The sequence below is a fragment of the Rhodococcus sp. MALMAid1271 genome, from assembly GCF_049195265.1.
Lineage (GTDB): Bacteria > Actinomycetota > Actinomycetes > Mycobacteriales > Mycobacteriaceae > Rhodococcoides.
On the sequence record NZ_JBMIRQ010000059.1, the window covers coordinates 1 to 55,301 of the forward strand.

A 55,301-nucleotide genomic window follows, 5' to 3' on the forward strand; every position below is an offset into this window, starting at 1 on the left:
ATCGCCGGTGCCCGGCTGGCCGGGGCGTCGACGATCATCGCGGTCGATCGCGACAAGGGCAAGCTCGACTGGGCGGTCGATCTCGGTGCCACCCATACCGTCGATGCCTCGGCGGTCGATGTCGTCGAGGCCGTCCAGGAGTTGACCGGTGGGTTCGGGGCGGATGTGGTCATCGATGCCGTCGGTCGTCCGGAGACGTGGAAGCAGGCGTTCTATGCCCGTGATCTGGCCGGCACGGTGGTGTTGGTGGGGGTCCCGACACCGGAGATGACCCTGGAGATGCCGTTGATCGATTTCTTCTCCCGTGGTGGCTCGTTGAAATCGTCCTGGTACGGCGACTGCCTTCCCGAGCGGGACTTCCCGATGCTGGTCGATCTGTACGAGCAGGGCCGGTTGCCGCTCGAGAAGTTCGTCACCGAACGGATCGGTCTGGGGGACGTCGAGGCAGCGTTCGAGAAGATGCATCAGGGCACCGTGCTGCGTTCGGTGGTGATCGTATGAGCGGCACCGTCCGAGTACAGAACGGCGGCACCTGGGACGTCGAGAACACCATTTGAGTGAACGACACATTCCATTGCTGATATATCAAAGTTCACTCCGAGCTACTCGCGGGTAACGATTGCGTCGCGGCGCACCTGATGCACTTCGCCATCGGTGCGCCGCCGGGCCGAGCTGGAACAGCTCATCGAGCACCGGCCGTGCCGCGCCCGAACCACCCGCCTACCTGGTACAACACGTGGTTTGTCCGATTCGGGTTACGTAGTGTTTCGCGACGATGAAAAGTGCCGTCACCTATTGACACACTCCTGTGGCGTGCCCACACTGTTGTTGCGGAAAGTAAGACGCGTTTCGCATAGCGATACAGAAAGGATCCGTATGCTCAAGGTGTGCCCCTTGGCCGACCTTCCCGGCGGCGAAGCTCTACGAGTCGAAACCAGCCCTCCGGTCGCGCTGTTCCACACCGAGGACGGTGAGCTGTTCGCGATCGACGACACCTGTACGCATCAGGACGCGTCGCTTTCGGACGGATGGCTGGAAGGGTGCGCCGTCGAGTGCCCTCTGCACGCATCCACATTCGACCTGCGCACCGGAGCCGTCGACGCGCCTCCCGCCAAATTGCCGGTCCGTACACACACCGTCGTTGTGGACGAGGGCATGATCTACATCGAGCTGAGCACTGCGACCCCCAATCTTCCGCCCGACGTTCGCAGCCGCCTGGCCGCCGAGGGGCATTCGTGAAGAGCGTGACCATCGTCGGGGCATCCCTGGCGGGACTGTGCTCGGCTCGCGCCCTGCGGGCAGCCGGGTTCGACGGTGCGGTCACCATCGTCGGCGCCGAGCGTCACCGGCCCTACGACCGTCCGCCACTGTCGAAGGAGTACCTCGCAGGCGACGTGGACATGGCCACCCTCGCACTCGAGCCCGAGGACGAGGATCTGGACGTCACCTGGGTTCTCGGCCGCACAGCCACGGACCTGGCCCCGTCCAGGAGAACCGTCACCCTCGACGACGGTGCCGAACTGACCTCCGACGGCGTCATCCTCGCCACCGGCTCGCGGGCACGATCGCTCCCCGGCACCGACCACCTGTCCGGTGTGCACGTCCTTCGCACGATCGACGACGCCGACAGACTCCGCGCCGAGCTCGTCCCCGGCGCACGTCTGGTCGTCATAGGGGCCGGCTTCATCGGAGCCGAAGTGGCTTCCACTGCAAGGAAACTGGGCCTCGAGGTCACGGTTGTCGAAGCGGCCCCGTCACCACTCGCCGGCCCGCTGGGCGCGCGATTGGGTAGCGCGGTGGGCAATCTGCACCGCGACAACGGCACCACATTGATCTGCGGCATCGCCGTCGACGGTCTCACTGGTACCGACCGGGTGAGCGGTGTTCGGCTCGCAGACGGACGGCTCCTCGACGCCGATGTCGTCGTCGTCGGCATCGGCGGAATTCCGAACATCGACTGGCTCGGCTCCAGTGGCCTCGCGCTCGGCAACGGAATTCTGTGCGACGGCGGCGGCGCGACGGCAGTACCAGGGGTCGTAGCCGTCGGCGACTGCGCCGCCTGGCTCGATTCCAACGGCACTCATCGGCGAGTGGAGCATTGGGCAGGGGCGTCCGAACGTCCCACCGTCGCCGTGGCCACACTGCTTTCGGGCAGTTACGGCGGCCAACACGTCAAGCCTCCGTACTTCTGGTCCGATCAGTACGGGTCGCGCATTCAGTTCGCCGGCATCGCAGGACCGGACAGTGAATGCACCATAGAAGAGGGTTCACCCGAACTCGGGAGCTTCCTCGCCGTGTACCGATCGGCAGGACTTCCTGTCGGCGTACTCGGTGTCAATCAAGTTCGTTTGTTCACCCGCTGGCGCCGACAGCTCTCGGCTCCTGCACTAGCGGTCTGACACCCAGCCCAGACCACAGACCCACCCGTCGTATCCCCTTATCCCAGTTGACGTCTCGTCACCGATCCAGAAGATCGGCCACGTACGGAGGAACCCTTGACCACCATCGACGACCCCACGCCGCCCGCCGCCCCACTCCCCCTGCCGGAAAGTCTGATCTCGACCCTGCCCGGTCGGTACTACACCGACCCGGACATCTTCGAGCTCGAGCAGGAGAAGATCTTCGAGGAGCTGTGGATCTGCGCTGTCCGCGCAGCGGATCTGGACAAGCCCGGCTCGTTCCGGACCGTGCAGATCGGCCGCGAGAGCGTCATCATCACGCGCACACGTACCGGTGCCATCAAGGCCTACCTGAACGTCTGCGCGCACCGCGGCGCGCGAATCTGTATGGAGGACAAGGGCGAAGTCAAGCGATCGTTCCAGTGCCCGTACCACGCCTGGACGTACGACCTGGACGGAAAGCTCATCGCTGCACCGAACCTGACCAAGATGCCCGATATCGACCGGGTTCGCTACGGCTTGTCGTCGGTGTCGGTGGAGGAATGGCTCGGATACGTTTGGGTCAACCTCAGTGACAATCCGGCGTCCTTCGACACCACCGTGGTGCAGGACATTCGCGACCGACTCGGTGACGTCGAATCGATCGACCGCTACAAGGTCGAGGATCTCGGCCTCGGCAGGCGCATGAGCTACGACGTCAAGGCGAACTGGAAGCTCATCATCGAGAACTTCATGGAGTGCTACCACTGCGCCACCATTCACCCTGAGCTCACCGAGGTTCTTCCGGAATTCGCCGACGGTTATGCCGCCCAGTACTACGTGGGGCACGGAGCCGAATTCGGTGAATCAGTTCAGGGCTTCACACTCGATGGCACCGCTGGGCACGACTCCATCCCCGGAATCGCACCGGAGCAGGACCGGCGCTACTACGCCATCACTGTCCGGCCGCAGGTGTTCGTCAACCTCGTCCCGGATCACGTGATCATCCACCGGATGTATCCGCTTGCCCCCGATCGCACCCTGGTGGAATGCGATTGGCTGTATCTGCCCGGTGTGGTCGCCTCCGGCCGAGACCTGCAGCACTCGGTGGAGTTGTTCCACCGCGTCAACCTGCAGGACTTCGAGGCGTGTGAACGCTGCCAGCCCGCGATGAGTTCACGTAAGTACCGCGACGGCGGTGTCCTGGTGGGCAGCGAACACCACATCGGCATCTTCCACGACTGGCTCAAGAACCGCATCGAGGGCTGACCGAACCGGTCGTATGTGCGGTACCGATAGGATCGGTACCCATGAGTGTCGAGGTCGCGTCGTCCGGCACCCCCGGTTCTCCGGGGGTGCACGGCGACACGGGGGCGACAATGGCCGACGTCGCGTATTCGGCCATTCGCGACAAATTGATCAAGCTGGCGATCAAACCCGGGGACGCCGTCGTCGAGTCGGCGCTGTCTGCCGAGCTCGGTGTGGGCCGCACTCCCGTCCGGGAGGCACTCAAACGGCTCGAATACGAGCGGCTGGTCATCTCGCATTCCCGACGCGGCACCTTCGCGACCTCCATCGAGGTCGCCGACCTGGGGGACATCTCCGAGATTCGCCAGCGGCTCGAACCACTCGCGGCAGCGAAGGCCGCCGCCGCGGCCACCGCGACGCAACGTCAAGTCCTGTGGGGTATGGCCGACCGTACCGAGGAGCTCGAGGCAACGAACCCGAGCCAACACGATCTGATCGAGTGGGATACCGAGGTGCATCGCACTGTGTACCGGCTCGCGTCGAATCCGGTTCTCGAGGATGCGTTGATTCGCTACAGCAATCTTGCGACGCGAATCTTCTGGCTGTTCCTGGATCGGCTGCCCCCACTGGCCGACCACGTCGGTACCCACACCGAGTTGCTGCGCGCGATCGCGGCCGGGGAAGCCGAGAACGCTGCGAGCATCGCGCGGGCGCACGTGACCGAGTTCGACGACGCAGTCCGAGCGGTCATCTAGGTCTCGAGGGGGCACGCCGCCGGGCAAGTGCGTGTTACGTATAGTCGCGGGGATGGCCACTGACGATTCGAACCGCGCCCCGGAAGGTGGCGTCCAGTCGGTCGACCGCGCATTTCGCGTACTCGAGGTCATGGCACGGCTAGGAGAAGCCGGCGTGAGCGCCATCGCCACAGAGATCGGTGTGCACAAGTCCACGGTGTCGCGCCTGCTGACGTCGCTCGAAGAGCACGACATGGTGATGCAGACGCACAACCGCGGCAAGTATCGACTCAGCCTCGGAGTACTTCGGCTGGCCGCCGCAGTCCCCGAGCGGTTGGAGATCACCGAGTACGGTCACGCGATACTCGAGCGCCTGGCGACGAAGCTCGGCGAGACAGTGAACATCGCTGTGCGACGAGCAGATACCGCGGTCCACCTGGATGAGGCCAGAGGACCCAGTTCGGTAGGAACCCACAACTGGATCGGCGAACAGACTCCGCTGCACGCCACGGCGAGCGGCAAGGTGCTGCTGGCCGCTCTCGATCCCGATGGTCGTCGGGCCATGGTCGATTCTCTCGATCTTCATCGGCACACCGAGCACACGGTCACCACCACGGCCGCACTCACGGCCGAGCTCGACGCTGCCGGCTCGCTCGGATACGCGGTGGTCGTCGAAGAATTCGAGACCGGCCTCAACGCCATCGCAGCCCCGATCCTCGATTACACCGGCAAGACGGTCGCCGCCCTGAGCGTCTCCGGTCCGGTGTATCGCTTCGACGAGGCAAGAATGCGGGCCATCGTCCCGGATGTGCTGGCCGCCGCCGCAGAGATCAGCGAGAAGATGGGCTACCGGGAATCGTTCATTCCCTCGACCTGAGCGGCCTCGGCGCACTCGACGACGTTGGTCAACAGCATGGCCCGAGTCATCGGGCCGACTCCGCCCGTTGCACCGCTGAGCCGCCCCGCGATCTGCTCGACGCCCGGATGCACGTCGCCCAGAATTCCTTCGACGGTACGGGTGATTCCCACCGACAGCACCGTCGCTCCGGCGCTGATCCAGTCCGGACGCACCAGGTGTGCAACGCCTGCCGCCGCGATGACGACGTCGGCGGCGCGCGTGTGCGCGGCGGTGTCCACCGTGGCTTCGTGGCACATGGTCACTGTCGCGTGCTCGCTGCGGCGGGTGAGCATCAGCCCCAGCGGGCGGCCGACCGTGATACCGCAACCGATGATGCAGAAGCGGGCACCGGTGATCGGTACATCATGGTGGCGAAGAAGTTCCAGGATTCCGCGCGGGGTGCAGGGCAGCGGCCCATCCATGCCGAGTACGAGCCGGCCCAGGTTCGTCGGGTGCAGGCCGTCGGCGTCTTTACGCGGGTCGATCAGTTCGATCACCCGATGCGTGTCGATGTGCGGCGGAAGTGGCAGCTGAACGATGAAGCCGGTGCACTCCGGGTCGTCATTGAGAGCGTGCACCGCATCTTCGATCTCGCGCTGACTCGCGGTCGCGGGCAACCTGACCTGAATCGAATGCAGCCCCACCTCGGCGCAGTCGCGGTGCTTCGCCGCGACGTAGGAGCGGCTTCCTGGATCCTCACCGACCAGAATTGTGCCGAGGCCGGGCCTGATCCCCTGCTGCGCGAGCCGTTGAACGCGGTGACGCAGGTCGTCCTTGACGATCGCACTCACTGCGTTGCCGTCGATCCTGAGCGCTGTGGTCATGCTGTGGGTTCCTTGGAGTCGGCCGTCATCGTACTGATATATCAACTGTCGATCACAGTACGGCGTGCGGCTGCCGCCGGTCAAGAGCAATGACATGAGAGGGTCGAAACATGGAGCCACTGCAGCCGATGCGACCGGTCAGCGTGCAGCAGGACGAGCGAGAGTCTGCACCGTCCTGGAAACTGTGGTGCGCGTATGTGGGTCTCGCAGCGCTGTTCCTGGCATCGATGTGGATCGACGGGGGCTACCGGTGGATCGTCGCCGCCGGAATCTTCATATTCGCGATCGGGGCGGCACTTTCCATTGCAGCAGCGCGGCGGATCTCACGAGAGAACGCAGGTCGACGCATTCCGTGGATCGGATTCCCGCCAGTACGACCGCGCAAGGTCGACCTGCTCGAGACTGTCGGCGCATCGATGACATTGACCGGCGCGTTGATGGCGGCGAACAACCTGTCGATTCCATGGCCGATTTTTCTGCCGATCATCGGCTTCGCCTTCATCGCGGTGACTCTATCGGCACAGGCATGGCACAACTATCGGGTCCATCAGGACACCTCCGATCGCTGACGGACTCGGCTGCACAGCGAAAGATCTGAGCCGATTCCGGTAGAACCCAGCCGGTTCAGTGCGGACCACCCACACGGAGGCCAGGGGCCATTGCGATATCGGTTACTTGCCGGACCGTCAGGACACGGTCTGCGGATACATCGGCACGACTGCCATCGGTCCTGTACACCCTTACGCGACTATGGTTTTCACCCGAAGTGATATCGAGGACGGTACCGTCGGCCAGGGTTCGACGCTCATCGACGTGCCCAGCGAAACACGGGCCTGGGGTTTCGTCGGATGTCGACAGACTCACGCTCACGTCACCCACTGTCCCTCCCAGTGAAATTCTTCCGGACGCGTTGCCATCGGCAGCGAAGGTGAACGGCGGGAACATCGCGTCGGGCTCCACCGTGGTCCCCGCAGGGAGAGCATCGATCAAAGCGGCGGACGCGGCCGATGCGTCGAATGCCACTGGGGCGGAATCGCCGCCGACGAACGCGAAGTTGACCCTGTAGGTGTCCTCGGGCTGAATGACCTCTGCACAGCCAGGGATCGACACCGCGACGGGCTGAGGGTCGTGTAACAGACTCGCGACCCCGACGCCCGCTGCCACGATGCCGACGATCACCACAACCGTCGACCACACGGACTTCGAGTCACCTGAACGTGCCATGAAAGTCAGTGTCCACTGCCTCCGTGGAAAGGGCTAGCCGGTCGGAGCTCAACTGTCGCTGGTTTCGAGCCACCTCGAAGCCTGCGCGACGGGACCCCTGCTGGAAGCACTCTTGTAAAGGTCACGGGCACTACCCGACCGCCAATCCTCGGCGGCTGCTCCGAACGATCGCCTACCAGTCATGTAACTCATTGCTGGAGAACGACAGTCGATCAACCCCGAACTGGTCGCGCACGAGATGCTGAAAGTAATCGACCGTCGTCCAAGCGAACTGGCGTGGACCCGTGAACGGTTGCGTGTGCCACCCCACCCTGTTTCACTGATGGAGAATCCGAACCAATCGGTCTGACGGGGTTGTGGATGAGTACAGCTACCCGCCTCAGCGTCTGATTGTCGTGATGGAACAACCACAATCCAGCGTGACCGGTGCGCGGGATCCCTTCTGAATGCGAGGAATTGACGGTGAATTTTCCGAGCGGGAGATGGTGGGTTCTCTTCTGGTCTGCACAGGCGTTGCTGTGGGCCGTTGTTTCGGTGACTCGAACTCAGGACGGTGCGTCTCCGGTTTGGTCGTGGGTCGCTACTTGTTTGTTTGCTGCGGCCGCAATCCTGACCGGGATCAGTACATTTCGCAGCAGAAGCGACAACGAGCACGAACCCATGAATCCGTAGCGAAAGTCGAAGCTGCATCGCGGATCTGCCGTGCGGGGCCCATCCGGTCGACGAGCGGTACCGCGGGCACCCGTCACGACATCGATACCTGCGAAGCCCGGTGGACGTACCTCCGCGAGGACTAACCAAGGCCCGGGTGAATCAACACCACCCCAGCAGATCGACCGAGAGTGTCCAATGCACTCTGCGCATCGGCGAGCGGTATACGGGTTGCGATCATCGTCTCGATGTCGTCTACAGGCAGCGTACGCAGCAGTACGGAATACTCGTGAGCGGCAAGACCGTGACTGCCCAGGACATCGAGTTCTTTGCCGATCACCGCGTCCATGGAGATGTGAGCGCCGTCGGGGAGCAAGCCGATCTGCACATGCCGACCCCTGCGGCGCAACATCGAAAGAGCGGCATCGGCCAGTACCGGGTGACCGGAGCACTCCAAAGCGACATCCATGCCCTCGACCGCCTCGCCGGACGTTTTGGTTGCGCCCAGCCGCACCGCAATCTCCAGTGCCGCCGGTGATGCGTCGACGGCTGTGACCTCAGCGCCGGCATGAGAGGCGATGATCACTGCAGACAACCCCAGCCCGCCGCATCCGTAGACCGCGACGCGCTCACCCGCCACCACCCGCGCTCGCCGGTGGACCGCACGCCACGCCGTCGCATACCGGCAGCCGAGCGTGGCCGCTACATCGAAGGACACCTCGTCAGGAAGCTCCACCAAGTTCGTGTCGGCGTGGCGAATCGCGACGAACTCCGCGTAGGACCCGTCGTGGGTGAAGCCGGGCTGTTCCTGGTTCGGGCACACCTGATGATCACCGGACGCGCATGTCGAGCAGCGTCCGCATGCGCAGACGAACGGCGCGGTGACACGGCGACCGACCCACGAGCTACTCACCTCGGAACCAACGGAGACGACGGTGCCGGCGAACTCGTGACCAGGGACCAACGGTAGCCGCACCCCGCTGTCATGCCCCTGCCACGCGTGCCAATCGCTCCGACAGACGCCAGTCGCGGCTACCTCCACCACAGCACCGTCCGGTGCCGGGTCCGGGCGGGGAACGTCTCGAACAGTGCCGGGACGTCCGAACTCCTCGATCACCAATGCGCGCATCAGACAGGTGTACCAGGAGCGAGCATTCTTCCGGGAACTCGGCTGCACAGTGCGGCACGTCGGTCGAGTCGAACTCGCTTTCGCCGGGACAGCAGCTGCTACTTTGTTCCGGGTTCAGATGCACGGCAGTTGCAGCGCTGGCGTGTCGCTTGCCAGGGTAATGGGACCACCTGACTGCCAGAGGCTAGGGGCCACCGTGGCGCGTTATTGAGGATGCTCGTTGTCGTTGGTGGCGTCAACTGTTCCGGGTCGGGTGCGTTGGCGGTAGGACGGTCCTTCGATGACGAGGGTGTGTGCGGTTGGAGGTCAGTCGATCGATCGCGGACTGTGCGAGCAGGGTGTCGGCGGTCATGGTCAGCCACTCCGCCGGTTTCCGGTTCGAGGTGACGATAGTGGTCCTCTTTCGGTGGCGTTCGACGATGAGTTCGTAGAAGTCGCTGGTTTCTGTGGCTGTCACCCTGCGGGACGTGCTCCCACGATGGGATCGGTGGGGCCTCACGGCCGAGTAGTCGAGCTTTTTGCGCGCCACCGCCGCAGCACCGAGCCCGGTCCACAGCACCGCGACCGCAGGAAGAGGATCGGGGAACGGCCGCCACAGCACGTTGACCGAGACCATCAGAATCGCAGACGCTCCCGCCCCGATGAGCAACGCTGCCGGTAAACGCCGACACCACCAGCGACGCCCCCGCCCAGCGGCTAGCGCCAGCAACCCAACCACTCCTACTCCCAGCAGCACAGCGCCGACCGTTCCGGACAGCAGTTGCACGTCGATTACCGACATGACGCCCTTTCGACAATGATTCGGGGTCCCCGTCGTCCGTCCGGCGCTCGGGACCGGAACAGCTCGATGAGGGTTGGTATGGATCGCGACGGTGCCGAACCGGCGGATGGCTCGGGCGGTCTCCCGGTGCGTCGACGAGAGTCGGAGCCATTCTGCGGACCCGATCTGTGTAGGGCTGGTCCGCACGGGTCCTTTCGCTGTGTACCCTACTGGCCGCCGACCTGCTACTGCTGGTAGTCGGGATTTTCGATGGTGCCCTCACGGCTGCAGATCGATCGATGGTCTGGGTGAACGCGTGGGAATCCTGATCTCGAAGCGTGCTCCCCCGAGCGGGGACCGAGAAACAGTGACCGAGCCTGCGTGGGCGGCGGCGGTGCCGGCCACGATCGCCAGTCCGAGTCCGGCACCACCTTCGTCGCGTGTCCGGGAGGCATCGAGACGGACGAACCGGTCGAACACGCGTTCATGCTCTTGTTCGGGAATCCCCGGGCCGTCGTCGTCGACCACGATCACAGCAGATCCACTGGACTGGTGGCAGGACAGTTCGATTCGGGTTTCGGCGTGCCGGATGGCATTGTCGACGACGTTGCGCACCATCCTCGCCAACGCGGGCTGATCTCCGGTTATTCGGACCGCAACGATCGACGTTCCGACGGTCAGGTCCGTGACCGCTTCGATCCGTTTGCCCTCCGCGTACAGCACGTCGTCGAGATCGACGTCGACCGCACCGAGCGGGGTCTGCTTTTCGTCCGAGCGAGCAAGCAGGAGAAGGTCTTCGATCAGCCGGCGCATTCGACGAGCTTCGGGCAGCAACGCTTCGTCGATCAGTGATGCGTCGATCAGTTCCGGCCTCGATGCGGCGAGTTCGAGAGCGGTAGTGATGGTCGACAGCGGGCTCCGAAGCTCGTGCGAGGCGTCGCTGACGAATCGTTGTTGCGCCCGTTGTCCGGCCTGGAGACGCTCGAGCATTCGATTCATCGTCACCGCGAGGCGAGCGATCTCGTCGCGTGACTGCGGGACCGGGATTCGTTCTCCCAGTTCACTGTTCGAGATCGAGGCGACGCGGGTGCGGATGCGTTCGACAGGGCTCAACGCTGCTCCGACGAGCCGGTATGTCGCCAACGCCACAAGAGCGACCACGACCGGACCGACGATGCCCAGCAGGACCGCGACGGTGGATACGACTTTTTCCACCGGCTCGCGGTCGGCACCGACCAGTACTGTCACCGGTCCGTCTGCGGTCACTGCACCGCGTGCTGTGACCCAGAAGTCGCCGGTGTCGCCTCGGTCGATGCGTCCGAGATCCTGCGTGGTCGAGGGCGCAACCGCGGTCGTGGACAGCGCACGTCCGCCGTCGGCCCGCGAGGACGCTTTCACCGCCCCGGCCGAGTCGATGACCTGCAGTATGCCGATCTGGCCATCGGTTGCCAACAACGACTCGTCGATCTGCGCGGGAAGATCGGTCTCGAGTTGCTCGCTGACCTGCACTGCCCGGGCGGTCGCGGCCGTTCGGGCGGAGGATTCGAGTGAGCTGTAGAGAACACCGACCAACGCGCCACCCGCCGCGATCAGGCACACGGCAAGGACCACGGTCGAGGCCACCGCGGATCGCACACGCACCGTCCACGATCGTGGACGCACACTATCGACGAAAGCGCTCATCCCGCCAGTCTCCTACCTGACTGCCTCACAGTGGCTCTCGTCTTCAGCATCTCTTCAGGAACGCTCTGTCAGAGTCCACGACCATGACCACGACCACCACGCGCATATTGGCAAGCAAAGTCCCCGAAGTAACACTCTTCTTCTGGATCATCAAGATCCTCGGTACCACCGTCGGAGAGACAGCCGCCGATGCACTCAATGTCGATCTCGGGTTCGGCCTGACCGGAACCACCATCGTCGTCGGCATAGTCCTGGCCGCAGCCCTGATCTACCAGTTCACGCTGCGCCGGTACGTACCGTGGGTCTACTGGCTGGTGGTCATCCTGATCAGCATCGCCGGCACGTTGATCACCGACAATCTCACCGACAACTTCGGTGTGCCCCTGGCCATCAGCACCGGGTTCTTCGCTGCCGGCCTGATCCTGACGTTCGCGGCGTGGTACATCAGCGAGGGAACACTCTCGATCCACAGCATCAGAACCCGCCGCCGTGAAGGGTTCTACTGGCTGGCGATCCTGTTCACCTTCGCGTTGGGCACCGCCGCGGGCGATCTGGTCGCCGAGCAGATCGCATTGGGATACCTGACATCGGCACTGGTGTTCGCGGCGATCATCGCTGTGGTCACCGTCGCGCACTACGGACTACGACTGAACGCCGTCCTCGCGTTCTGGATCGCCTACATCGTCACTCGCCCCCTCGGCGCGTCGATCGGCGACTATCTCACGCAAGACAAGACCGTGGGCGGCCTCGGACTGGGACCGACCGTCGTCACCGCGGTGTTCACCGCCGCCATCGTCGGATCGGTGGCCTATCTGAGCATCTCACGCGCCGATGTCCTCGACACCACCACCGACAGCTCCGAGACGACCAACGCCGCGCACAGAGAATGACACCGCACGACGAACGTCACCGAAACACCGGCCGGCGCGGAGCACCGCGCCATGGTCTAGTTACCCGCGAGAACCGCGGGGTGTGCGTGACCACTCACCGATAGTCCTGGCGCGTCCCACCGCACCGACGGCCCGGCACCGACTGTGCCGGGCCGTCGCACTGCTGCGTCCGGCGGAAGACCACCGGCCCGCAGGGCACCCGCTGCGTACGACCGTGGGCCTATCGACTGATACCAGGCACAGGCAGCGGTCGCTCCCGACCCACCGTGGCCGATCTCGAGACGAGGATCGATGACCGACACGGCAGACGCCGAACAAGCACGCGTGTTCATCACCATGTTGCACGCCGAGATCGCCGTGATCTCGGCGCGAATCGAAAGAGCCGAGAAGATGGCCCGGACGGCCTGGGAGGTCGGCCGAACATCTTCTCGCCGTTGGTATGCCGACGATGCACGAATTCAACGCACGATTCTCTACGAGCTCCATCGCCAACTCGATTCCCTGCACGCTCGCTTCCCGGGTGCACGAGTGTCGGAGGCACCGAGGTCACCGTCGACGCCGGAGAGCACCTCACCCCTGACATCGTCGGAGCCTCCACTCACTCACCGTGACCGAACACCGTGAACAGGGCCGCAACCGAGAAGTGCAGGACCATCGACCGATTCGACGGCTACCCCCACTCATCGGAGCCCCTGTAGCTCGCCGGTCGACAGCAGCTCCAGCTGTGTCCGACGATGTGCAGCGGCACTGCGCTGCGCCGCGCGATGTTGAACTCTCTCTCAGCTGTCCACAGGGATCCTTCAGGAGCAGTCGAGCATATTCGGTGTTGTACCGCACGCAATCAGATGTGCATCCGACAACCGAAGGAACCCTCGTGAACATCAAGAACAGGATCGTTGCGGTCGCCGCCGTCGTGCTGGCCGGAGCATCCATCGGCGGTGGCATCGCAGCCGCACAGACCCTCGAACAGCCGGCAGCCCCGAACAGCAGCGTCGTCGACACTCCCGAAGCGGGCGACACACCCGACGCACCCGGCGCGGCAGACGTACCCGAGGCCGGCGACACACCGGACGCACCGGGCGCAGCAGACGTACCCGAGGCCGGCGACACACCCGATGCACCGGGCTCGGTCGACAAGCAGGAAGCGGGCGATACACCCGATGCGCCGGGCTCGGTGGACCTGCCCGAGGCCGGTGATATCGCCGACGCCCCCGGACAGTAAGTTCCTCGCTTCACCCCGCAGTGCCCGTAGGCCCCCTTGGCCTACGGGCACTGCCCCTATTTCATCCCAACCCTGTTGCTTCCGAATGCTTTTCAGTGTTCCTTCAGTCTCGTCCGCGCATGATCGAGATATACCGGATCACTTCTGGCAGGAGATACCCACTTATGCTCGCACCGACTCGCCCGACACCGCCGGACCACAGCGACGACCGACAGATTTCGCGCCGCGAGGTGAAGATCTGGAAGCTTCTCGCGGCGGCTGCACTCATCGTGCTCACCCTTGCCTCGATGTCCTACGTGCGAGCACTGCTGACCCCGGGATACGCGACCTGGAACGACAAGACATCATCGTGGATCCGCGACCATGGGGGTGCCCCCGTCCTCAACGCCTACGAGAACTGGCGCTACGCGAGCCCACCATCGGACACCCCGCCCGATCTGTCCGGATTCGCCTCGGCCACAGCCATTCCCGGCGGCACCCTGACATCGTTCGCCACTCTCCCCGTTCTTCCGACGGTCACCGGATCGCCGGCTCCGACCTGGACACCCGGGCGCACGGGAGCCGATGGAACTCCCGTCGCGTACATTTCGCATTACCAGCCGGACCCGGCCCATCGCAGCGCGGTGGCCGGAGTAGCGATCGTCTCCGGTTCCGCGACGGTCGCCCACCTCGTCGACGGCACGAGCCAACCCCGCACCGACGGCAACGCCGCTGCATCGGTACCCGGTTCCGAGGTACCGAATCTGGTGGCTGCGTTCAATTCCGGGTGGAAGATGAAAGATATTGCGGGCGGGTACTTCTCGAACGGTGTGGCACGGCAGGACCTGCAGAACGGCCAGGCCTCGGCAGTCGTCGACGACTCGGGGCACCTGAGTGTCATCGACTGGACCAGCGGCGCGGCGGTGGACCCGCACATCGTGGCGGTGCGACAGAATTTGCCGTTGATCGTCGATCACGGTTCGATCGCGCCGGGGCTGCACTCGAACGCCGACAGTCGGTGGGGTAGTGCGAAGAATCAACTGCAATACACCGAGCGGTCTGCGCTGGGGACCACCGCGAACGGCGACCTCGTGTATGTGGCAGCCTCGAAAGTCGACCTCTCCACTCTCTCGCAGACGCTCGTCGATGCCGGGGCTGTGACCGGGATGGAGCTCGACATTCACGGCGGACTGACCGAGTTCAACTCCTGGACAGTGGATTCCGCCGGAACTTTGACACCGGCGACGATATTGCCGGGCGTCCAGAACAGGCCCGACCGCTACCTGGCTCCGGATCAACGCGACTTCTTCTATCTCACTCTGGCGACACCGACGCCGAATCAGCAGTGGGCCGCAGCGGACACCGCATCGACGCAGCCGAGCGTGGTCGACGCCGAGGGCATCTAAGGACGCGCTCCGGCGCGCCCAACACGGTCCCTGCGGGTCAAAGAAGTGACCTCACGACAGACCGGGAGAACGCGAGCGGCCAGGGTGACGTTGCCGCAGAACGAGGATGCTCAGTCGGCCGCTGCAACGGCCAGACGGTACCCGACCCCGCGAATCGTCTCGATGCTCCTGCGCCCGAACGGCTGATCGACCTTCTTGCGGAGGTAGCCGATGTAGACCTCGACGATGTTCTCGTCCCCGTCGTAGTTGACGTCCCACACCGACCTCACGATTTCGGACTTGGTCACCACAGTGCCGCTGCGCCGCATCAGGAATTCGAGCACGCTGTACTCCCGCGGGGTGAGAGCCAATTCCACACCACCGCGACTGACACGATGACGCGCAGGATCCAAGTCCAGATCGCCGGCGGTGAGCACCGTGGGCCGTTCGGGAGCACCTCTTCTGACCAGTGCTCGCAGACGAGCGAGCAGCACCACGAACGAAAACGGCTTGACCAGATAGTCATCGGCACCGAGATCGAACGCATCGGCCAAATCGTATTCACCGTCCTTGGCCGAGAGCATCAGGATCGGCGTCCACACCTCCTGTGCCCTGAGGTCGCGCACGATGTCGTAGCCGTGTTTTCCCGGCAGCATGATATCGAGGACGAGGACGTCGAACTCCCCCGTGGCCGCGCTGTGGAACCCGTTGTCCCCGTCGTGTTCGACCTCGACGGTGAATCCTTCGGCCACCAGACCGCGTCGCACCATCTCCGCGAGGCGCACTTCGTCCTCGACCACCAATACCCGCATCGACAACTCCGTCCGTCTAGTGCGGCAAGTACAACAGACCCATGCCGAGACACCAGACTCGCTCTCAGCGGTTCTTCAGGAGCTCCCCAGCACACTGATCCCCGTGCTCCTTTCCTCATCGATCTCCGCTGTACATGCAACGGCCACCGAAGTGTTCACCGAAGCCGCCACCGCCGACGTCGAGATCGCGGGGCTCGTGATCGCAGTCGGCCTCGTCGCAGCCGGATTGATGCTCCGCATACGCCGCGACAGGGACGGCGCGACGGTCTTCGGCGCACTCGGCTACGCCTTCGCCGTTCTGGTGCTCGCCGTCGCAGTCCGAAGCACCGGCTGGCTGACCGGCGCCGATACCGCAGTCGCTCAATGGTTCGTCGATCACCGCAGTGCGACACTCGACCAACTCGCCATCGCCGTCACCACAGCCGGTGGCCCCGCAGAGACCGCCGCATTGGGCCTGGTCGTCGCAGTGGTTTTGGTGTGGAGAACGAAACGATACGGACCGGCACTGGTGCTGCTGGCGACCGTGGCCACGGCCTCGATCGCGTGCACGCTGTTGAAGCTGATCGTCGCACGTGGGCGGCCGCCGCAGTCGATCCAGATGATGCTCGAAACTGATCCCTCGTTTCCGTCGGGGCACGTGACCGGCACCGCTTCCCTGCTGTTGATGCTCGCACTCATCGCCGGCACGCGGCGACCGAGGGCCGTACGAATGCTGCTCCTCGGGATCGCCATCGCCCTGGCCGTAGTCGTTGCGTGCACGCGGATGTACCTGGGAGTTCACTGGCTCACCGATGTCGGCGCCGGAGCACTCCTCGCGGCGTGCGCGGTCACCCTCGGCAGCTATGCACTGCATCGTCTCGACTCTCCCGGCGATGGCACTGATTCGACGCCACCTCGACTACTCATGAACAGGATCTCGCTATGACATCGGGACTGACAGGCGGCGTCCTCGACCCGGGTACCCTCGTCGCGACATTCGGATTGATCGGGCTGCTCGGTGCGTTGTTCGTCGAGACAGGTCTGCTGATCGGGTTCTTCCTCCCCGGCGATTCACTACTCTTCACCGCCGGAGTGCTTGTAGCGCAGGCCGATCCGTTCGTTCCGCTGTGGGTGATCTTGGTGTCCGCACCGATCGCAGCTGCGCTCGGTGACCAGTGCGGCTACATGATCGGTCGAGCCGCCGGGCCTGCTGTCTTCGACCGACCCGATGCCAAACGACTCGGCCCTGTCCAACTCGCACGCGCGCAATCGTTCTTCGACGCCTACGGTGCCCGCACGATCGTCCTCGCCCGCTTCGTCCCCGTCGTCCGGACACTCGCACCCGTCATGGCCGGGGCGTCGGGGATGAAATACCGAACCTTCCTCGTCTACAACATCATCGGGGCCCTCGCCTGGGGTGTCGGCGTACCGATTCTCGGCTACCTCCTCGGCGGAATCCCGTTCGTGCGCAACCACATCGAGGTCATCCTCATCACGGTCGTCGCACTCTCGATACTCCCCCTCGCCGTCAACTACCTGCGGTCTCGTTTCCGAGGACACGCACCGGCGAATCAGCACAAGCATCGGCCCGACCCGGACACGAGCGTGTCCTCCCCGCACTGAACAACAGTGGTCGAACAACACAAGCATCGAGACCCTGGGCGCATCGACGACTCGAGTCGATTCCACGGCATCGCAGCACCGACGTTCCGCAAAAGCCCACCGGTGCTCTTGTCATCGGACATGCTTGACTCGATCGCTGGCGATTCGTATCTGTGATCCCGATGCACCGGGAGTTCAGCCGTGTAAGGACGCCGTGTCGGGTAGGCAAGAGGAGAAGTAGATTTCGGGGTCGATGTCCGCGAGCACTCATCGGTGGCGTATCGCTCGACACCCCCACGCCGGTAGTGGCGTGGACGCCGTCGTCATCATCGCCGCCGCCACCATCCTCCTCATCCGATCGGCCCTTCAACTGCTGGGGTATCCGCGGGTCGGTAGCGGTCCACTGCACATCGCCCATCTGCTCTGGGGCGGCGTGGCCCTGACTGTCGCCGCGCTGACCGCGCTGTCGGTACTCGGCGACCGAACGCGACCGATCACCATCCTGCTCGCCGGAATCGGACTCGGACTGGGCCTCGACGAGATCGGCAAATTCGTCACCACCACCAACGACTACTTCTACAAACCAGCAGTGGCCATCATGTACGTCCTGCTCATCACCGTCGTCGCCACCTCCCGCCTCATACGTGATCTGGTGCCGCGGCGACCCCACGAGGACCTTGCCGCGGCGGCGTTCATCGCCGCGGACGGGGTCGTCCGCGGACTCGACGATCACCGCCGCGGCCAAGCCCTCGACTATCTCGCTCACGCGAGCGCGCACGAACAACGACAGGTCATCGAAATCACTGCACTGCTCGACAGCTGCACCGAGCGGGCACCGACGCGGTGGCGACGACGGTGGTCGACGATCGGGAACTGGCGCGTACTTCGCTACCTCGACCACAGCATATGGATTCGACTGTCCGCACTGGCCCTGCTGACGTACTCCGCATTCGGTCTGTCGTCGGCCAACATCCTCGGCACCGAACCCATCGACGACGTAACGCAATTCGCGCGCCTACTCGACGCGGCAGGGTCAGGTCTTGCGCTTGTTCTCGCGCTCCCCGCTCTCGTCTGGCGCACCGACCGCAGGTGGACTCTCGAAGCCGTGCGAATGTCGAGTATCACCACGCTCATATTGGTTCAGATCGTCGAATTCGCGCAGTCCCAATTCTCCGCACTCGCGGATCTACTGGTCGGACTGCTCACGTTGTCCTTGATCTCCAGGGCGATCGCGGTGCACGCCCGTCGCCGGAACGACCTCGTCCGTCACACGACCTGACGGAGTCGATGCTTCACACCAGTGCGCTGCGCGCCTGTTCGGTCCATCGGACATCCCGGCCTACCCGACCGCCGAGACGTCGAGACGTCGAGACGTCGAGACGACCGTAGGCGCGCCCGATCGTCGCCACAGTCAGCGCAAACGACTACGCCGATGCCAGTTGCCTGATAGATATCATCAACGGTCGCCGCGCTCCCGTCCGTCGTGTTCGTCGTGTTCGTCGAGAATGTCGACGAGAGTGCGCAAAAGATCGTCGACGCGGTCATTGATGTCGTCGAACCGATCGTCGAGCTCGGCGAGGCGGATGTGTGCGTCGCGGCGGGCACGAATCCCGTGCTCGTAGTAGGCATTGTCCAGAACGAAGCCCGATCGACCTGGTTCTGCTCCTTGTAGAACAGCACTGTCGGGGTCGTTCGCCGTCCACAGGATGCAGAGTTTCTCTACCAAGATGCAACCGAGGACTGTGGCTGAACGCTCGACAGTCCCTCTCACACCATTGCTCTGAGTTCCACGACATCGGGTCCGACACCGTGAACTCAGCACACTCGCGCCGAACTCCGACCAACGCTGTCGAGCCGGCCGCAAATCGGATGGTCATCGAAAAAGCCCCGAACCGCATCGCTGCAGTTCGGGGCTTCTTCTTCTGTGCGCCCGAAGGGATTCGAACCCCTAACCTCTTGATCCGTAGTCAAGTGCTCTATCCGTTGAGCTACGGGCGCATGTTCAGTTGTGCCGATTCCGAAGAATCTGCGTACCGACCCTTGCGGGTCAGCGTGGCGGAGGCGAGAGGATTTGAACCTCCGGACCCGGTGAAGGGTCAAGTCATTAGCAGTGACTCCCATTCGGCCGCTCTGGCACGCCTCCTAGGCTGCCGGCCCTCTCGGACCGCCGAGGAAAGAGATTACACACGGCAAAGGCCAGAAGGCAAAACGGCTGGTCGACGCTTCAGGTTCGCACGGCGTTCGCGTAAATGACGCTTGTTGCTCGTCAACGCATGAAGCTGTCGAACCAATCGAAGATCCGGGTCTGGGCATCGACCAATGCGGCCTCTGCGGGTTCGCTGTGGTCGCTGCTTCCTGGTTGCTCCCTGGGATGATCCGCTCGATGCTCCACACCGGAGTAGCTGACGACGTTCGTGGCCACTGAGGAGCGCGTGGCGGCGTCGCGAAGGGCCTCGATGTGATTCGGTGGGGTGTGCGGGTCATCCTCACCGTAGAGACCGAGCCAGGGTGCCTGCAGTTTGGGCGCGGCATCGACGAGTGCGATCGCGTCGGAGTTGAGCGGTTCGACGATGCCCGCTGCGGCCACGCTGACCGCTGCCCCGACCGGACGGCTGGTGGCCACGATGAACGCTGCCGTGCCCGCATCGTCGAATCCGATGACTCCGACGCAATCGGGATAGACACCGCGCTGAACGAGCCAGTCGGAGGTGGCGTCGAAGTCCGCGAACAGGTCGTCACCGAACACTTCTTTGTCGTCGCCGTGACCTCGATGGAACAAATTCGGGGCGACGGCAAGCCACCCTTCCAACGCGAGTGCGCGCAGCAGATCGAGCACTGACTCAGGGATCTCACGCGCCTCGTGGAGAACGACGATGCCGCCGCGCGGTGGGCCCTCGGGTTCGACGGCTGTCAGCGGCACCTTCTCCGCCGGACGCGGCTCGTGAGCGGACGTGTCCACCACGTCGTCTGCGCCCACGAAGGGCGCAGAGGCGGAACGAAGGACTGCGGAGTCGCTGAAGATTCCCGACATACTTATCGAAGATAGGACGATCTTCGTAGTCGTGCACAGCAATATCACGGACGCGTAGAAGTCAACCCCGGTACCCCAGCGCATAATGGCAATCGTGACCGCGCATATCCGACCCGACCTCGACGCCATTGCTGCCTACGTTCCCGGCCGCAACTTCCCAGGCGCGATCAAGCTGGCGAGCAACGAAACAACTCAGGGGCCGCTGCCCAGCGTGCGTGACGCCATCGCCGCGGCCGTCGGCGGCGTCAACCGTTACCCGGACATCCGCGCGACAGCGCTGGTCGAGTCGTTGGCCAAGAAGTTCGGCGTCGCGACCGAGAACGTCGCCGTAGGTAACGGTTCGGTTGCTTTGTGTCAGGAGGTCGTTCAGATCACCTGCGGCCCCGGCGACGAGGTCGTGTTCGCGTGGCGTTCGTTCGAGGCGTACCCGATCATCACCCGCGTAGCGGGCGCGACGCCCGTGCAGGTTCCGTTGACCGCGGATCACGTGCACGATCTCGACGCGATGCTGGCGGCCATCACCGACCGCACCCGTCTGATCTTCGTGTGCAACCCCAACAATCCGACGGGGACCGTCGTGCAGCGAGAAAAGCTCGAGGCGTTTCTCGACGCGGTGCCGTCGAACATTCTCGTCGTACTCGATGAGGCCTACTTCGAGTACACCCGCCCGGAGTCCTCCGGCAACCACACCGACGGTGTGGAACTGGCGCGAGGACGACGCAATGTGATCGTGCTGCGCACCTTCTCGAAGGCGTACGGTCTCGCCGGCTTGCGGGTGGGTTACGGGATCGGCGATCCCGATGTGGTCGCGGCACTGTCCAAGGTGCGTATCGCATTCGCCGTCAGCACGGTCGCCCAGCAGGCGGCGTTGGCGTCGTTGGAGGCTTCTGCCGAGCTTCTGGCCCGCACCGAGGCGCTCATCGTGGAACGAGACCGAGTGCGCGACGCTCTCGTGGCAGGCGGCTTCGACGTCGGCCCGTCGCAGTCCAACTTCGTGTGGCTTCCGTTGGCCGAGAGCTCAGGCGAGTTCGCCGCGCGCGCAGCCGAACGAGGCGTGTTGTTGCGCGCCTACGGAAACGACGGCGTGCGGGTCACCATCGGCGACCCGCACGAGAACGACGCATTTCTCGAGTGTGCTCTACAGGCCTAACGCGCGTTCGAGCGTCGGCCAGGATTCACGCAGATCGTCCTGCCAGTACCGCCAGCCATGAATGCCGTAGGGGCGGTAGACGACGGTAGCGGGGATATCCAGCGCGCGGAGCCGGGTATCGAACACGCTCATGCAGTACAGCGCCGCGGCCTCCAGCGGCCCGCCCTGAAGGGCACTTTCGACTCCAGTGCCACCGGGGCCGAGTTCGTACGGGCCGGGCAGTCCGGTACCGACGGAGATGTAGACGTCCTTGCCGCGGAGAGCTTCTGCGTTGGCTGAGGGATCGTGCTGAACCCAGCCGGGATCGGAGTTCTCACCCCACATGTTTGTGGCATTGCCGCCGTTCATCGCGACGGTAGCGCGCACGGCGTCCTTGAAATTGTTCTGCGAGTTGTCGTAGCAACCGCTCAGCCCGGCGACACCGGTGTACAGATCGGGGTGCCGGGTGATCAGGTCCATTGCGGCCTGGGCACCCATCGAGACGCCGCCGATGGCGTTGGTGCCGTTACCGGAGAAGCGCGCATCGATCAGCGGCGGCAGCTCCGAGGTCAGGAACGTCTCCCACTTGTTCACCCCGAGCACCGGATCCGGCACGTTCCAGTCGGTGTAGTAGCTGCTCGATCCACCGACCGGGAGTACGACGTTGACCTGCTTGTCCGCGAAGAAATCGACGATGTCGGTCTTCTGCGTCCAGGTACTTTCCTTGTAACCGGACTCCTTGCCTGCGCTCACACCGTCGAGCATGTACAGCGCCGGGCGAGACACGCCCTGCGCGGCCGGAAGGAGGACCTGTACCTGGATTTCGCGACCCATCGCAGGCGACTCCACCCATACCGCAGCGCGACGGTCGGTCAACATGTCGACACGATCGATACGCGCGGTGGCGATCGGGAGGGACTGAGACTGCATACCGGGCACCGCGCCGCCACCATCGGCACTGCCGGTCCCAGGCAGCGGCTGCGCACCGGCCAGACCCGAACCGAGCAGAGAAACTGCCAGAGCAGTTCCCGCTACTGCCAACACACGACGGTGCATCTGCTTGCCCATCCTCCCCCAGCGCGACCCTTTCGGGCGCAACACAAACAACATCTGTTTCAAACGTACCCACTGACACGCGCGCACGGCGATGCTGTGGGTCGGCTCACAATAGCCGCGCGAGCGCAGGTACAAAAGCTTGCGTGATCCTTTGTTACATGTACCGAAAAAGTACCGATCTACCTGGTCCGATGCAGTGAGTGACACAAAGACGAGAAGTCCACTCGATGTGACATTCAGTCACCGGAAACCAGACCTGAAATCGGCCGGTTCGGGGGTCGATGTCACATCGAGTGGACTCGCCGATCGACTCGATCAGCCGCGGCCGGTTTCGCCCTGCAGCTTGTCGATCATCTCCGACGCCTGCGCCTTGCTGAGGCCCTCGGGAACGTCCTCACCTGCTTCTTGCGCGAGAGTTCCGAGGTAGCTCTTCTGCGGTCCGGTCATCGGCTCGTCACCGGTGACCCAATCGTCGGGATCCTTCTCGGGGTTCTGGTTGACTTGCTCGTTTTCGCTCATATGTTCGTAAGTACGCCCGATGGCCGCTTTCCAAACACGTGCGAGTAGCAAACTTTCGGGTCCGACCTTTCTCGAGACGTCGGTCACGCGAATGATCTTCATTGACAATTCAACGAATCCCCCAGGAAAATCCAACTCTCCCCTCGAAATTGGAGTCCGATGAAGACACGGAACTTGCTGGCCAAAGTCGGCATCAGTGGCGCGATCGCGGCCGCTGCCCTCACTGTTGCCCCGGGCGTCGCCTCTGCCGACCCCATCACCGATTTCCTGTGCAGCGCTGGATCGGCTCAGTTCTGCGTACTGCCTCCGCCGCCGCCGGCTCCGCTGGCCGTGCCCGCTCCTGCACCGCAGCCTCAAGGTGCCCCCGCTCCCGCCCCACGCCAAGGTGGTGCATTCGAATACAAGAATTGCGATGCGGCGCGCGCGGCCGGAGCAGCTCCGGTCTATCGCGGTGATTACGGCTACGGTCCGCACCTCGACCGCGACAACGACGGCATCGGCTGCGAATGACGAACTCGCACTTGTGCAGGTAGATCACCTCGTAATACCTGCACAAGTGCGATCTCGACGGGCAGTTACGCTCACCGAGTGAGACGACGCCAGCAACCGCCCCTGGCGAAGCGTCACGGCCTGGACCCGGCGCGCATCCGCATGCCCGCGGACGGACACTGGCGCACCGTGCGTGAGTTCTTGACTGCAACCGAGCCCCGTATTCCGCCGCATCGGATCGACGCCATGTTCGACGCCGGCGAGATCGTCGACCTGGCCGGTCCCATCCCCTCCGACGCGCCGTACACGGCAGGCGGGGCAGTCTGGTTCCACCGCGACCTGCCGACGGAAACCGTTGTGCCCTTCGATATCTCGATCGTGTACCGCGACGACGCGCTGCTGGTGATAGACAAGCCGCACTTTCTGCCGACCATCCCCCGCGGCGGACACATCCTGCAGACCGCGCTGGTGCGACTGCGTCTGGAACTCGGTCTGCCGCAACTGGTGCCTGCTCACCGACTCGACCGCGTCACCGCGGGTCTGGTTCTGTTCGTCGTAGACCCGGCTCTTCGCGGCGCGTATCAGACCTTGTTCCAGGATCGCACGGTGCACAAGGAGTACGAGGCGATCGCCTCGTACGACCCCACGCTGACGCTACCCACCGTCGTCCGCAGCCGAATCGTCTCCGAGAGAGGGCAATTCACCGCCCGCGAGGTGCCTGGGGAACCCAACGCGCACACCACCGTCGAACTCCTGGACCACCGCGACGGAATCGGTCGCTATCGACTGACACCCTTGACCGGTCGCACCCATCAACTGCGGCTGCACATGAACTCGCTCGGCGTGCCGATCCTCGGTGACGACCTGTACCCGACGGCCACCAACCGGGCCGTCGACGATTTCACGGACCCACTCCAACTGCTCTCCAGTGCAATAGAATTCATCGACCCCATCTCGAAACAGACGCGACGCTTCGAGACCGGACGAAGCTTGGAGCGGTGGGTTCGGTGCGGCGGGTCCTGAAAACGGCCCACTCGCTTACTCGGGATTACGGTGTCGCTCGGACTTCACCAGTTCCTTGGTGCGCACCAAGCGCAACACGGTGACCAGCACGACGCCTCCGATGATGTTGAAGGCCACCGTGTAGCCGAACCATTCGATCCAGGCGACGTAGGTCACGTCGGCACCCGCGTGGATGGCCCCGAATATCAGCAGGGAATCGAGAATCGAGTGGAAGAGCTGCAGTCCGGCCAGAAGGAAACCGGCCGCCATCGCGGCAATGATCCGCGCGACGTCCGAGCTCGTTCCCTGCTGCATGCGGGTCAGTAGCGTCATCGTGCTGCCGCCGAGAACAGCCAGACAGATCGACTGCAGATCGAGTGGTGCGTCGACGAAATGATGCGCCGCCTCGGACAACACCTCGCGCCACTGCGGAAACGCATGCGCGATCAACCACATCACCAACCACCCGCCCACCAGGTTCGCCAGCAATGTCCCGATCCACAGCCGCGCCAGCTGCAGCGGTGTGCCATCGCGGGACACCACCGCGGCAATCGGCATCAGAAAATCCTCGGTGAACAACTCGCCATGAGCGAGATAGATGGCCACCAGGCCGATACCGAACGCCAAGCCTGCCAGTAGATGGCTGTCGGTCTCGTGCAGCACCGCCAGGTACGCCATCACACCCAGAGCGACTTCGAGCCCACCGAACAATCCGGTGATCAGCACCGTGCGGAATGTGCGATGCAATCGTTCGGCACCCTCGGAGACGACGGCGTCGAAACTTTCCTCCAGTTCCTCTTCGAGAGGTCCGTCGTTGTCGCCGTCGTTGCGCCGTGCTTCTTCGCTCATTCGCAGGTAGTACCCGCTGACGCAGTATTGATACCCGCCCCGCCGCCGCCGTATCGTCCACCGTGCTCGAGGTGCCCGATCTGAAAGGGTCTGTCGGTGGCGACTACTGCAGCGTCCAGCACGTGGGACCGGCGAAGAAGAACATCGATTCTCGTCTTGACGGCCGGCGTCCTCGGCGTCGCAGTCGCTGCCCTACCGGCGAAGATCGCACAATTGTGGCCCGGCAGCGGCACCACCACATATGCGTCGTTGGCGGGGCGCCTGCGTCCGGCATTCGTCGACTATTGGGCTGCCGGCCACCCGAAGCCAGGATCCGCTCTGGCGCAGGTCGTGGCGTACTGGCAGGGGTTCCATGTGGTCAAGGCTGTGGCCGCCGCCGTCCTCCTTGCTGTTCTCGCTGCGCTGCTGCTCGATCTGTGGGGTCGCTGGGTCGCCGCCGGGCGGAGTGGCCGACGGCGCGCACTCGGAGCGTTGGGCGCTCTCGGCGCTCTCGCGTCACTGGTAGCGCTCCTGATGGTGGTGGCCAACATCCAAGGCGCAGTGGCACCCCTGTCCTCGGTAGTGAGCTTTCTCCCCACCGACGGATCCGATCCTGCGGTGGCGGCCACGATCGGTGAGATCTCCGCGGAGCTGCGCAGCGGCTCGACCACTTCTGTGCTCGACGCCTTGGTCAGCGATTTCAGGGTCTATCACGCGGCCATGGTGGTGAGCGCAGGTCTGACGACGGTACTGCTCCTCGCCTGCGGCATCACCTTGTGGCGGCAGCGTTCTCGTTCCCAGCACAACGAGCGCAGGCTGTATGTCACCACCGCGACGATCATGCTCACGCTTGCACTGGCTTTCGGCGTCGTCGCCGCGGCGAACCTGTCGACAGTCATCGATCCGGCCTCGGCGCTGCTGGCCTTCTTCGAAGGCGGCGGCGCGTGAGAGCGCCCCGAGCTCCAGGTGGTTCAGACTTGTTTCTTCGCTGCTCGATCAGCCTTGATGCCGCTCATAGCGAGGATGACGGCCGCGCCGAGTGCCAATGCACCGGAGAGGACCAGAACCGCTGTACCAGGTGATGGATCGATCAGCAGGAGCGCCGCAATCAGAACAGCGGAGGCGAGGCAATGCGTCGCACCCGCCATCATGAACGGATACGCCGCCCGATGCCCCGCAACCCACGCTTCCTTGCTCGATTTCGTTGCACGAGTCTTGATCCCGATCACCCAATTCGGTTCCTGATCGCCCTTGGTCACGAATGCTGTCACGTAGACGGTTATCGACAGCACGAACAGGGTTGATGCCACGGCCACAGCCAGACCACGAACAGATTCCGTGTCCACTTCGACCTCCTTCCGTAATTGCGTAGTCAATCTCCCACGAACGTCGGTACGTGCTGTCGCCCAGTGCTCGACAGCACGGGGACGACAGTCGCTGACGCGGTGATAGGGGTGAATCCGCCGCCGAGCATTCGGCGGCCGTCGAACCGGTCGCCAATCGCCTACTGCGGGTTCGGAACAGCGTAGGCGACGATTGCGGTTTCGGCGCGTGCGCTCGCGGCAGGCAGGTCAACGAGTATCTCGTCTCGAGTCGCTGACGATGCCAGGACAGGCCCTCGGCGGGAGGGCGGCCTCATCGGTGTCCTGACTGCTGTGGCCACAGTTGGTACCTTGAACCCCAACAGTGCTAAAGGAAAAAGAGTGCTCCCAACACCGGCAAACTTCGTTGGAGTGGGTGCCGGAACCTGCGGCCACTAGAGCTTCTGCAATCCACAACGCACCTGACAAGCGCCCAGCACTATGGAAGGGGCAGGATCGAATTGGAACCCATGAGGCCTGTGCAAGACGGTGGTAGTGGATCGCGCCATGACGACCGTCTGAACCAATGGTCCTGGCGAATCTGCTTCTTGTTGATCGTGATACTGGGATTTGTGTTGCATTCCACAACCGATCTGGCGTGGTGGCTTTTGGCGATTTCGGCGGTCATGTTTGCTGGACTGTGGCAACTGGTGTTCTCGTTATGGCGTAAACAAGCCAGCCGCCCATAGCAGTCGGCAAGCATCCATGGCAGGGCTCCTCACCAAACGTGGCGATCGAGAACAGCCGCGCACGTATCAGTCTGGGGACGCACCCCGAAATTCGACGTCAGCGAACCTTTCGGCGAACACCGTAGGTCCACCTGCAACGATGTTCTGTGGACCGCTCATGACACTGACTCCGAATCCGTTGCCAGTGCAAGGGATTCGACCAGCTCAGCGATCTGCGGGTCGCGCGGCGAGAAGACTTCGAATAGCCCGACCGCAGACAATTGCGGTGCCAAATCAATGATTGTCGACCAAAGGTCAGTGTGTCGCTGCGTTCCCGGAGTCGAATCGCGTAGCGCTTGAACGTTCGCTATAAACGCAGCTACTGTCCCCATTCTTATCTTGCGTCCGCTGAACGCCGCGAACTCCGAACCGTCGGGCAGCACGTCCTCGGGATATACCGGCCTTAGTGCCATTGCATTCAACCTCCACCGACTGAGATGCGTGCGCCGTGCACGCTTCCCGCTCAGTGTGACACAAAAGCGTGTGCAGTGCACGCAATGGTCTACGGTTGATGGATGAACGAGTCCGATTTGGGAACCCGCACCGAGCTGGCGCTCGTGAAGTTGATCCAACGTGACACCCGCGCCCACCTCTACGAACGCGCGCTGGCACCCTTTTCGGACGTTGTCGATGCTGTTCGCTACCCCACGTTGAGCGGGATATTTTGGTACGGACCCCTCAGTGCCGCCGCATTGAGCGAGCGCGTCGGGGTGGATCGCACTGTCGCCAGTAGGTATGCCGCACAACTGGAAAGCTCAGGGCTCGTGCAGCGTGCACAAGATGAGCGGGACGCCCGGGTGTCACTACTGACGTTGACTGACGAAGGTCGCACCGTAGTTGCCGGCATCCGCGCTGAACTCGCGAACGTGATCAAAGCGACGTTCGATGATTGGCCTCCCGGGCTCGCCGAATCATTCGTCGAAGGACTAGAACGCTTCGTCGCCGCTGCACCGACGCGCGCATCAGCCGCCAAGCTCGAGGCCGGATGACAACAATCCACCGACGTTCGCGTCCACTGGTTGTGATCGCGGTGAGGTCACGTCGAAGCAGATCGTTTCGCTGGTCACAGCCATTTTCCCGAATTCGTCGTCGACATCGTCGGTCCAGGCTTGGCCGAACAGGTCACGGTCGTAGCCGGTTTTCGGGGCTCGTCCCTTGATCGGCAGGGTCGCAAGCATGCCGAAGGCGGCCTGGGCATCGGGCGAGCTGTCAACTGCCGGTGCGGGTACAGGCACCGGCGCAACCGGTGCGACCGGCAAGCATCAGTCGTAGTTGCAGACGGAGAGGCGCTGATCGCCGTGTCGGTGGCCGAGGAAACACGCTCGGCGGCCGACGTGGTGTCGCCGGCAGTCGTGGGGTCTGCGCAGCCGACGACGAGCAAACTGGACAGGGCGATCCCGGTGATCCATGGCCATTGGTGGCGACTCTTCGATGCGGGTGGCGCGTAGCCGGAAACGGCCACAGTGATTCTCCAAGATTGTGGATCAACGAGTCGGTCGACATCGTAGTTGGGCAGCTTTTCAGCAACGGGCGCGATGGAATATGCTGCGACGGCTACAGTTTCGAACCGGAGCGAAAAAATCGCACCTGCCAGATGGGTGGGTGCGGGTTCTGGTGTGGCGCGGATCGAGCAAGCGCAGTCGATGAGCTCGATGCAGTGTCATTCTTCCGTCGAGAGCCTGCGCCGAACGCGACCGACCGCGTAGATGACCGCGGCCGCGAGGATGACAAGCGCGGCGATCAACTCGCCTCTCAGGTCCATGCCGCGCCCGACAACCGGCAAACCAAATGCAATGAGCACGACGAGGAACACCACCCCGAGACCGGGCCCACCGAAGAATGCGCGGGTCCGCATGTCGAGGGAACGAAGGAAGTCGGTCATTACCCTTGCTTATCACAGTGTCGACGGTCTGTCAGTGCTGCCACGCGTCGTTGCCGATGTAGAAAAGGCGCCCCGTGGACGAGAGAACCCGCACCTGCTGTGGGCAGGTGCGGGTTCTTATCTTGTCCAGTGCGGTTCGGCCAGGTCGGACGTATGGATGGATGCAGCGTGCCGCTCAGTTGGGCAACAAGTATGTAGCGACGGCTAGCGCGGACACGGCCACGAAGCACCCCACAACCTGAACTGCACCATGGAGATAGCGACGCGTCACGAGTAGTGACCCCGTGACGATCGCTGCACCGACCGCCACCGAAAACACGACATTGATGATCCGTGTTACTTCCACGTCAAAGATCAGCCAGGACACCAGACCCAGCACCACAACTGCAGCAGACGACACGAACACCGACATCAAGGTACTGCGCTGTACCGATTCGGCACTCACCGACACATTGTTCATAACTGTCTCTCCAATACGAGCTTCAGCACTGTGTCCCTGCGTACCAGAATGTGCCAGCGGTCGCTGCACCCATGACCCAGCCGACAGGACCCGCTCCTAACGTGGCGGCGGCTGTCCATGGAGCGCCCGCTATCGCACCACCAAGACCTGTTGCAATGGCGCAAGCATTCGGCACGGAACCGCGAGCTTGCGGAGTTGCATCGGCATCACGCCAGCTCAGAGTACTGCCGTCCGGACTGATCGAATACTCGATGTTCACGAAGGTGCCATCGACCGTTCGCGCCACCGGCGCTCGATCCACAATCGCCCCTGAGCTATTGGTCACGACAACCTCTTGACCGACGCGGGAAAAGGTCCCGCCACTGACTGCCACGGAATGGCTGTCATTCTGAAGAAGGTGGACGCCACTCCAGTCGACGGAGGAGTACGAGGATGCCGCTGGCGATTCCGCGGGTGCGGCAAGGGCAATCGCCGGTGTGGCGAGCAAGCTCGCGGCCACAAGTGATGACAAGGCTGCACCGACGATTCCAGCTTTGCGAGATGTCTTCACGGGGTCTCGTTCTTGAACTCGGTTACCGGGCGTTTCGTGCGACTGCGCAACGAGATCGAGTGAAATCTGACCCAGCTTCGGCTCGAATTTCGTTTCGTCACTCGGATGAGTGCTCGAGCGAGAAGTTGGTCACGGCCCCTGCAGCCACGAACCAGACCTCCCACACTCGTTACTTCGCGTAAGTTAATGAAATCGGGATCGTGGGCCAAAACCCAGCCGAGTGACCACTTCGTCAACACGCCCTGAGCACAGTGAGATGGTGGTCCCGCGCGGATGACCTACCGCCCGACGCGTTCGGGCTTATTTAAAGCTTTCAAGGATCGCCGCGCACGAGCGGTCTTTCCGTTCTTCTGATCGATGGTTCGCCCACTGATGCGAACACGGGTCCTTTCGGCCACTGTTATCCGTCCAGCAGCTAAATCAATTGCGCTCCAATGTAGTCCGGCTAGCTCACCGCGCCGCAACCCGATCAACGCCAACTGCACCATGGGCGCGTGGACCACAGCCATGTACTCGGCCGATCGCTCTCCGCCGAACAGTGGCAGATCCACCTTGGTGTGAGTCGCCAGAAGTCGTGCATATTCGTTCTCATCGAGCCGGTCGGACAGGTCCAGCGCACCCTCGTACGTTTCAACGTCATCCTTTTGCGTAAAGGCTTCACGTATTGAATGAGATTCTCGCTCAGTATCTTCCGCAGTTCGAGGTCCTTCCAGACCGCTTTGGTACGCGCAAGCATCGGATTGATCGAAGTTCTTTTCCACTTTCGCCCGCCCAGCCCGGTGCCGGCGACCAGGTCTTGCACGAGCTGCTCCACCTCTCGATCGCTGATCGTCCGCACGTCACGATCGGCGAACCGGTCGACCAATGGTGCGAGCGCCGCCGTGTAGGCCGCGAGCGTGATCAGATTGATCCTCGGCGACGCAAGCCAACGCTCGACTGCCTCGGACACCGTTACTACCCCGGCCTCGTCGGCGGCAGCCGCCACGGCCTCGGCCGACGCAGTCTCTTGAAGTTTGTCGAGGTACTCCCCCGCGAGCGCGGCGGTTGTGAATCGACGTCGGGTCCGTCGTCTCGAGCCGTCAGGCCTCGCCATACGTACCCGCACCTCGTATCGGATGTCGCCGCAAGGGAGCGCTACTTTATCCACGCCTTTCCGCAACGCCATGGCGCGATCTCACTGAGGGCGTGTCATGTGTGTGTCATGCTGGCGTTTGGCCGAGTGCGTCGATGTCAGGGGCGGTTTATCAAAACCGCCCCTGACATGTGGCGGAGGTAAGTGCATGGCATTCAAACCCGTCCAAGGAAACGCGTCGGATGTTGAGCAAGTGGTCTGAGCTGCAGAGTTAGCGGCTGAGCCTTGCCGGTCGCTCCGCTCCACTGCATCCAGTTCGGCTGAGACGGTGTCACGACCTGTATCGAAGGCTGCGAGCAACGGCCTCTCCGCCAACGAGAGAGTGATGCGACATCCGGGGATACGCACACCTGCGCTGTCGTAGAGGTAGTCAGTTTTACCTGGTGTCATGAGGATGTGGTCGTCTTCCACCGGGATGCGGTAGGCGACATAGCCATGATCGGTGATCAGGGCAAACGCATAGCCGCCCTCAAAGGCGTAGATGCCTGATCCGCCAGATTGCGGGGCTTGCCGCATCGTGGAGCGTGCAATGCGTTGGTCTTCGCGAGACGGAGGACTCGTTACTTCGACAGTCGGATCAACGGCGGGTGCAGGCGTCGGCGGTAACTGGTCGAGCTCACCCGACTCCTGCATGTCACGAGCGATGGCGATGTTTGCTCGGGCGATGGTGCGGAAACTGCGCTTCGCTTGTGCCAGCTGGCTGTCTTTGCGGTGTTGTTCTAAGTGTTCTTCGTCGGGTATTTGATATTTTGGTTTGGCCATACGGTCACCTCATTTCATAGTCGATTATGTTTGCGCAGCACCCGCGAGCATTATATGCTAAAGGTGTAAGTAAATTCGACAATAGGATCTTGGCGGCCAATCTAGACATTCCAACAAGAACAATGCTCGAAACCAAAGACAAAGGACCGACATGGCACAAATTGCGAAAGAAAAGTAGTCAAACCCAAAACCGGAGATCCATCATGCTTTAGCGACGTGGGCAGCATCGTGCGCAGAACGTTCGCTGGACTCTTTGAAGATGCTAACCCCGATGACCGACGGCCCCGGTTAGCTCTCGAATCCCTTCATGCGTGGATTCGTGGAGAACTGTCAATGGTTGAGTGCCGCACGGCTGCGTTTGCTGCGCACGCCGCTGCTCGCGACGCAGTCGAACCTGCAGCGATTGCAGCCGCACGCGCTACAGGACAAGCTTGTGCGGTGGCACATATGTGGAATCACTGCTCCCACGCTGCAGATTACGCAGCTAAGGCCGTCATGCTTGGAAGTAGCGATGATCCATCGGCAAAACAACGTGAACGCGAGTGGCAATGGGAGCAATTGCGTGAAGACCTAAGAGAGTTGGGGTTTCCGAAAGGAGAATAGCGCGAAGAACGACTATACTCGCTTGCGCTAAAATCAGACGGCGCGTCAGTGAGATTACAGCAATCTCGACGACAGACTACGACCCGAGTATTAAAAGTTGTTGACTACAAAATCAGCCACAACCTCGGGCCGATACTTCGCTTTATACGCGAGATCATTCTTGGACCACAAATCCCAGTACTTTTCATTCTCATTGCCAGCATCTCGTGCGCGGCCGCGCTTGTTAGCTATATCGATCGGTGTGTCTACCCAAATCTTGTAGTCATAGTAATGCGCAATAGAAGGATGATAGCAGGCTATACCTTCAATGATCAGGTAGTTTGGGATACCAATCGATACGGGTTCGCTGAGTGTGTTCGCATCCCAGAGTAGTTTTTGGTAGGTCACTGCAAGCGACCTAGACGCAGGGGCAAGCACTTCCGACTCAAGTCGTTTCCTGTCGAACACCAGAAGGTCCCAATCGCCAGTCGATAGGTATTCTTTTATGATGAAGTCATCGACACGAACAACTGCCGCGTCGCGCAGAAGTTCTGCTAATTTGAGGGATGTCGTCGACTTGCCAGAACCACCAAAGCCTTCAATACCGATGAGGATCGGCTGTCTTTCAAGGTTTTGCTGCGATATACGCATAGCTACGTCTTCGACGTGCACAGTTCTATGATATCAAAATTGGCGAGAGCGAAGATGTCAGAATCTCGAAAAAGATCAAGCGAGATTTGAACCCCTCTGACCTCTGGATAACAAAAGTGCGCCGAGTTGGACTTAAAAAGTTCAAACTCGACGCACCTCTGTTATTTGAAAATGATTTTCACTTGGCGGAGGCAAGTGCATGGCATTCAAACCTGTCCAAGGAAACGCGTCGGATGTTGAGCAAGTGGTCTGAGCTGCAAGGTTAAGCGGCTGAGCCCTGCCGCTCGCTTAGCTCCATTGCGTCCAGTTCGGTCGAGACGGTGTCACGACCAGCATCAAAGGCGCGAGCAACGGTCTCTCCGCCAACGAGAGGGTGATGCGCCACGCAGATATGCGGACGCCTGCGTTGTCGTGTAGGTCCTGATACTCGGCCTTATCACTATTGAAGAGAAGGAATGGATCGATGAACAGCGGCAGATCGGACACTACACTGATATTGAACGCACCGTAGTCCGCGACAATCTGATCATCAACTTGAAATAGTCAGAAAAGTATAGTTCCATGTATTGAATATACCTTACGTCCGGTTTTCGATCCATCGTCGATCTTGTAATACCGTAGGCGTAATGCACTTAAGTGACAGGAGTGGATAGAGCTAGATATGAGCCGCCACGGCCCTTGTAAACACAAATAGCATTGAGCCGGACTAACAAGCACGATCTAACGCATGTCCGTATTCAAAGTTTATTTCATTTGACGGCAGGTTCATAAAGCGCGTTCAACCTCTCAAGGGCAGGCGTCGATTACTGGCTAGGCGGTCAGAACGCCCCTGTACGTAACCAACACATGCCGGTCGATTCCGCATATCGCGTTCGGGTCATCTGAAGGAGCGTCATGAGCTACGAACAAACGCCGCGCGGAGTTGAGGAATGGCCGCGTGTTGGCCGTACAAGACCTCCCGATGTCAACGTCGAATTCTGTTCTCACCAAAAACATTCGGATCTGCGACGATGTCAAGCGGCGGGATCGCAGACGTATAAATGCATCTGGACCTGGAACCCACGCACGGATGTTCCAGGTCCAGATGATTCACTTGCGCAAACTAGCCCTTACACACCGGACTCGTTCTTCGATTGGTGCGCTGGCGACGGCGACGACGTTGGCCAGAGCTGAACTAAGTAGTCCTCGACTGGTTCGCCCAATACTGGCCCGTCGTATTCAAGAGCGCGCCCGCGAGCGCAAATCCTTACACGGTACCGATGCGCTCCTCCCGGGGTTAGCTTCCGATCGCTGTCCTGAGGAAGGGCTTGATCCAGGCTCCAGTGCCATAGCGCCGCGCCCTCCGGGGAATCGTAGTACATGTCTCCCTCGGCGACGTCTTCCCAGTCCATCGCATTGTCTGGTGGTTGGGTGTCGTGTACTTCCAGCTCGACGTTGACCGGTCCTACACGACAGCCTGCATAGACAACGACGGTCTCTCCAGTAAATACACCCAGATTAAACTCAGGGTATTCGCTGAAATTCAGCTCTCGAAGCGAGCTCGGACCAATTGTGAACTGGTGATAGTCCGACTTCACGACTGTGCGGTCACAGTACTCTATCATTGCCGCCCCATCTCAGTTGTTCAGCGGTTCCGGACCGGGAACCGGCGCGACTCCGGGGTATGTCCGGACTATAAACGGCTGGTCGATATCGATGCGGAACCTCTTGAAGAACGTCGGGATGACGCCTCCCGCACTTCGGTTCTGGCTCAGGTTAATGAGGCAGACACTGTATCCTGCGTCGACCATGCCCAGGCACGTCGACCACCGAGTGCCCATCTGGCGTATCGCGCTACGAGCAGGGTAGGTGGGTCATCTGGCTCAATCCCAGCGAGACCACCTCACGACAACGCTTCACGCTGGCGCACGAACTCAAGCACATCATCGACAACGGTGCCGCGCACACCACTGTGTACAAACGGCTGACGCCACCCGAGATCGAAGCCGTCTGCGACCACTTCGCCACGAACCTGCTCATGAGTCGACACGCCGTCTACCACCTATGGGGTGACGGTCTGCGAACACCCGAATCGCTCGCCATGGCCTTCCACATCTCCGTCAACGCCAGGCGCCGCCGGATGACCGCACTTGGGCTTCCGACTGATCTCGACGAACCGTCCGTTCTGGACTACGCCGACACCTTCCCAGTAACGCCCGCACCCGATACCCTGCCGGGTCACTTCCTCCCAGATCCGCCCAGTACTGCACTTCCAGGAGTAGCCGCATGAGCCGCCGCAGCACACCCAACTCACCATTCGGAACTGCCGACGACGCCGATGCACCACCAGAAACTGTCCGGCGGAATCGCAGCGCCAGTCGATACGCCGGTGCTCGGAAGTCGATCCTCGATGAACTCCGCGCCGGGAACGCCCCGACCCAGGAAGCGCAGATCGTCGCGCCTGCAGTCCGCACCGAGCGCCAAGCACGTGGCCGAGCCGTCATCTACGTCCGCGTCAGTACCGAGGAGCAGGCACGCGTCGGCGGCGGCGCGGAAGGCTACTCGATTCCGTTTCAACGCGATGCCTGCCGCCGAAAGGCTGAGGAGCTGAACCTCACCGTCGTCGCCGAGTATGCCGAACTCGGTCGATCCGCGACGACCGTCAATCGACCCGAATTTCAACGTATGTTCACCGAACTGAACGATCTCGGTGTCACGCACGTCATCGTCCACAAGCTCGACAGGCTCAGCCGAAGCCCGAAAGCCGACTACTACGTCGATTCCGGCTTGGAGGCGACCAGGGCAGCGCTGGTATCGGTCAGCGAGTACATCGATGACACACCGCAAGGCAAACTCAACCTTCAGATCCAGCGCGGCATGGCGAGCTACTACTCGAACAACCTCGCGACAGAAGTGATCAAGGGACTGAAGTCGAAGCTCGCAGCCGGAGGCACTCCCGGACGTGCGCCGGTCGGGTACCTCAACAAGCGCCGACTCGAAGGCAGCGCAGATATTCGGTGGGTCGAGCTCGACCCCGAACGAGCCAAGCATGTGAGCTGGGCGTTCACCGAATATGCGAAAGGCGAATACAGTCTCGCCAATCTGGCCGATGCGCTCGAAGACCGAGGACTCCGCACCCGCGCGACACCGAAAGTGCCGAGCCGCCCCGTGTCGATCAGCTCGCTTCATCGTCTGCTGATCAATCCGTATTACGTCGGCATCGTGGCCTACAAGGGCGTCTATCACCAGGGAACTCACGAAGCGCTGGTTGATATGGATACCTGGCTACAAGTCCAGGACGTCATGCATGCTCATAACACCGCAGGCGAGAAGGATCGGACACACAATTCGTACCTTCGCGGGACGATCTGGTGCAGCCACTGCGGGACACGGATGGTCTACTCGAAAAATCGCGGCAAGAGCGGAAACTTGTACGAGTACTTCTTCTGCATGGGACGGAAGGACAAGAAGAATCCGTGCCCGCGTGGATTCGTCAAACTGCCTGCAATCGAAGCGGGCATCGAAGAGTTCTACAAACACATGCAGATCAAGGGCTCGACTGCCGAGAAGATTCGCGCGATCGTCCTCGACGAACTCGACACGGCCACGCGCGAAGCTGCCGATGCAGTTGCGGCAGCCGCCAGAAACAAAGCCCAGCTCGAACGAGAGCGCGCCAAACTACTCGAAGCGCACTATGCCGGAGCAGTACCGCTCGACATGCTCAAGAGCGAGATGGACCGGCTCACGCGGGCCCTGAACATCGCCGAACGAGATCTTGCCGAGGGCACCGAGTCACGAGCCGAGGTGAAGATCCTGCTCGACCGAGCGGTCGAGGCGATCAAGACCTGCCACCGGGTGTACGCGGAAACACAGCCACCCATCCGCCGGATGCTCAACCAGGGGTTCTTCAACAAGCTCTACATCAACGACGATGGCAGCGTCAGCGACGGTGAGATCCAGGAGCCGTTCGCGCACCTCGTGGCGCACCTGTCCACGGTGTTCTTAGACAAGCGGAAGAGCCGAGTGCCACGCGTCATCCAGGACCAAGTGCGCGAGCTCGAACTGACGGGAACAGACGGAATGTCGAACCGAGCAGCCCTGGCACTCGTGAAAGAGGTTGAGGCAAGCGAACTTGCGACGCTACTGAGCTTCGACCGGGGCAAACAAAACCGGCCCACCCTTGTGGGTGGACCGGGTTCGACCAACGAACAGTTGGCGGAAGCGGAGGGATTTGAACCCCCGGACGCTTTTACACGTCTCTCGCTTTCAAGGCGAGTGCATTGGGCCGCTCTGCCACGCTTCCGTGTGCGATCTTAAACGGCCCGAGCGCCGGAGTCCCAATCGCCCCTTATCGTCGCGTGGCGGTACCGGACGCGTCCATCGCCGCATCGACCTTCTCGAAGATGTCGCCGAGCACGTCGAGTTCCTGGGGACCGAGCAAGTCGACGAGGTGTTGGCGGACGCTGCGGACGTGCGTGGGTGCCGCCTCGGCCAATCGCCGACGGCCTTCCTCGGTGATGACCGCAAGCACCCCTCTACCGTCGTCGACGCAGGTGCTGCGGGAGACCATGTCCTGGACTTCCATGCGTCGGATCTGATGCGTCAGGCGGCTTCTCGAGGACAGGACGCCGTCGGCCAACTCGCTCATCCTGAGGGAGCCGTCTATCGATTCGGACAACATCACCAGAATGCGATATTCGGCCATCGACAGGCCGTGTCCGTCCTGCAGATCCTTGTTCAGTACCCCCATCAATCGTTGCCCGCCGTCTACGTAGGCGCGCCATGCTCGCATTTCCGCAGTATCGAGCCACTGCGGGTCCCCCCCGGAACCAATGGCTGAGTCAGCTGTCACCCGCGTCATCCTAGGCAAGAAATCTACTCACGAGTAGCTTGCGTTGGTTGAACGTTCGATTCAAGCCACAGACATAGGGTCGAGTTATGACAGATCCCAACATCGAACCGCCTTACGTTGCCGCATCCGACAGATACGACGCCATGGCCTTCCGGCGAGTGGGATCCCGCGGGCCGAAGCTACCGGCGATCTCACTGGGGCTGTGGCACAACTTCGGCGACGACGTACCGCTGATGAACCAGCGCGCGATCCTGCGTCGCGCCTTCGATCTGGGCATCACCCATTTCGATCTGGCCAACAACTACGGCCCGCCGTACGGCAGCGCGGAGAAGAACTTCGGACGGATCTTCTCGGAGGACTTCGCCGGATATCGCGACGAACTGATCATCTCGAGCAAAGCCGGATGGGACATGTGGCCCGGCCCCTACGGTTTTGGTGGCTCTCGCAAATACCTGCTGTCCTCACTGGATCAGTCGTTGACGCGCATGCGTCTGGACCATGTCGATATCTTCTACAGCCACCGCCCCGATCACGACACCCCCGTCGAAGAAACCGCCGGAGCGCTGATCAGCGCAGTGCAGCAAGGCAAAGCCCTCTACGCCGGCATCAGCTCGTACAAGCCCGAGGGGACGCAGAAGATGGCTGATCTGTTGGCCGACGCGGGCGTTCCCCTGCTGATCCACCAGCCCAGCTATTCGATGGTCAATCGGTGGATCGAGCCCGAGCTACTCGATACTCTCGACGCGGTGGGGGCAGGCGTCATCGCGTTCTCGCCGCTCGCTCAAGGCATGCTCACCGACAAGTACCTCGACGGCGTACCGCCCAATTCGAGAGCAGCACAGGGTAAGTCGTTGAACCCGGACTGGCTCACCGACGAGCACATCGGACATCTACGTGCCTTGAACGACATCGCCGCCACCCGCGGTCAGTCACTCGCGCAGCTCGCGCTGAGCTGGGCGCTGCGCGACCCGAGGGTGACGTCGGTACTGATCGGCGCATCGAGCGTCGAGCAGCTCGAGAACAATGTGTCGGCGCTGGACAACCTGGACTTCACCGAGGACGAACTGACGCAGATCGACCAGCACGCCGAGGACTTCGGGATCAACCTCTGGGACCTGTAGGGGCGCTTCGCAGTGGAGTGGCTGAGCCCTCGGGTCGTTGCGAAGGCTCCACTCTCGAGTGCCCCAGAGGGCACTCAAACGCACCACTGCGCCGGAGGCGCATCATGGATGGATGCACGCCATCACATTGAAAGAATTCGGCGATCCCGACGTCATGGAGTGGACCGAGGTTCCCGACCCCCGTCCCGGCCGCGGGCAGGTGATCGTCGATGTCTCGGCCGCCGCCGTCAATCGGGCCGATCTGATGCAACGACAGGGATCGTATCCACCGCCGCCCGGGGCCAGCGATATCCTCGGCCTCGAATGCTCGGGCGTCATCTCCGAACTCGGAGAAGGTGTCAGCGGTTGGAGCGTCGGCGACAGGGTGTGTGCACTGCTGGCAGGCGGCGGCTACGCAGAGCAGGTAGCCGTGCCCGCCACCCAGCTGTTTCCCATCCCGAAAGGCCTCGATCTTCATGTGGCCGCAGCACTTCCGGAAGTCGCCTCCACGGTGTGGTCCAACCTGGTGATGGACGCACACATGCGCTCGGGTCAGGTATTGCTCATCCACGGGGGCGGCAGCGGAATCGGAACGCACGCAATTCAACTCGCCAAGCAGATGGGCGTCACCGTCGCAGTGACGGCCGGCTCGAAGTACAAACTGGACATGTGCGCAGACCTCGGTGCCGACATCATGATCGACTACAAGAATCAGGACTTCGTCGCCGAGATCCGTTCTCACACAGACGATCACGGTGCCGACCTGATCCTGGACAACATGGGCGCAAAGTACCTCGACCGAAACATCGACGCCCTGGCGATGGATGGCACGGTCGTCACCATCGGCATGCAGGGCGGGGTGAAGGGCGAGCTGAACTTCGGCAAGCTGCTCGCCAAGCGTGGCTCGGTGCACGCGGCGGGGTTGCGCGGACGCCCCGAAACCGGGCCGTCGAGCAAGGCGAACATCGTCGCGGACATGACGGCGAATCTGTGGCCGATGATCTCGGAGGGCCGCGTCACGGCCGTCGTACACGCCGAGATTCCGATCACCGACGCGGCACGAGGACACCGAATGCTCGACGAGGCCGACACCATCGGCAAAGTGATCCTGCGAGTTCAGTAGCGCCGGTCGTAGGTCGTGCGCTCCGCTAGAGAGCGAGCGCGTTGAGCGCCTTGACGAGCTGATCTATCTCGTAGCGGGTGGTGTACGGAGCCAGACCGATGGAGACGGCACCACCCTCGTCGTTGACGCCCAGTGCATCGAGCAGGCGGCTGCTGCCCTGTACTCCGCTGACGCTACCGATGCGGGCCTGAGCGAGCTGCTCGGACACCTTCACCGCAGGCACGCCCTCCACCGTGAAGCTCACGGTGGGGACACGGGTGGGCGCATTGCCCAGCACCATGACGTGATCGAGCGAATCGAGAGCGTTCATCAGGTAGTCGAAGAGCCCGTCGTGGTAGTACTGCAACGATCCGATCGACAGCTCGAGGCGTTCACGGCGGGTACCGGTCGCCGCATCGTCGAGATTGGCCAGGTAGTCGATGGAAGCCACGACACCGGCCAGTAGCGCATATTGGTGACTGCTGACCTCGAGCCGCGCAGGCCCCTTGGCCGACGGATTGAGCGACATCGACGGAAGTTGTTCGATCAGCGTCGGGTCGCGGAAGATCAGCGCGCCCACAGACGGGCCACCCCACGCAGCTGTGTCGATCGCGACGACGTCGGCCCCGAGTTCCTTGATGTCGACGTGGGCATAGGGGGCAGCCCCGGCCGCGTCGACCACGACCAGTCCGCCGACCTCGTGCACCAGGTCCGCCGCGACCCGAACATCGGGCGCGCTGCCCACGATCGGCGACGCCGCGGTGACGGCGACCAGGCGCGTGGTGGAGGAGATCAGGTCCTCGAACTGCCACGTCGGCAGCTCGCAGGTGTCGATTTCGACCTCGGCCCAGCGCACGTGCGCGCCCGTCCTACTGGCAACCCGCAGCCACGGTGCCACGTTCGCTTCCTCGTCCAGACGCGAGAGCACCAGCCCGGTTCCCAACCCGAGCCGTGAACTCAACGACTCCGCCAGCCAGGACAACAGCGTCGCGCGATCCGGACCGATGACGACCCCTGACGGATACGCACCCACCAGATCGGAGATCGCGACGCGGGCAGATTCCAACAGGGCTGCACTGCGCTTGGCCGAGGTGTTGCCCGCCGAATGGTTGGTCGCACTGTGCCGGAAGGCCGTCGACACGGCCGTCGACACCCGATCGGGAATCAGCATTCCCAGTTGAGGGTCGAGATGAATCCACCCGTCACCGAGCGAGGGGATGGAACCTCTCACTCGCGCGACGTCGTAACCCATGCCGGACACTCTAAGCGCCGACCGGTCGAGCGCGTGTTCCACGTCCCGTTTCGCCAGGGAACCGTTGCCCACCTCGCACGCTCGATCCTCCCCCGACCTCATCTGTTCCCGACGACCGACCCAGGATAATCGCCCCGGAAGATCGCGCAACGACGAGGAACGCGTAAAGATGAATACATGACCCAATCCGAGCCGAACAGTGCCCCCGGAGACCATGTCGTTGTGATCGGCCCCAACGGAGAGCCGCTCGCCCTCAGTCGCGAGGAAGCGACCGCCGCTGCCGCCCGCGCCGCCGGATCGTCCGAGAACGAGGAATCCGACGGTGGATCGGGCCTGTCGGAGATGGTGGAACAGCCCGCGAAGGTGATGCGCATCGGCACGATGATCAAGCAACTTCTCGAGGAAGTGCGAGCCGCACCGCTCGACGACGCCAGCCGGACGCGTCTGAAAGACATCCACAAGTCCTCCATTCACGAGCTCGAACAGGGCCTCGCACCCGAACTGCGCGACGAGCTCGAACGTCTGGTGCTGCCCTTCGGCGACGACGTCGTCCCCACCGATGCGGAACTGCGTATCGCGCAGGCACAGCTCGTCGGGTGGCTCGAGGGCCTGTTCCACGGCATCCAGACTGCGTTGTTCGCGCAGCAGATGGCCGCCCGAGCCCAGCTCGAGCAGATGCGACAGGGCGCATTGCCTCCGGGCGTGATGGGCGCACCCGGCGTCGGGAGCGGCGGCAGCGGCACCGGCCAGTATTTGTGATCGGGCACCAGCGACGCCGGTGAGACGAGCACGGAGGCCGGAGCCAGGTAGTGTCGACCGTCGTGTCGGCACCAGCGAAGGACCACGAGAGCGAGGCAGGTGAACAGATGCCTGCACCGGTTTCGGACTCGCAGACCTACCGTCGAGCGTTCGGTGACTTGAGAACCGGTTTCGCTCAGCGCGAGCTGTGGCTGCATCTCGGCTGGCAGGACATCAAGCAGCGCTACCGACGATCGGTGATCGGTCCGTTCTGGATCACCATCGCCACCGGCGTCCAGGCCATCGCGATGGGCCTGCTGTATTCGGTGTTGCTCAACATCGACCTGCGCGAGTTCCTCCCGCACGTGACCGTCGGCCTGATCATCTGGAACCTCATCAGCGCGGCCATCCTCGAAGGCGGAGACGTCTTCGTCGCCAACGAAGGCCTGATCAAACAGCTTCCCAGTGCGCTGAGCGTCCACGTCTACCGCCTGGTGTGGCGTCAACTGCTGCTGCTCGGCCACAACATGCTGATCTACGTCATCATCATCGCGATCTTCTGGCCGCCCGGCGGTCTGCATTGGACCGTGATCTTCGCCATCCCGGCGCTGGTGTTGATTCTGCTCAACGCGGTGTGGGTGTCGATCCTGTTCGGCATCGTCGCCACCCGCTACCGCGACATCGCCCCGATCCTGGGCAGCTTCGTCACGCTGATGTTCTTCATGACGCCGATCGTGTGGACCACCACGGGCCTGCAGCAAATGGGCGGTGAGGCCGCCAACCGCGCCAAGCTGGTCGAGATCAACCCGCTCTTCCACTACCTGGACATCATCCGAGCCCCTCTGATCGGCGAGGATCAACAGGCGTACCACTGGTACATCGTGCTCGCTTTCACCGTCGTCGGGTGGGCGCTGGCCATTTTCGCTCTCAAGAAGTACCGGGCCCGCGTGCCCTACTGGGTTTAGGGGTCAGTAGTTGTCCATCAGCATCAGCACCCATGACGCGTGCGTCGACTTCCCCATCTTCGACGCCAAGACGCGCTCGTTGAAGAAGGCCTTCCTCGGCAAGGCCGGTGGATCCATCGACCGCAACGCCTCCGATGTCGTCGTCGTCGAAGCCCTGAAGAACATCACGATGAACCTGAAGGACGGCGATCGCGTCGGACTGGTGGGACACAACGGGGCCGGTAAGTCGACGCTGCTGCGTCTGCTCTCGGGTATCTACGAGCCGACTCGGGGTAGCGCGAGCATTCGCGGCCGCGTCGCGCCGGTGTTCGACCTGGGCGTCGGCATGGATCCCGAGATCTCCGGCTACGAGAACATCATCATCCGCGGCCTGTTCCTGGGCCAGACCCGCAAGCAGATGCTCGCGAAGATGGACGAGATCGCCGATTTCACCGAGCTGGGCGAGTACCTCGACATGCCGCTGCGCACCTACTCGACGGGTATGCGCGTGCGCGTCGCGATGGGCGTCGTCACCAGCATCGACCCGGAAATCCTGCTGCTCGACGAGGGCATCGGGGCCGTCGACGCGGAATTCATGAAGAAGGCACGTCATCGGCTGCAGGAGTTGGTCAAGCGCTCGGGCATCCTGGTGTTCGCCAGCCACTCCAACGAGTTCCTGGCTCAGCTGTGCGATACCGCGATGTGGATCGATCACGGCCAGATACGCCAGCAAGGCGGCATCGAAGACGTGGTTCGATCCTACGAAGGCGACGACGCGGGAGACCACGTCGCACAGATCTTGAAGGAGATCGAGCGCGAGGATGCAGCCGGTGACTGACCGGATCATCGGGGTCATCGTCACGCACAAGCGTCGGGAATTGTTGGCTCTGTCACTGGACGTGATCGGTGCCCAATCACGTCCGCTCGACCATCTCGTCGTCGTCGACAACGCCGACGAGCCGGCCGTACACGCACTGGTGGAATCGATCGACCTGCCGACGACGTATCTCGGCTCCCAGCACAATCTCGGCGGCGCAGGCGGGTTCGCGCTCGGGATTCTGTACGCGCTCTCACTCGGCGCGGATTGGGTATTTCTCGCCGACGACGACGGCCGCCCCGAGGGTCCGAAGGTGCTCGAAACGCTGTACGACTGCGCCCTCGCCCACGGACTCGACGAGGTCTCACCCGTCGTCTGCGATATCGACGATCCGGATCGGTTGGCGTTCCCGCTGCGCCGCGGCGTCGAATGGCGTCGGCTGCGATCCGAGCTGATCGACCCGGCGAACCCCGAGGACGACCTCTTGGAAGGCATCGCATCACTGTTCAACGGTGCCCTGTTCAAGGCGTCGACGATCGATGCCGTCGGCGTACCCGATCTGCGCCTGTTCGTGCGCGGCGACGAGGTGGAAGTCCATCGCCGGTTGCAGCGCTCGGGCCTGAGATTCGGCACGTGCCTCACTGCCGCCTACGTCCATCCCAACGGGGCCGAGGAGTTCAAGCCGATCCTCGGTGGCCGGATGCATACGCAGTACCCCGAGGACGCGACCAAGCGCTACTTCACCTACCGCAACCGCGGGTACCTGATGTCGCAGCCGGGAATGCGAAAACTGTTGCCGCAGGAGTGGATTCGCTTCACCTGGTTCTTCCTGATCACCACCCGCAATCCGAAGGGACTGGCGGAGTGGTTCCGGCTGCGCGGGCTGGGGCGTCGAGAACACTTCCGCAGACCCTGACGTGTTTGCGAACGCGTTCGAAACCGCTACCGTGTGCCCATGACGGAACCTCGGAAGCTCGCGGATCGCATCAAGATTTCGGCTCGGGAGAAACTTCAACGAATCATCGGCGAGGTTCTGGAGCAACAGACGGCACAATTGGCCGAGCAGACCGGCGACCAGCAGGCGAAACTGCTCGACCTCCTCGAGCGTCAACGCCGTGAGATCGACGATCTGCACGCGTTCATCCGCGGCCTCGAGATGCGGATGCGTCGCGATATCCCCTACGCGTCCGATGTCGAAGCAGCCGCGCAGAGCGCCGAGTTCGCCGAAGAGATGATGCCGCAGGCTCCCACCTTCCTGCGGCCCCACGCGACGCTGCGCTTCGCGCTCGGCGAGGTCTCCATCCGCGGCATGGCCCTCGAATTCGGCGTCGCCAGCGGCACGACGCTCGAGATCATCGCCGACGAACTGGCCTCACGCAAAGACATCACCGTCGTCGCCGGATTCGACGTCTTCTCCGGTCTACCCGAAACGTGGCGGACCGGTTTCCCGAAGGGATTGTTCGAGCAGGACAACATCCCCGAGGTCCCGGGCGCGCAGATCGTCCCCGGCCTGTTCGAGGATTCCTTGCCGGGCTTTCTGAAGGGCCACCACGAGAAGTTGGCGTTCTTGCACCTGGACGCCGACCTGTACTCCTCGACGGTCACCGTGCTCGATCTGGTGGCCGATCGACTCGCAGTGGGCACCGTGATCGTCTTCGACGAATACTTCAACTTTCCCGGCTGGCGCAACCACGAATACCGGGCGTGGACGGAATTCGTCGCACGCACCGGCACCGAGTTCGACTACCTGGGGTACACCGCCGACAACGAGCAGGTCGTCGTGCGTATCCGGAAGGCACCTACAGTTCGGAAGAAGTAATCACTGCCCGTACAGGCGAGCCCAGTTCTCTCGGCTCGTCAGCGTCGGCGCGGCGGCCCGGTAGGAGGCCGCAACCGCAGGCGTTTCGCTGCGCAGACGCCTGAGCGCGACCACTCCGCGCTTGAGGAGTTCGGCCGCATGTGCCTTGTTGCGCTTGCGAACTCGAACGCCCTCCTGCGAGCGATCGGTGACGATGGCGTGGGCGAACAGCGAGACGTGCCACCAGTGCGCGTCATCGGCCGAGATGGCGACGGGGCCGGGATCGACCGAGCCGCGCCACTGATTGAGCACCCTCTTGGCCAAGACCGCGAATTCCATGCTCTTCTTCGGATGCGGGCCTGCAGGAGTGATGAACATATCGGCCGGACGCACTCCGGGGACCTCGTTTGCGTTGTGCCGCTTCGTTTCTCCGTATGCAGCACGTTCGCGACGAATGGATCCAGCAGCGTCCATGCCGCCGTCGAGCAGATTGTCCGGGCCGGCCAGGAAGTCCTCGATGGCCTTGATCAGCGTGTACGCCATGCCGTACTGCATCGACACCAGGTAGCGCAGCAGATCGGTGAACAGCTGCTTGGCCAGTGCCCTACCGTCGAGGTCGATGTGCAAGGCCGCGGTGATCATGCCGTTGCGGAGGTTGAAGTAGCGGTGCCACTCGTCCCAGTCCTTCCACGCGAAATCGGCGTGCCAGACGGCCGCACCCGGCAACGTCACCGTGGCGAATCCATGTGCACGAGAACGATATCCGTACTCGATATCGTCCCACTGGAAGAACAGCGGCAGCGGGTAGCCGACCTGCCCGACGATCTCTGACGGGATGAGGCAGGACCACCAGCCGTTGTACCCGGCATCGACGCGGACGTCCTGCTGACGCTTGCGCTTGAACGCGCTCTTGTCCGACACCGCATTCTTGACGTGGATTCCGGCCTCGAGCTTCTGCAGGTTCGCCACCTCGGCACCGACATGCACGCGATCGGGATGCAGCAGGTACAGCATCTGCGCACCGATGATCGCCGGCTCGACGGTCATGTTGGCGAACGAGTTCATCCGCACGATCGCCTCGGGCTCACACAGGACGTCGTCGTCCATGAAGATCACGTTGGCCGGATCGCCGCCCTTGCCCTGCACCTCGTACAGGCCACGAGTGAACCCGCCTGCGCCGCCGAGATTGGGCTGAGTGATGTACACGAGCTTGTCGCCGAGCTCGGTGGCCACACGCTGGAACTTCTCGCGCGTCTGGACCTGATCGGTGCCCTGATCGACGACGTACACGTTGTCGACGCCCAGTAGCGCGATCGGGTCGTCGGCCATGGCGGCGACGGTATTGGCGCAGTCGTCGGCGCGATTGAAGGTGCAGATCACCACCGAGGTGGGTCGCAGCTTCTCCGGCGCGGCGACCGTCCATTCCGCGTCCTGCACCGACAGCTCACTCGACGTCGTGGTGAACCGGGCGAACAGCGCACCGCCGTCCAGGAACTGCGTGGTGGCCACCGGAACGGCGATGCGAGTCGAAGCGTCGGGCGTATCGACAGTGATACTCGCCATCGTCCGCTCGTGGCCCTTGTAGTCGGTGGCCACCAGATCCACTCGGCCTGCCCCGGCGACGTTCGCCCGCAGGACCACCTCGGTGACCGTCGTCCACCGCTGCCAGTAACTGGCCGGGAACCGTCCGAAATAGCTGTTCGTGTGCACGACGCTGCGCTTGGCGATCCGAATACCGGTACGAGTGCGCTCGGCGTTGCCCTTACCGACCGCGCTGTACATATCGGCGCTGACCAGGGGTGACGGACCGTCGAACAGAAGTCTCTGCACAGTCAGTTCGGACTCGCCGTCACCGCCGGCAGAAGCCGACACATTCGAAGGCGAGCCGAGACGATCGAGAGCAGTGCCGTCCATACCGAGAAATTCCCCATCCAGTTCCAGAAGTGACAGTGCGAGTGACGAACAAGTGCGGCCGAAGCGAGAACAAGACCACTGACCATGGTTGCACAGCCCACGACCGATCGGTTCGACGCGCGCTCTGCGAACCGTCTGCGTTTCGGTTCCACGGCACCTCGAGAGCTACAGTCGGGTGTCGTTGCCCGAACTCACGGAGTTGACCTTGCCCCCCACAGACACGCAGATCACGCGCGCTTCTCGGCCCGACGGCACACGAGAACGGCGTGTATGGGGAGCAGCTGTCGCCGCCGTCGTCGTCCTGGGGTATCTGCTGATACTCGTAGTCGATCCGCGGTTCTTCTACATCGACGACACCGAGTCAGGGGCCGTCCCCAACTGGCTCCAACTCGGACGCATCCTGCGCGATGGGCATTTCCCCTCCCTCGTGCTCGATCAGTGGATGGCCGGCAACTACCCGGTCGAAGGTCAGGGCGGGCTGTGGAACCCGGTCCAGATGGCGATCAACTACATCTCGCCGTCGATCGACAACCTGGTGCTGCTCGCGACCGCCGTCAAGCTCGGCTTCTCGATCGTGTTGGGATTGGGCGTCTACCGCGTAGCACTCGCCTACGGCGCACGTGCCAACTGGGCTGCCGTGGCAGGCGCGAGCGCACCGTTCGTCGGGTTCACCCTGTTCTTCGAGAACACCTCGTGGGTGACCGCACTGATGGGAACCGCGTGGATCATGAACGCGTGGGCCAGCTCGGTGTCCTACGCCCGCGGCCGCGGCGGCCCGATCATCCCGTTCGTATTCCTCTACCTCGCTATCAGCGTCGGGTACGTCCACGCCGCCGTGATGGCCGCCGTGATGATCGGATCCGTCGCGATCGGCGAACGCCTGTTCCAGCGTCTCTGGCGTCCAGCGCTGAAGGTCTGTGCGGTGGGCATTGCCGCCGCGGCGTGTGGGGCCCTCACCTTCCTGCCCGGAGTGCTCACGTCCGCAGTCACCTGGCGCAGCGGCGACGAAGGCACGTTCAACGACAACTTCCTGACCGCGCCCTGGTCGGAATCGCTCACCGCGAGCATCCCGACGGCTGTGACGAGCATCGAATCCTGGGCGGGTGAGACCACCGAATCGCCGGTCACCTACATCGCGTGGTTCCTCGTTCCCGCACTCGCGTTCATCGCGTGGCGACGGGTACCCCCGGGCCTGCGTGAGCTGTCGGCACCACTGATCGTCCTGGCGTTCGCGCTGATCTTCACCGCGGGCCCCAGCGACATCGGACCCATCCGCTGGCCGGCTCGCATTCTGCCGTTCGTCGCCATCTGCGCACTGATCCTCGTGGTCACGCTGATCAGCCGATACGGCACCGTCGACAAACTGCGCCCCCGGCTACTCGCAGCAGGCTTGCTGACGCTGGTGTTGCTGCTGCGTGCAAGCTCCTCCGGACCGGAATTCTTCGGCCGCCACGTTCTGGCAGCCCTGGCGATCCTGCTCGTCGGCGCACTCGCATTGCTGCTGGCGCACCGATTCTCGACTCGGGCCACCGCAGCACTGCTGCTCGTGACCATCGCTCCGGTCGCGATGTACCAGGTGGCCACTTACCAACCACCGTTCGACAAATGGTGGCTGCCCACGTCCCAATCCGAGGCCAGAGCCCAATTCCCCCAGTGGCAGGGCGCAACCCTGCAACTCGGCAGCCGGACACTGACCGAGACCGAGGCGGACGGACCCGAGGACCCGCAGCTTCCCTGGCACTCCCAGGTCTACGGCAACTTCGCCAAGGTCATGGGCCTGGACTACGTCAACGCCTACACCCCCGTCGGCTATCTCGATTTCGCCAACCTGCTGTGCTTCGAGCACGAAGGGTCGACCTGCAGCGATGCCTTCGAGCGCGTGTTCGAGATCGAGCCCTACACCGGCAGGACCTACGCCGATCTGATGCAACTCGACCGCATCGTGCTGCAGAAGAATCAGTACCCGCTCGCGAACTCCCGGCCCGCACCTGCCGGCTGGAAGTGGGTGACCGCTCCCACGCCCGAGTCCGCTCGCCAGGTCTACGTTCTCGAACGCGTCGACGGGTTGATCCCCGCATCCGCGGGACGCGTCGCCGCGACCGTCGATGCCACAGCGGTGCCCCGTACGTCCGACGCAGACTCGGAGCACGTCGAGGTCAGCTCACCGAACGGTGGCAGTGTGGTCTTCTCGCGGCTGGCCTGGCCCGGCTACACCGCGACACTCAACGGTGAAGAGCTGCAGACGAAGGGCCTGGCCGACATCTTCCTGTACGTCGACCTGCCGCCCGGCACCGAGAATGCCGATCTGCAGATCACGTTCCGGCCTCCGGGCGAACGAATCGGCCTGGCCGCCATGGCAGGCGGGGTGATCGTGCTGATCGGCCTGGTGGTGCTCGATGTGCGGCGACGCAGAAGCCCAGCCGCGCCGCAGTTCGATGGTGACGCCGAGAGCAGTTAGGCTCAGACCTCGTGATGTCCGACTCTGCTGCTGAACCGCACCGCATCTCCATCGTGGTGCCGGTCTACCAGGGTGAACGGACGCTCGGCGCACTGATCGACGAGATCATTCCGCTGACTCGGGTGACGCACACTCCCGTCGGGCGTCCGATGGTCGTCGAAGAGGTTCTGCTCGTGTTCGATCACGGGCCGGACGACTCCGCTGCTGTGATTCGGCAGCTGACAGCGGCGCATACCTTCGTTCGCGGCGTGTGGCTCAGCCGCAACTTCGGACAGCATCCCGCCACGCTCGCAGGCATGGCCTCGAGCGGCGGCGAGTGGATCGTCACGATGGACGAGGACGGTCAACACGATCCGGCCGCCATCGGCGGCATGCTCGATACCGCTCTCGACCAACAGTCCACCGTCGTCTACGCCAAGCCGACGAACGTGGCTCCACACGGGATGTGGCGCAACGCGGCCTCGCGGGGTGCGAAATGGCTGATCGCCAAGGCCATGGCAGGCGACAACACCGTCGACTATCAGAGCTATCGCCTGGTACTCGGTGAAGTGGGTCGATCCGTCGCCGCGTACGCCGGTTCCGAGGCCTATCTGGACATCGCCCTCGGGTGGATCGCAGGCGACGTCACAACGAGCCCTGTCGCGTTGCGCGAGGAGATGGACCGCCGATCGGGTTATCGATTGCGGACGCTGCTCTCGCATTTCTGGCGGATGGTGCTCTCGTCCGGCACCAAGGGACTGCGGCTGGTCAGCTTCATCGGCATCGCGTTCGCGTTGCTCGGCCTGATTCTGGTCGCCTACGTGCTGGTGTCGTACCTGGCGTTCGATCCAGGTTCCGAGGTGCAGGGCTGGGCGTCGACGATGGTCATCCTGCTGTTCGGTTTCGGAGCCACCCTGTTCTCACTCGGCGTGGTGGCCGAATACGTGGGAGTCAACGTCAAGACTGCCATGGGCAAGCCTCCGTATCTGATCGTCACCGATCCCGGAAACGGCCCGCTCGGACGCACCGAGCCCGCAGCGCCTACCGACACCTCGTCATCGCCGTGACGAGGGTGCACACCTGGATCGTCGGCAGCGGTGGGCTACTCGGCGCGGCGGCGACCCGGGAAGTGCAACGGCGCGGGCATCGCGTGCACACCAGCACGATCCCCTGGTCGGACAACGCCTTGGCCGAAGAGGCCCTGCTACAGCACTGCACGGCCTTCTTCGACTCGTTCGAGGACGGCGTGTGGAACGTGATCTGGGCCGCAGGCGCAGGCGTGAACGGAACCAGCGCAGCACAATTCGCGCAGGAGAACGACCTGATTCGCACCGTACTCGCACGCGTCGAGGCCCTCACCCCCGGACGCGCCGACAACGGAACTCTCTTCCTCGCGTCCTCGGCCGGCGGCGTTTACGCCGGGGCGCCCGGGGCTCCGCATCACGAAGGAACACAGCCGATGCCGTTGGGCGACTACGGCATTGCAAAACTGGAGGCGGAGTCCATCTCCAGCGAATTCGGGGAGCGCACCGGGATCAACGTGGTCATCGGCCGCTTCGCAAACCTGTACGGGCCGGGTCAGAACCTCGCGAAACCCCAAGGCCTCATCTCGCACCTGTGCCGTGGCTACCTCATGGCCTCGCCCGTGTCCATCTACGTGCCGATGGACACGTTGCGCGACTACCTCTACGTGTCCGACGCGGCCGAGATGGTCGCCGACACCCTTGCCATGGCGGCCACGCAACGACTCTCACCAACGATCAAGATCTTCGCCTCCGGTGGGGCCGTCACGATCGGTTCCATCCTCGGAGCGTGCCGGACCGTCTTTCGGCGACGGCCGAACGTGGTACTTGCAGCGTCACCGCTCGCGGCCTTGCAAGGTCGAGATCTTCGGTTGCACTCGACCGTGTGGCCACATATCGATCGCCGAACCCATCGCACGCTCCCCGCCGGCATCGCGTCGACCCTGTTCGCGACGCGTCAAGCGCTGGCGGTGGGTCGATGACCGAACCACAGACTCCCGCTCCCCCTGCGGGAATGAGCGGTGCGCCCGGGCCGCTGATGCGCATCATCAAGAACCAGAAGATCGCATTTCTGCTCGTCGGCGGCGTCAACACCGCCCTGGGCACCGCATGGTTCATCCTGTGGCAGTTGCTGATCGGCGAGCAATTCGGCTACCACGCTGCCATCGTGCTCGGCTATCTCTGCAACGTACTGTGCGCGTTCGCGATGTATCGATACCTGGTGTTCCGCGTACGGGGTCACTTCCTGCGTGATCTGCTGCGATTCTTCGTGGTCAACTTCGGCGCGTTCCTCGCGAACATCTCCCTGATGACCGTCGCCGTGTCCATCCTCCACTTTCCGCCCATCCCTTCACAATTGGTCGTCACAGCAGTGATGGCAGTCGTCAGCTTCTTCGGCTACCGCGACTTCTCGTTCCGCAGAAAGAGCCAGGCCCCCACATCATGACGCCCCGTGTTTCCGTCGTCGTCCCGGCGTACAACAATGCCGAGTATCTGGCCGAGACCATCGATTCGATTCTCGCCCAGACGTTCACGGACTTCGAACTGGTCATCGCCGATCATTCGTCGACCGACGGAACCCTCGCCGTCGCGCAGAAGTTCGAGGACCCACGAATTCGTCTCCTGACCACTCCGGCCGGAGGCGGGGCGCAGGCCAACTGGAACCGCGTGACCGGCGAAGCCACGGGAGAGCTGATCAAACTCGTGTGCGGCGACGACACCATCGCGCCCACCGCGCTCGCTACCCAGGTGCAGGCCTTCGACGACAACCCGACCGCCGTTCTGGTCGCCTCGCAGCGGACGCTGATCGACGCCTACGGAAAGACCGTCATTGCCGCCCGCGGACTCGGCGGACTGAAGGGGACGGTCTCGGGCAGAGTCGCCGCCCGAACAGCAGTTCGGGCCGGTGCCAACATCTTCGGCGAACCCGGCGGGGTCATGATGAAGCTCGCAGAACTGCGCGAGGTCGGCCTGTGGGACAACAGCCATCCCTACCTGATCGATCAGGCCACCTTCATCGCGGTCGCGCTCCGCGGCGACATCGTGGCAATTCCGCGACCACTGGCGTCGTTCCGCATCAACTCCGGCCAGTGGAGCGTGGAACTGGCGACGCAGCAGGCGCGGCAAGCGGCGGACTTCCACCGCTCACTGCAGGCCGGCGACCCCACGTTGCTGTCCGACAACGATGTTCGCATCGGTAACGCCAAGGCGCTGATGACCTCGTTCATGCGTCGAGCGGTGTACTTGCTACTGCGACATCGGATGTCGCGCAATAGCTAGCGTCGCGGTTCTTGTTTCAGGGCAGAACGGACTCCTTGGCCGCATAGACTTTTTCGGTGACATCCTTCTGCGGTCGCCACCACTGCTCGTTGTCGCGGTACCAGTCGACGGTCGCTTTCAATCCAGCGCGGAAGTCGACATAGGTTGGCGTCCAACCCAATTCGGTGCGAAGCTTGGTCGAGTCGATGGCGTAGCGCAGATCGTGGCCGGGGCGGTCGGTGACGAAGTCGAAGGCGTCGGGTGCATTTCCGGTTTCTTCGAGGATCGCTTCGAGGACGGTCCGGTTGTTCGCTTCGCCGTCGGCTCCGATGAGGTAGGTCTCGCCGATGCGGCCGCGCTCGATGATGGCCCAGACGGCACTGTTGTGATCATCGACGTGAATCCAGTCGCGTACGTTCTGGCCAGCGCCGTAGAGCTTGGGCCGGGAGCCGCTGAGGATGTTGGTGATCTGACGCGGGATGAACTTCTCCACGTGTTGGTACGGGCCGTAGTTGTTGGAGCAGTTGGAGATGGTGGAGCGCACTCCGAACGATCGGGTCCACGCACGCACCAGCAGATCGCTGGAGGCTTTGGTGGAGGAGTACGGGCTCGACGGGTTGTACGGGGTCGATTCGGTGAATCTGGCCGGGTCGTCGAGTTCGAGATCGCCGTAGACCTCGTCGGTGGAGATGTGGTGGTAGCGCACGTCGTGTTCGCGGACCGCGTTGAGCAAGGTGGTGGTGCCGATGACGTTGGTGTGCACAAACGGCCACGGGTCGGAAAGCGAGTTGTCGTTGTGGGATTCGGCGGCGAAGTGAACCACCAGATCGGTCTCGCGTACGAGTCGGTCGACGAGATCTGCGTCGGCGATATCGCCGTGCACGAACTCGATGCGCTCGGCCACCGGGTCGAGGGAGGCCTTGTTGCCGGCATAGGTGAGTTTGTCGAGCACGGTCACCTGGGCGTCGGGGCGCTGCGCGAGGGTCTGGTGAACGAAGTTCGCGCCGATGAACCCGGCCCCACCCGTGACGAGAATTCTCATGAACAGGCACTTTACCGGGGGAAGCTCGACGCGGCTGGTCGCGCAGTTTCCCTACGGACTCGGATTGGACCGCTCGACAGTGCGTCCCGCGAAGGCCGCAAGGCGCTCGTACGCATTGGCCCCGACCGGTGCGGGTTGCTCCGGATAGAAGGCACCAACCCGTCGCTCGTCGGTCAAGTTGGCGGACATGAACGCCATCCCCTCCTCCGCCACAGCCTGATCGAAATCATCGGTGTCGCGTCCGAGCGCGGTGGCGAGATCCCACGCATGTACCGACAGCTCGGCAGCGACCATGCCGAGCGGAAGCGGCGATCCGCCATCTATCACCGCCAGCAGCTCATCGGTCCTCTCGGTCCACAGCGGCATCGGGTCGTCGACCGATTGCGGAGTGGTAGACCAGTCGATCTCCTCGCCGCGGGCCATCGTCACCAACTGCCCCGCCGTGTGCACCAGGTGGTCCGTCAGGCCGGCTACGGTCCACTCGT

Annotated in this window: 56 protein-coding genes, 3 tRNA genes and 2 pseudogenes (1 of these 61 running past the window's edge); 34 read left to right on the forward strand and 27 right to left on the reverse strand. The window is 62.9% G+C overall.

The features are described 5' to 3' along the window. The 6 genes from ACOQFP_RS07665 to ACOQFP_RS07690 all read left to right on the forward strand — a co-directional run. Positions 1-501 (forward strand): zinc-binding dehydrogenase (locus ACOQFP_RS07665; RefSeq protein WP_421583944.1); only part of this gene is annotated, 501 nt, incomplete at its 5' end. A 375-nt stretch (positions 502-876) separates the two neighbouring features. Continuing rightward, positions 877-1,239, forward strand: coding sequence for a bifunctional 3-phenylpropionate/cinnamic acid dioxygenase ferredoxin subunit (locus tag ACOQFP_RS07670; protein ID WP_206492940.1), 363 nt, complete (start codon positions 877-879; stop codon positions 1,237-1,239). After that, positions 1,236-2,399 (forward strand): FAD-dependent oxidoreductase, encoded by a 1,164-nt coding sequence (locus ACOQFP_RS07675; RefSeq protein ID WP_341243542.1) that lies wholly within the window; start codon positions 1,236-1,238, stop codon positions 2,397-2,399. The genes ACOQFP_RS07670 and ACOQFP_RS07675 overlap by 4 nt, the downstream gene beginning before the upstream one ends. Before the next feature lie 96 nt (positions 2,400-2,495). After that, entirely contained in the window at positions 2,496-3,647 is a 1,152-nt protein-coding gene (locus tag ACOQFP_RS07680) for an aromatic ring-hydroxylating dioxygenase subunit alpha (protein ID WP_341243543.1), read from the forward strand. Positions 3,648-3,688: 41 nt separating this feature from the next. Next, on the forward strand, positions 3,689-4,381 hold the full coding sequence (locus ACOQFP_RS07685) for a GntR family transcriptional regulator (RefSeq protein ID WP_206491152.1): 693 nt from the start codon (positions 3,689-3,691) through the stop codon (positions 4,379-4,381). A 52-nt stretch (positions 4,382-4,433) separates the two neighbouring features. Beyond that, complete coding sequence (locus ACOQFP_RS07690) at positions 4,434-5,237, forward strand: IclR family transcriptional regulator (protein WP_206491153.1); 804 nt, start codon at positions 4,434-4,436, stop codon at positions 5,235-5,237. Here the strand turns inward: ACOQFP_RS07690 and ACOQFP_RS07695 are convergent. Continuing rightward, positions 5,207-6,082 (reverse strand): bifunctional methylenetetrahydrofolate dehydrogenase/methenyltetrahydrofolate cyclohydrolase, encoded by an 876-nt coding sequence (locus tag ACOQFP_RS07695; protein WP_206491154.1) that lies wholly within the window; start codon positions 6,080-6,082, stop codon positions 5,207-5,209. The two genes, ACOQFP_RS07690 and ACOQFP_RS07695, sit on opposite strands and share 31 nt — an antisense overlap. Positions 6,083-6,192: 110 nt before the next feature. Between ACOQFP_RS07695 and ACOQFP_RS07700 the strand changes: the two genes are divergently transcribed. Then, positions 6,193-6,651 carry a hypothetical protein gene (locus tag ACOQFP_RS07700; RefSeq protein WP_206491155.1) on the forward strand — a complete coding sequence of 153 codons (459 nt, stop codon included), beginning with the start codon at positions 6,193-6,195 and terminating at the stop codon, positions 6,649-6,651. A gap of 55 nt (positions 6,652-6,706) precedes the next feature. On the opposite strand, the gene ACOQFP_RS07705 is transcribed toward ACOQFP_RS07700, so the two are convergent. From ACOQFP_RS07705 to ACOQFP_RS07720, 4 genes and pseudogenes are all read right to left on the reverse strand, one after another. After that, on the reverse strand, positions 6,707-7,306 hold the full coding sequence (locus tag ACOQFP_RS07705; protein ID WP_421583945.1) for a hypothetical protein: 600 nt from the start codon (positions 7,304-7,306) through the stop codon (positions 6,707-6,709). A gap of 793 nt (positions 7,307-8,099) precedes the next feature. Next, entirely contained in the window at positions 8,100-9,086 is a 987-nt protein-coding gene (locus tag ACOQFP_RS07710) for an alcohol dehydrogenase catalytic domain-containing protein (RefSeq protein ID WP_341245146.1), read from the reverse strand. A gap of 204 nt (positions 9,087-9,290) precedes the next feature. Beyond that, positions 9,291-9,549 (reverse strand): annotated as a pseudogene (locus ACOQFP_RS07715) (ATP-binding protein); the annotation flags it as partial. 576 nt (positions 9,550-10,125) lie between these two features. After that, positions 10,126-11,529 carry a sensor histidine kinase gene (locus ACOQFP_RS07720; protein WP_421583946.1) on the reverse strand — a complete coding sequence of 468 codons (1,404 nt, stop codon included), beginning with the start codon at positions 11,527-11,529 and terminating at the stop codon, positions 10,126-10,128. Between the two features lie 83 nt (positions 11,530-11,612). Here ACOQFP_RS07720 and ACOQFP_RS07725 point away from each other — a divergent pair, with 83 nt between their 5' ends. From ACOQFP_RS07725 to ACOQFP_RS07740, 4 genes are all read left to right on the forward strand, one after another. Beyond that, positions 11,613-12,419: a hypothetical protein gene (locus ACOQFP_RS07725; RefSeq protein WP_341245148.1), complete on the forward strand. Its 807-nt coding sequence runs from the start codon at positions 11,613-11,615 to the stop codon at positions 12,417-12,419. A 291-nt stretch (positions 12,420-12,710) separates the two neighbouring features. Continuing rightward, entirely contained in the window at positions 12,711-13,043 is a 333-nt protein-coding gene (locus tag ACOQFP_RS07730; protein WP_206491159.1) for a hypothetical protein, read from the forward strand. Between the two features lie 250 nt (positions 13,044-13,293). Beyond that, on the forward strand, positions 13,294-13,641 hold the full coding sequence (locus ACOQFP_RS07735; protein ID WP_421583947.1) for a hypothetical protein: 348 nt from the start codon (positions 13,294-13,296) through the stop codon (positions 13,639-13,641). A gap of 164 nt (positions 13,642-13,805) precedes the next feature. Beyond that, positions 13,806-15,026, forward strand: coding sequence for a phosphodiester glycosidase family protein (locus ACOQFP_RS07740; protein WP_341245220.1), 1,221 nt, complete (start codon positions 13,806-13,808; stop codon positions 15,024-15,026). Positions 15,027-15,136: 110 nt separating this feature from the next. On the opposite strand, the gene ACOQFP_RS07745 is transcribed toward ACOQFP_RS07740, so the two are convergent. Beyond that, the gene (locus tag ACOQFP_RS07745; protein ID WP_206491162.1) at positions 15,137-15,817 is read right to left on the reverse strand and encodes a response regulator transcription factor; all 681 of its coding nucleotides are present in this window, start codon (positions 15,815-15,817) and stop codon (positions 15,137-15,139) included. A 103-nt stretch (positions 15,818-15,920) separates the two neighbouring features. Between ACOQFP_RS07745 and ACOQFP_RS07750 the strand changes: the two genes are divergently transcribed. The 3 genes from ACOQFP_RS07750 (at position 15,921) to ACOQFP_RS07760 (ending at position 18,677) form a co-directional block, all read left to right on the forward strand. Next, positions 15,921-16,742 carry a phosphatase PAP2 family protein gene (locus tag ACOQFP_RS07750; protein ID WP_421583948.1) on the forward strand — a complete coding sequence of 274 codons (822 nt, stop codon included), beginning with the start codon at positions 15,921-15,923 and terminating at the stop codon, positions 16,740-16,742. Further along, entirely contained in the window at positions 16,739-17,419 is a 681-nt protein-coding gene (locus ACOQFP_RS07755) for a DedA family protein (protein WP_206491164.1), read from the forward strand. The genes ACOQFP_RS07750 and ACOQFP_RS07755 overlap by 4 nt, the downstream gene beginning before the upstream one ends. 232 nt (positions 17,420-17,651) lie before the next feature. After that, positions 17,652-18,677 carry a hypothetical protein gene (locus ACOQFP_RS07760; RefSeq protein ID WP_421583949.1) on the forward strand — a complete coding sequence of 342 codons (1,026 nt, stop codon included), beginning with the start codon at positions 17,652-17,654 and terminating at the stop codon, positions 18,675-18,677. A 177-nt stretch (positions 18,678-18,854) separates the two neighbouring features. Here the strand turns inward: ACOQFP_RS07760 and ACOQFP_RS07765 are convergent, their stop codons facing one another. The 4 genes from ACOQFP_RS07765 to ACOQFP_RS07780 all read right to left on the reverse strand — a co-directional run bounded on the left by ACOQFP_RS07765 (position 18,855) and on the right by ACOQFP_RS07780 (position 20,429). Continuing rightward, positions 18,855-19,124: a hypothetical protein gene (locus ACOQFP_RS07765; protein ID WP_206491166.1), complete on the reverse strand. Its 270-nt coding sequence runs from the start codon at positions 19,122-19,124 to the stop codon at positions 18,855-18,857. Positions 19,125-19,323: 199 nt separating this feature from the next. After that, positions 19,324-19,396, reverse strand: a tRNA-Arg gene (locus ACOQFP_RS07770). Positions 19,397-19,451: 55 nt separating this feature from the next. Beyond that, positions 19,452-19,541 (reverse strand) — tRNA-Ser (locus tag ACOQFP_RS07775). Positions 19,542-19,664: 123 nt separating this feature from the next. Continuing rightward, positions 19,665-20,429, reverse strand: coding sequence for a dienelactone hydrolase family protein (locus tag ACOQFP_RS07780; protein ID WP_421583950.1), 765 nt, complete (start codon positions 20,427-20,429; stop codon positions 19,665-19,667). Positions 20,430-20,523: 94 nt separating this feature from the next. Between ACOQFP_RS07780 and hisC the strand changes: the two genes are divergently transcribed. Beyond that, positions 20,524-21,579, forward strand: a complete 1,056-nt coding sequence (hisC, locus tag ACOQFP_RS07785) for a histidinol-phosphate transaminase (protein WP_421583951.1) — start codon at positions 20,524-20,526, stop codon at positions 21,577-21,579. Here the strand turns inward: hisC and ACOQFP_RS07790 are convergent. Next, positions 21,568-22,614, reverse strand: coding sequence for an alpha/beta hydrolase (locus tag ACOQFP_RS07790; RefSeq protein WP_421583952.1), 1,047 nt, complete (start codon positions 22,612-22,614; stop codon positions 21,568-21,570). The two genes, hisC and ACOQFP_RS07790, sit on opposite strands and share 12 nt — an antisense overlap. A 315-nt stretch (positions 22,615-22,929) precedes the next feature. After that, positions 22,930-23,133 carry a DUF3072 domain-containing protein gene (locus tag ACOQFP_RS07795; RefSeq protein WP_206491170.1) on the reverse strand — a complete coding sequence of 68 codons (204 nt, stop codon included), beginning with the start codon at positions 23,131-23,133 and terminating at the stop codon, positions 22,930-22,932. 159 nt (positions 23,134-23,292) lie between these two features. On the opposite strand from ACOQFP_RS07795, the gene ACOQFP_RS07800 reads away from it, so the two are divergent. Together ACOQFP_RS07800 and ACOQFP_RS07805 are read left to right on the forward strand one after the other, a co-directional pair. Further along, positions 23,293-23,643 (forward strand): excalibur calcium-binding domain-containing protein, encoded by a 351-nt coding sequence (locus ACOQFP_RS07800; protein WP_421583953.1) that lies wholly within the window; start codon positions 23,293-23,295, stop codon positions 23,641-23,643. Positions 23,644-23,721: 78 nt separating this feature from the next. Continuing rightward, positions 23,722-24,645, forward strand: coding sequence for an RluA family pseudouridine synthase (locus ACOQFP_RS07805; protein ID WP_421583954.1), 924 nt, complete (start codon positions 23,722-23,724; stop codon positions 24,643-24,645). Between the two features lie 15 nt (positions 24,646-24,660). On the opposite strand, the gene ACOQFP_RS07810 is transcribed toward ACOQFP_RS07805, so the two are convergent. Further along, positions 24,661-25,473 (reverse strand): formate/nitrite transporter family protein, encoded by an 813-nt coding sequence (locus ACOQFP_RS07810; protein ID WP_206491171.1) that lies wholly within the window; start codon positions 25,471-25,473, stop codon positions 24,661-24,663. Positions 25,474-25,569: 96 nt separating this feature from the next. On the opposite strand from ACOQFP_RS07810, the gene ACOQFP_RS07815 reads away from it, so the two are divergent. Further along, complete coding sequence (locus ACOQFP_RS07815; RefSeq protein ID WP_421583955.1) at positions 25,570-26,400, forward strand: hypothetical protein; 831 nt, start codon at positions 25,570-25,572, stop codon at positions 26,398-26,400. Positions 26,401-26,423: 23 nt separating this feature from the next. On the opposite strand, the gene ACOQFP_RS07820 is transcribed toward ACOQFP_RS07815, so the two are convergent. Then, positions 26,424-26,798, reverse strand: coding sequence for an SdpI family protein (locus tag ACOQFP_RS07820; protein ID WP_421583956.1), 375 nt, complete (start codon positions 26,796-26,798; stop codon positions 26,424-26,426). Positions 26,799-28,056: 1,258 nt separating this feature from the next. Between ACOQFP_RS07820 and ACOQFP_RS07825 the strand changes: the two genes are divergently transcribed. Further along, positions 28,057-28,530, forward strand: a complete 474-nt coding sequence (locus ACOQFP_RS07825; RefSeq protein WP_206491174.1) for a MarR family winged helix-turn-helix transcriptional regulator — start codon at positions 28,057-28,059, stop codon at positions 28,528-28,530. Here the strand turns inward: ACOQFP_RS07825 and ACOQFP_RS07830 are convergent. The 5 genes from ACOQFP_RS07830 to ACOQFP_RS07850 all read right to left on the reverse strand — a co-directional run bounded on the left by ACOQFP_RS07830 (position 28,504) and on the right by ACOQFP_RS07850 (position 32,327). Further along, complete coding sequence (locus tag ACOQFP_RS07830) at positions 28,504-28,800, reverse strand: hypothetical protein (protein WP_421583957.1); 297 nt, start codon at positions 28,798-28,800, stop codon at positions 28,504-28,506. The two genes, ACOQFP_RS07825 and ACOQFP_RS07830, sit on opposite strands and share 27 nt — an antisense overlap. Positions 28,801-29,201: 401 nt before the next feature. Next, positions 29,202-29,423, reverse strand: coding sequence for a hypothetical protein (locus tag ACOQFP_RS07835; RefSeq protein ID WP_421583958.1), 222 nt, complete (start codon positions 29,421-29,423; stop codon positions 29,202-29,204). 175 nt (positions 29,424-29,598) lie between these two features. Further along, positions 29,599-29,868 (reverse strand): hypothetical protein, encoded by a 270-nt coding sequence (locus ACOQFP_RS07840; protein WP_421583959.1) that lies wholly within the window; start codon positions 29,866-29,868, stop codon positions 29,599-29,601. Positions 29,869-30,902: 1,034 nt separating this feature from the next. Further along, positions 30,903-31,598, reverse strand: a complete 696-nt coding sequence (locus ACOQFP_RS07845) for a hypothetical protein (protein ID WP_421583960.1) — start codon at positions 31,596-31,598, stop codon at positions 30,903-30,905. Positions 31,599-31,607: 9 nt separating this feature from the next. Continuing rightward, the gene (locus tag ACOQFP_RS07850) at positions 31,608-32,327 is read right to left on the reverse strand and encodes a hypothetical protein (protein WP_421583961.1); all 720 of its coding nucleotides are present in this window, start codon (positions 32,325-32,327) and stop codon (positions 31,608-31,610) included. A gap of 228 nt (positions 32,328-32,555) precedes the next feature. Between ACOQFP_RS07850 and ACOQFP_RS07855 the strand changes: the two genes are divergently transcribed. After that, on the forward strand, positions 32,556-32,930 hold the full coding sequence (locus ACOQFP_RS07855; RefSeq protein ID WP_421583984.1) for a putative immunity protein: 375 nt from the start codon (positions 32,556-32,558) through the stop codon (positions 32,928-32,930). 90 nt (positions 32,931-33,020) lie between these two features. Here ACOQFP_RS07855 and ACOQFP_RS07860 read toward each other — a convergent pair whose 3' ends face one another. Further along, a complete protein-coding gene (locus tag ACOQFP_RS07860) occupies positions 33,021-33,581 on the reverse strand; it encodes a uridine kinase family protein (protein ID WP_421583962.1) in 561 nt (186 codons plus the stop codon). A gap of 1,756 nt (positions 33,582-35,337) precedes the next feature. Between ACOQFP_RS07860 and ACOQFP_RS07865 the strand changes: the two genes are divergently transcribed. Both ACOQFP_RS07865 and ACOQFP_RS07870 read left to right on the forward strand, forming a co-directional pair. Then, positions 35,338-35,829, forward strand: a complete 492-nt coding sequence (locus ACOQFP_RS07865; protein ID WP_421583985.1) for an ImmA/IrrE family metallo-endopeptidase — start codon at positions 35,338-35,340, stop codon at positions 35,827-35,829. Beyond that, a pseudogene (locus ACOQFP_RS07870) lies at positions 35,826-37,058 on the forward strand (recombinase family protein); the annotation flags it as partial. The gene ACOQFP_RS07865 and the pseudogene ACOQFP_RS07870, both read left to right, overlap by 4 nt. 273 nt (positions 37,059-37,331) lie before the next feature. Here the strand turns inward: ACOQFP_RS07870 and ACOQFP_RS07875 are convergent. The 3 genes from ACOQFP_RS07875 to ACOQFP_RS07885 all read right to left on the reverse strand — a co-directional run bounded on the left by ACOQFP_RS07875 (position 37,332) and on the right by ACOQFP_RS07885 (position 38,400). Then, positions 37,332-37,526 carry a hypothetical protein gene (locus tag ACOQFP_RS07875; protein WP_421583963.1) on the reverse strand — a complete coding sequence of 65 codons (195 nt, stop codon included), beginning with the start codon at positions 37,524-37,526 and terminating at the stop codon, positions 37,332-37,334. Between the two features lie 226 nt (positions 37,527-37,752). After that, a tRNA-Ser gene (locus ACOQFP_RS07880) sits at positions 37,753-37,842 on the reverse strand. Between the two features lie 45 nt (positions 37,843-37,887). Further along, positions 37,888-38,400 (reverse strand): MarR family winged helix-turn-helix transcriptional regulator, encoded by a 513-nt coding sequence (locus ACOQFP_RS07885; RefSeq protein WP_421583964.1) that lies wholly within the window; start codon positions 38,398-38,400, stop codon positions 37,888-37,890. A gap of 77 nt (positions 38,401-38,477) precedes the next feature. Here ACOQFP_RS07885 and mgrA point away from each other — a divergent pair, with 77 nt between their 5' ends. Further along, positions 38,478-39,512, forward strand: a complete 1,035-nt coding sequence (mgrA, locus tag ACOQFP_RS07890; RefSeq protein WP_206491179.1) for an L-glyceraldehyde 3-phosphate reductase — start codon at positions 38,478-38,480, stop codon at positions 39,510-39,512. A 112-nt stretch (positions 39,513-39,624) separates the two neighbouring features. Continuing rightward, the gene (locus tag ACOQFP_RS07895; protein ID WP_421583965.1) at positions 39,625-40,614 is read left to right on the forward strand and encodes an NAD(P)H-quinone oxidoreductase; all 990 of its coding nucleotides are present in this window, start codon (positions 39,625-39,627) and stop codon (positions 40,612-40,614) included. 25 nt (positions 40,615-40,639) lie between these two features. Here ACOQFP_RS07895 and ACOQFP_RS07900 read toward each other — a convergent pair whose 3' ends face one another. Continuing rightward, complete coding sequence (locus ACOQFP_RS07900; protein ID WP_206491181.1) at positions 40,640-41,845, reverse strand: cysteine desulfurase-like protein; 1,206 nt, start codon at positions 41,843-41,845, stop codon at positions 40,640-40,642. Between the two features lie 177 nt (positions 41,846-42,022). On the opposite strand from ACOQFP_RS07900, the gene ACOQFP_RS07905 reads away from it, so the two are divergent. The 5 genes from ACOQFP_RS07905 to ACOQFP_RS07925 all read left to right on the forward strand — a co-directional run bounded on the left by ACOQFP_RS07905 (position 42,023) and on the right by ACOQFP_RS07925 (position 46,163). Then, positions 42,023-42,604 (forward strand): bacterial proteasome activator family protein, encoded by a 582-nt coding sequence (locus ACOQFP_RS07905; protein ID WP_421583966.1) that lies wholly within the window; start codon positions 42,023-42,025, stop codon positions 42,602-42,604. Positions 42,605-42,711: 107 nt separating this feature from the next. Continuing rightward, the gene (locus ACOQFP_RS07910; RefSeq protein WP_206491183.1) at positions 42,712-43,548 is read left to right on the forward strand and encodes an ABC transporter permease; all 837 of its coding nucleotides are present in this window, start codon (positions 42,712-42,714) and stop codon (positions 43,546-43,548) included. Positions 43,549-43,564: 16 nt separating this feature from the next. Further along, positions 43,565-44,365, forward strand: a complete 801-nt coding sequence (locus tag ACOQFP_RS07915; RefSeq protein ID WP_421583986.1) for an ABC transporter ATP-binding protein — start codon at positions 43,565-43,567, stop codon at positions 44,363-44,365. Continuing rightward, positions 44,349-45,260, forward strand: coding sequence for a glycosyltransferase (locus tag ACOQFP_RS07920; protein ID WP_421583967.1), 912 nt, complete (start codon positions 44,349-44,351; stop codon positions 45,258-45,260). Before ACOQFP_RS07915 ends, ACOQFP_RS07920 begins: the two co-directional genes overlap by 17 nt. A 39-nt stretch (positions 45,261-45,299) precedes the next feature. Then, entirely contained in the window at positions 45,300-46,163 is an 864-nt protein-coding gene (locus ACOQFP_RS07925; protein WP_341244815.1) for a TylF/MycF/NovP-related O-methyltransferase, read from the forward strand. Here the strand turns inward: ACOQFP_RS07925 and ACOQFP_RS07930 are convergent, their stop codons facing one another. Next, positions 46,164-48,056: a glycosyltransferase gene (locus ACOQFP_RS07930; RefSeq protein ID WP_421583968.1), complete on the reverse strand. Its 1,893-nt coding sequence runs from the start codon at positions 48,054-48,056 to the stop codon at positions 46,164-46,166. It abuts the gene before it with no gap. A 205-nt stretch (positions 48,057-48,261) separates the two neighbouring features. Between ACOQFP_RS07930 and ACOQFP_RS07935 the strand changes: the two genes are divergently transcribed. The 5 genes from ACOQFP_RS07935 to ACOQFP_RS07955 are packed head-to-tail and all read left to right on the forward strand — an operon-like array spanning position 48,262 to position 53,795. Then, positions 48,262-50,514 (forward strand): hypothetical protein, encoded by a 2,253-nt coding sequence (locus ACOQFP_RS07935; protein ID WP_421583969.1) that lies wholly within the window; start codon positions 48,262-48,264, stop codon positions 50,512-50,514. A gap of 14 nt (positions 50,515-50,528) precedes the next feature. Continuing rightward, complete coding sequence (locus ACOQFP_RS07940; RefSeq protein ID WP_421583987.1) at positions 50,529-51,560, forward strand: glycosyltransferase; 1,032 nt, start codon at positions 50,529-50,531, stop codon at positions 51,558-51,560. After that, on the forward strand, positions 51,557-52,498 hold the full coding sequence (locus ACOQFP_RS07945) for an NAD-dependent epimerase/dehydratase family protein (RefSeq protein ID WP_421583970.1): 942 nt from the start codon (positions 51,557-51,559) through the stop codon (positions 52,496-52,498). The genes ACOQFP_RS07940 and ACOQFP_RS07945 overlap by 4 nt, the downstream gene beginning before the upstream one ends. Then, on the forward strand, positions 52,495-52,962 hold the full coding sequence (locus ACOQFP_RS07950; RefSeq protein WP_206491189.1) for a GtrA family protein: 468 nt from the start codon (positions 52,495-52,497) through the stop codon (positions 52,960-52,962). Before ACOQFP_RS07945 ends, ACOQFP_RS07950 begins: the two co-directional genes overlap by 4 nt. After that, positions 52,959-53,795, forward strand: a complete 837-nt coding sequence (locus ACOQFP_RS07955) for a glycosyltransferase family 2 protein (RefSeq protein ID WP_421583971.1) — start codon at positions 52,959-52,961, stop codon at positions 53,793-53,795. Before ACOQFP_RS07950 ends, ACOQFP_RS07955 begins: the two co-directional genes overlap by 4 nt. 16 nt (positions 53,796-53,811) lie before the next feature. Here ACOQFP_RS07955 and rfbB read toward each other — a convergent pair whose 3' ends face one another. Next, complete coding sequence (gene rfbB, locus ACOQFP_RS07960; protein WP_421583972.1) at positions 53,812-54,816, reverse strand: dTDP-glucose 4,6-dehydratase; 1,005 nt, start codon at positions 54,814-54,816, stop codon at positions 53,812-53,814. A gap of 51 nt (positions 54,817-54,867) precedes the next feature. Next, positions 54,868-55,301, reverse strand: the 3' portion of a protein-coding gene (locus ACOQFP_RS07965; protein WP_421583973.1) for a maleylpyruvate isomerase N-terminal domain-containing protein. Its footprint extends 97 nt past the window's final position; 434 of the gene's 531 nt are visible here — the last part of the coding sequence; the start codon falls outside the window, past its right edge; its stop codon occupies positions 54,868-54,870.

What these genes read in the sequence shown, in the direction of transcription:
- ACOQFP_RS07670 (WP_206492940.1), top strand. Translation starts at nt 877, where the DNA reads ATGCTCAAGGTGTGCCCCTTGGCCGACCTTCCCGGCGGCGAAGCTCTA.
- ACOQFP_RS07685 (WP_206491152.1), top strand. Translation starts at nt 3,689, where the DNA reads ATGAGTGTCGAGGTCGCGTCGTCCGGCACCCCCGGTTCTCCGGGGGTG.
- ACOQFP_RS07690 (WP_206491153.1), top strand. Translation starts at nt 4,434, where the DNA reads ATGGCCACTGACGATTCGAACCGCGCCCCGGAAGGTGGCGTCCAGTCG.
- ACOQFP_RS07695 (WP_206491154.1), bottom strand. Translation starts at nt 6,082, where the DNA reads ATGACCACAGCGCTCAGGATCGACGGCAACGCAGTGAGTGCGATCGTC.
- ACOQFP_RS07700 (WP_206491155.1), top strand. Translation starts at nt 6,193, where the DNA reads ATGGAGCCACTGCAGCCGATGCGACCGGTCAGCGTGCAGCAGGACGAG.
- ACOQFP_RS07705 (WP_421583945.1), bottom strand. Translation starts at nt 7,306, where the DNA reads ATGGCACGTTCAGGTGACTCGAAGTCCGTGTGGTCGACGGTTGTGGTG.
- ACOQFP_RS07710 (WP_341245146.1), bottom strand. Translation starts at nt 9,086, where the DNA reads ATGCGCGCATTGGTGATCGAGGAGTTCGGACGTCCCGGCACTGTTCGA.
- ACOQFP_RS07720 (WP_421583946.1), bottom strand. Translation starts at nt 11,529, where the DNA reads ATGAGCGCTTTCGTCGATAGTGTGCGTCCACGATCGTGGACGGTGCGT.
- ACOQFP_RS07725 (WP_341245148.1), top strand. Translation starts at nt 11,613, where the DNA reads ATGACCACGACCACCACGCGCATATTGGCAAGCAAAGTCCCCGAAGTA.
- ACOQFP_RS07730 (WP_206491159.1), top strand. Translation starts at nt 12,711, where the DNA reads ATGACCGACACGGCAGACGCCGAACAAGCACGCGTGTTCATCACCATG.
- ACOQFP_RS07740 (WP_341245220.1), top strand. Translation starts at nt 13,806, where the DNA reads ATGCTCGCACCGACTCGCCCGACACCGCCGGACCACAGCGACGACCGA.
- ACOQFP_RS07745 (WP_206491162.1), bottom strand. Translation starts at nt 15,817, where the DNA reads ATGCGGGTATTGGTGGTCGAGGACGAAGTGCGCCTCGCGGAGATGGTG.
- ACOQFP_RS07755 (WP_206491164.1), top strand. Translation starts at nt 16,739, where the DNA reads ATGACATCGGGACTGACAGGCGGCGTCCTCGACCCGGGTACCCTCGTC.
- ACOQFP_RS07760 (WP_421583949.1), top strand. Translation starts at nt 17,652, where the DNA reads ATGTCCGCGAGCACTCATCGGTGGCGTATCGCTCGACACCCCCACGCC.
- ACOQFP_RS07780 (WP_421583950.1), bottom strand. Translation starts at nt 20,429, where the DNA reads ATGTCGGGAATCTTCAGCGACTCCGCAGTCCTTCGTTCCGCCTCTGCG.
- ACOQFP_RS07790 (WP_421583952.1), bottom strand. Translation starts at nt 22,614, where the DNA reads ATGCACCGTCGTGTGTTGGCAGTAGCGGGAACTGCTCTGGCAGTTTCT.
- ACOQFP_RS07795 (WP_206491170.1), bottom strand. Translation starts at nt 23,133, where the DNA reads ATGAGCGAAAACGAGCAAGTCAACCAGAACCCCGAGAAGGATCCCGAC.
- ACOQFP_RS07800 (WP_421583953.1), top strand. Translation starts at nt 23,293, where the DNA reads ATGAAGACACGGAACTTGCTGGCCAAAGTCGGCATCAGTGGCGCGATC.
- ACOQFP_RS07810 (WP_206491171.1), bottom strand. Translation starts at nt 25,473, where the DNA reads ATGAGCGAAGAAGCACGGCGCAACGACGGCGACAACGACGGACCTCTC.
- ACOQFP_RS07825 (WP_206491174.1), top strand. Translation starts at nt 28,057, where the DNA reads ATGAACGAGTCCGATTTGGGAACCCGCACCGAGCTGGCGCTCGTGAAG.
- ACOQFP_RS07835 (WP_421583958.1), bottom strand. Translation starts at nt 29,423, where the DNA reads ATGACCGACTTCCTTCGTTCCCTCGACATGCGGACCCGCGCATTCTTC.
- ACOQFP_RS07845 (WP_421583960.1), bottom strand. Translation starts at nt 31,598, where the DNA reads ATGGCGTTGCGGAAAGGCGTGGATAAAGTAGCGCTCCCTTGCGGCGAC.
- ACOQFP_RS07850 (WP_421583961.1), bottom strand. Translation starts at nt 32,327, where the DNA reads ATGGCCAAACCAAAATATCAAATACCCGACGAAGAACACTTAGAACAA.
- ACOQFP_RS07885 (WP_421583964.1), bottom strand. Translation starts at nt 38,400, where the DNA reads ATGACGCGGGTGACAGCTGACTCAGCCATTGGTTCCGGGGGGGACCCG.
- mgrA (WP_206491179.1), top strand. Translation starts at nt 38,478, where the DNA reads ATGACAGATCCCAACATCGAACCGCCTTACGTTGCCGCATCCGACAGA.
- ACOQFP_RS07895 (WP_421583965.1), top strand. Translation starts at nt 39,625, where the DNA reads ATGCACGCCATCACATTGAAAGAATTCGGCGATCCCGACGTCATGGAG.
- ACOQFP_RS07900 (WP_206491181.1), bottom strand. Translation starts at nt 41,845, where the DNA reads ATGGGTTACGACGTCGCGCGAGTGAGAGGTTCCATCCCCTCGCTCGGT.
- ACOQFP_RS07905 (WP_421583966.1), top strand. Translation starts at nt 42,023, where the DNA reads ATGACCCAATCCGAGCCGAACAGTGCCCCCGGAGACCATGTCGTTGTG.
- ACOQFP_RS07910 (WP_206491183.1), top strand. Translation starts at nt 42,712, where the DNA reads ATGCCTGCACCGGTTTCGGACTCGCAGACCTACCGTCGAGCGTTCGGT.
- ACOQFP_RS07920 (WP_421583967.1), top strand. Translation starts at nt 44,349, where the DNA reads ATGCAGCCGGTGACTGACCGGATCATCGGGGTCATCGTCACGCACAAG.
- ACOQFP_RS07925 (WP_341244815.1), top strand. Translation starts at nt 45,300, where the DNA reads ATGACGGAACCTCGGAAGCTCGCGGATCGCATCAAGATTTCGGCTCGG.
- ACOQFP_RS07930 (WP_421583968.1), bottom strand. Translation starts at nt 48,056, where the DNA reads ATGGACGGCACTGCTCTCGATCGTCTCGGCTCGCCTTCGAATGTGTCG.
- ACOQFP_RS07940 (WP_421583987.1), top strand. Translation starts at nt 50,529, where the DNA reads ATGTCCGACTCTGCTGCTGAACCGCACCGCATCTCCATCGTGGTGCCG.
- ACOQFP_RS07950 (WP_206491189.1), top strand. Translation starts at nt 52,495, where the DNA reads ATGACCGAACCACAGACTCCCGCTCCCCCTGCGGGAATGAGCGGTGCG.
- ACOQFP_RS07955 (WP_421583971.1), top strand. Translation starts at nt 52,959, where the DNA reads ATGACGCCCCGTGTTTCCGTCGTCGTCCCGGCGTACAACAATGCCGAG.
- rfbB (WP_421583972.1), bottom strand. Translation starts at nt 54,816, where the DNA reads ATGAGAATTCTCGTCACGGGTGGGGCCGGGTTCATCGGCGCGAACTTC.